This window comes from Lagierella massiliensis, assembly GCF_001407835.1.
Lineage (GTDB): Bacteria > Bacillota > Clostridia > Tissierellales > Peptoniphilaceae > Mediannikoviicoccus > Mediannikoviicoccus massiliensis.
Map to the genome: position 1 here is coordinate 461,373 of NZ_CYUO01000005.1, position 57,671 is coordinate 519,043.

At 32.3% G+C, this 57,671-nt stretch carries 54 protein-coding genes, 1 pseudogene and 1 riboswitch (2 of these 56 cut by a window edge); of the genes and pseudogenes, 50 read left to right on the plus strand and 5 right to left on the minus strand.

What is annotated here, in order from left to right; genetic code table 11:
• From BN2746_RS05750 to BN2746_RS05790, 9 genes are all read left to right on the plus strand, one after another.
• A protein-coding gene (locus tag BN2746_RS05750; RefSeq protein ID WP_055078837.1) for a hypothetical protein crosses the window boundary here: on the plus strand, positions 1 to 410 show its final stretch. The gene continues 598 nt to the left of window position 1, outside the view; 410 of the gene's 1,008 nt are visible here — the last part of the coding sequence; the start codon falls outside the window, past its left edge; the stop codon is at positions 408 to 410.
• Positions 411 to 423: 13 nt separating this feature from the next.
• Complete coding sequence (yedF, locus tag BN2746_RS05755) at positions 424 to 1,008, plus strand: sulfurtransferase-like selenium metabolism protein YedF (RefSeq protein ID WP_055078838.1); 585 nt, start codon at positions 424 to 426, stop codon at positions 1,006 to 1,008.
• Between the two features lie 11 nt (positions 1,009 to 1,019).
• Positions 1,020 to 1,259 carry a DUF3343 domain-containing protein gene (locus BN2746_RS05760; protein WP_231718329.1) on the plus strand — a complete coding sequence of 80 codons (240 nt, stop codon included), beginning with the start codon at positions 1,020 to 1,022 and terminating at the stop codon, positions 1,257 to 1,259.
• A complete protein-coding gene (locus BN2746_RS05765) occupies positions 1,259 to 2,122 on the plus strand; it encodes a mechanosensitive ion channel family protein (protein WP_055078840.1) in 864 nt (287 codons plus the stop codon). The genes BN2746_RS05760 and BN2746_RS05765 overlap by 1 nt, the downstream gene beginning before the upstream one ends.
• Positions 2,112 to 2,354 carry a DUF951 domain-containing protein gene (locus tag BN2746_RS05770; RefSeq protein ID WP_055078841.1) on the plus strand — a complete coding sequence of 81 codons (243 nt, stop codon included), beginning with the start codon at positions 2,112 to 2,114 and terminating at the stop codon, positions 2,352 to 2,354. Before BN2746_RS05765 ends, BN2746_RS05770 begins: the two co-directional genes overlap by 11 nt.
• Before the next feature lie 2 nt (positions 2,355 to 2,356).
• A complete protein-coding gene (locus BN2746_RS05775) occupies positions 2,357 to 4,036 on the plus strand; it encodes a cell wall-binding repeat-containing protein (RefSeq protein WP_055078842.1) in 1,680 nt (559 codons plus the stop codon).
• An 89-nt stretch (positions 4,037 to 4,125) separates the two neighbouring features.
• Positions 4,126 to 4,965: an Mrp/NBP35 family ATP-binding protein gene (locus BN2746_RS05780; protein WP_231718344.1), complete on the plus strand. Its 840-nt coding sequence runs from the start codon at positions 4,126 to 4,128 to the stop codon at positions 4,963 to 4,965.
• Between the two features lie 312 nt (positions 4,966 to 5,277).
• Positions 5,278 to 6,180 carry a selenium metabolism-associated LysR family transcriptional regulator gene (locus BN2746_RS05785; protein ID WP_055078844.1) on the plus strand — a complete coding sequence of 301 codons (903 nt, stop codon included), beginning with the start codon at positions 5,278 to 5,280 and terminating at the stop codon, positions 6,178 to 6,180.
• Between the two features lie 136 nt (positions 6,181 to 6,316).
• Complete coding sequence (locus BN2746_RS05790; protein ID WP_055078845.1) at positions 6,317 to 7,084, plus strand: formate/nitrite transporter family protein; 768 nt, start codon at positions 6,317 to 6,319, stop codon at positions 7,082 to 7,084.
• 56 nt (positions 7,085 to 7,140) lie between these two features.
• On the opposite strand, the gene BN2746_RS05795 is transcribed toward BN2746_RS05790, so the two are convergent.
• Entirely contained in the window at positions 7,141 to 7,518 is a 378-nt protein-coding gene (locus BN2746_RS05795; RefSeq protein WP_055078846.1) for a class II SORL domain-containing protein, read from the minus strand.
• A gap of 184 nt (positions 7,519 to 7,702) precedes the next feature.
• On the opposite strand from BN2746_RS05795, the gene BN2746_RS05800 reads away from it, so the two are divergent.
• The 9 genes from BN2746_RS05800 to BN2746_RS05840 all read left to right on the plus strand — a co-directional run bounded on the left by BN2746_RS05800 (position 7,703) and on the right by BN2746_RS05840 (position 15,949).
• On the plus strand, positions 7,703 to 8,851 hold the full coding sequence (locus tag BN2746_RS05800; RefSeq protein WP_055078847.1) for a THUMP domain-containing class I SAM-dependent RNA methyltransferase: 1,149 nt from the start codon (positions 7,703 to 7,705) through the stop codon (positions 8,849 to 8,851).
• On the plus strand, positions 8,852 to 9,973 hold the full coding sequence (locus BN2746_RS05805; RefSeq protein ID WP_055078848.1) for a PP2C family protein-serine/threonine phosphatase: 1,122 nt from the start codon (positions 8,852 to 8,854) through the stop codon (positions 9,971 to 9,973).
• A complete protein-coding gene (locus tag BN2746_RS05810; protein WP_055079418.1) occupies positions 9,969 to 11,246 on the plus strand; it encodes a glucose-6-phosphate isomerase in 1,278 nt (425 codons plus the stop codon). The genes BN2746_RS05805 and BN2746_RS05810 overlap by 5 nt, the downstream gene beginning before the upstream one ends.
• A gap of 10 nt (positions 11,247 to 11,256) precedes the next feature.
• Positions 11,257 to 11,787 (plus strand): AI-2E family transporter, encoded by a 531-nt coding sequence (locus BN2746_RS05815; RefSeq protein ID WP_055078849.1) that lies wholly within the window; start codon positions 11,257 to 11,259, stop codon positions 11,785 to 11,787.
• Between the two features lie 83 nt (positions 11,788 to 11,870).
• Positions 11,871 to 12,668, plus strand: coding sequence for a histidinol-phosphatase HisJ family protein (locus BN2746_RS05820; RefSeq protein WP_055078850.1), 798 nt, complete (start codon positions 11,871 to 11,873; stop codon positions 12,666 to 12,668).
• Positions 12,668 to 13,663: an asparaginase gene (locus BN2746_RS05825; protein WP_055078851.1), complete on the plus strand. Its 996-nt coding sequence runs from the start codon at positions 12,668 to 12,670 to the stop codon at positions 13,661 to 13,663. Before BN2746_RS05820 ends, BN2746_RS05825 begins: the two co-directional genes overlap by 1 nt.
• Before the next feature lie 12 nt (positions 13,664 to 13,675).
• Positions 13,676 to 14,206, plus strand: coding sequence for a signal peptidase I (gene lepB, locus BN2746_RS05830; RefSeq protein ID WP_055078852.1), 531 nt, complete (start codon positions 13,676 to 13,678; stop codon positions 14,204 to 14,206).
• 109 nt (positions 14,207 to 14,315) lie between these two features.
• Positions 14,316 to 15,245, plus strand: a complete 930-nt coding sequence (locus tag BN2746_RS05835; protein ID WP_055078853.1) for a C39 family peptidase — start codon at positions 14,316 to 14,318, stop codon at positions 15,243 to 15,245.
• The gene (locus BN2746_RS05840) at positions 15,242 to 15,949 is read left to right on the plus strand and encodes a TrmH family RNA methyltransferase (RefSeq protein WP_055078854.1); all 708 of its coding nucleotides are present in this window, start codon (positions 15,242 to 15,244) and stop codon (positions 15,947 to 15,949) included. The genes BN2746_RS05835 and BN2746_RS05840 overlap by 4 nt, the downstream gene beginning before the upstream one ends.
• Positions 15,950 to 15,978: 29 nt before the next feature.
• On the opposite strand, the gene BN2746_RS05845 is transcribed toward BN2746_RS05840, so the two are convergent.
• Positions 15,979 to 17,127, minus strand: coding sequence for a double-cubane-cluster-containing anaerobic reductase (locus BN2746_RS05845; RefSeq protein WP_055078855.1), 1,149 nt, complete (start codon positions 17,125 to 17,127; stop codon positions 15,979 to 15,981).
• 108 nt (positions 17,128 to 17,235) lie between these two features.
• On the opposite strand from BN2746_RS05845, the gene BN2746_RS05850 reads away from it, so the two are divergent.
• The 5 genes from BN2746_RS05850 to metK all read left to right on the plus strand — a co-directional run bounded on the left by BN2746_RS05850 (position 17,236) and on the right by metK (position 21,175).
• On the plus strand, positions 17,236 to 17,916 hold the full coding sequence (locus BN2746_RS05850) for an HAD family hydrolase (RefSeq protein ID WP_055078856.1): 681 nt from the start codon (positions 17,236 to 17,238) through the stop codon (positions 17,914 to 17,916).
• Positions 17,917 to 18,317: 401 nt separating this feature from the next.
• Positions 18,318 to 18,590 carry a hypothetical protein gene (locus BN2746_RS05855; RefSeq protein WP_055078857.1) on the plus strand — a complete coding sequence of 91 codons (273 nt, stop codon included), beginning with the start codon at positions 18,318 to 18,320 and terminating at the stop codon, positions 18,588 to 18,590.
• A 42-nt stretch (positions 18,591 to 18,632) separates the two neighbouring features.
• Complete coding sequence (gene ispD / locus BN2746_RS05860; protein ID WP_055078858.1) at positions 18,633 to 19,337, plus strand: 2-C-methyl-D-erythritol 4-phosphate cytidylyltransferase; 705 nt, start codon at positions 18,633 to 18,635, stop codon at positions 19,335 to 19,337.
• Entirely contained in the window at positions 19,334 to 19,807 is a 474-nt protein-coding gene (gene ispF / locus BN2746_RS05865; RefSeq protein WP_055078859.1) for a 2-C-methyl-D-erythritol 2,4-cyclodiphosphate synthase, read from the plus strand. Before ispD ends, ispF begins: the two co-directional genes overlap by 4 nt.
• A 49-nt stretch (positions 19,808 to 19,856) precedes the next feature.
• A riboswitch (SAM riboswitch) is annotated at positions 19,857 to 19,950 on the plus strand.
• Positions 19,951 to 19,996: 46 nt separating this feature from the next.
• Positions 19,997 to 21,175: a methionine adenosyltransferase gene (gene metK, locus BN2746_RS05870; protein ID WP_055078860.1), complete on the plus strand. Its 1,179-nt coding sequence runs from the start codon at positions 19,997 to 19,999 to the stop codon at positions 21,173 to 21,175.
• A 298-nt stretch (positions 21,176 to 21,473) separates the two neighbouring features.
• On the opposite strand, the gene BN2746_RS05875 is transcribed toward metK, so the two are convergent.
• Complete coding sequence (locus BN2746_RS05875; protein WP_197273090.1) at positions 21,474 to 22,463, minus strand: PLP-dependent cysteine synthase family protein; 990 nt, start codon at positions 22,461 to 22,463, stop codon at positions 21,474 to 21,476.
• Positions 22,464 to 22,696: 233 nt separating this feature from the next.
• Between BN2746_RS05875 and BN2746_RS05880 the strand changes: the two genes are divergently transcribed.
• The 8 genes from BN2746_RS05880 to BN2746_RS05915 all read left to right on the plus strand — a co-directional run bounded on the left by BN2746_RS05880 (position 22,697) and on the right by BN2746_RS05915 (position 33,450).
• Entirely contained in the window at positions 22,697 to 24,103 is a 1,407-nt protein-coding gene (locus BN2746_RS05880) for a phospholipase D family protein (protein WP_055078861.1), read from the plus strand.
• Between the two features lie 15 nt (positions 24,104 to 24,118).
• On the plus strand, positions 24,119 to 25,282 hold the full coding sequence (locus tag BN2746_RS05885; RefSeq protein WP_055078862.1) for a M1 aminopeptidase family protein: 1,164 nt from the start codon (positions 24,119 to 24,121) through the stop codon (positions 25,280 to 25,282).
• A gap of 86 nt (positions 25,283 to 25,368) precedes the next feature.
• Positions 25,369 to 26,610 carry a DUF2812 domain-containing protein gene (locus tag BN2746_RS05890; protein WP_055078863.1) on the plus strand — a complete coding sequence of 414 codons (1,242 nt, stop codon included), beginning with the start codon at positions 25,369 to 25,371 and terminating at the stop codon, positions 26,608 to 26,610.
• Positions 26,597 to 26,908 carry a PadR family transcriptional regulator gene (locus BN2746_RS05895; protein WP_055078864.1) on the plus strand — a complete coding sequence of 104 codons (312 nt, stop codon included), beginning with the start codon at positions 26,597 to 26,599 and terminating at the stop codon, positions 26,906 to 26,908. Before BN2746_RS05890 ends, BN2746_RS05895 begins: the two co-directional genes overlap by 14 nt.
• A 58-nt stretch (positions 26,909 to 26,966) precedes the next feature.
• Positions 26,967 to 28,139 (plus strand): iron-containing alcohol dehydrogenase, encoded by a 1,173-nt coding sequence (locus BN2746_RS05900; RefSeq protein ID WP_055078865.1) that lies wholly within the window; start codon positions 26,967 to 26,969, stop codon positions 28,137 to 28,139.
• A 201-nt stretch (positions 28,140 to 28,340) separates the two neighbouring features.
• A complete protein-coding gene (locus tag BN2746_RS05905) occupies positions 28,341 to 28,928 on the plus strand; it encodes a TetR/AcrR family transcriptional regulator (RefSeq protein WP_055078866.1) in 588 nt (195 codons plus the stop codon).
• Between the two features lie 9 nt (positions 28,929 to 28,937).
• The gene (locus tag BN2746_RS05910) at positions 28,938 to 31,007 is read left to right on the plus strand and encodes an efflux RND transporter permease subunit (RefSeq protein WP_055078867.1); all 2,070 of its coding nucleotides are present in this window, start codon (positions 28,938 to 28,940) and stop codon (positions 31,005 to 31,007) included.
• Entirely contained in the window at positions 31,000 to 33,450 is a 2,451-nt protein-coding gene (locus BN2746_RS05915) for a YhgE/Pip domain-containing protein (protein ID WP_055078868.1), read from the plus strand. The genes BN2746_RS05910 and BN2746_RS05915 overlap by 8 nt, the downstream gene beginning before the upstream one ends.
• A 36-nt stretch (positions 33,451 to 33,486) precedes the next feature.
• On the opposite strand, the gene BN2746_RS05920 is transcribed toward BN2746_RS05915, so the two are convergent.
• Positions 33,487 to 34,710 (minus strand): MFS transporter, encoded by a 1,224-nt coding sequence (locus tag BN2746_RS05920; RefSeq protein ID WP_231718330.1) that lies wholly within the window; start codon positions 34,708 to 34,710, stop codon positions 33,487 to 33,489.
• Positions 34,711 to 34,837: 127 nt separating this feature from the next.
• Between BN2746_RS05920 and BN2746_RS05925 the strand changes: the two genes are divergently transcribed.
• The 5 genes and pseudogenes from BN2746_RS05925 (at position 34,838) to BN2746_RS05940 (ending at position 37,054) form a co-directional block, all read left to right on the plus strand.
• Positions 34,838 to 35,284 (plus strand): GNAT family N-acetyltransferase, encoded by a 447-nt coding sequence (locus tag BN2746_RS05925; RefSeq protein ID WP_055078869.1) that lies wholly within the window; start codon positions 34,838 to 34,840, stop codon positions 35,282 to 35,284.
• A gap of 19 nt (positions 35,285 to 35,303) precedes the next feature.
• Complete coding sequence (locus BN2746_RS05930; protein WP_055078870.1) at positions 35,304 to 35,603, plus strand: hypothetical protein; 300 nt, start codon at positions 35,304 to 35,306, stop codon at positions 35,601 to 35,603.
• 16 nt (positions 35,604 to 35,619) lie between these two features.
• A pseudogene (locus BN2746_RS08865) lies at positions 35,620 to 36,008 on the plus strand (MobA/MobL family protein); the annotation flags it as partial.
• A 117-nt stretch (positions 36,009 to 36,125) separates the two neighbouring features.
• Positions 36,126 to 36,698, plus strand: coding sequence for a uracil-DNA glycosylase family protein (locus BN2746_RS05935; protein ID WP_055078871.1), 573 nt, complete (start codon positions 36,126 to 36,128; stop codon positions 36,696 to 36,698).
• Between the two features lie 68 nt (positions 36,699 to 36,766).
• Positions 36,767 to 37,054, plus strand: coding sequence for a cupin domain-containing protein (locus tag BN2746_RS05940; protein ID WP_055078872.1), 288 nt, complete (start codon positions 36,767 to 36,769; stop codon positions 37,052 to 37,054).
• A gap of 716 nt (positions 37,055 to 37,770) precedes the next feature.
• On the opposite strand, the gene BN2746_RS05945 is transcribed toward BN2746_RS05940, so the two are convergent.
• Positions 37,771 to 38,241, minus strand: a complete 471-nt coding sequence (locus BN2746_RS05945; RefSeq protein WP_231718331.1) for a transposase — start codon at positions 38,239 to 38,241, stop codon at positions 37,771 to 37,773.
• 188 nt (positions 38,242 to 38,429) lie between these two features.
• Here BN2746_RS05945 and BN2746_RS05950 point away from each other — a divergent pair, with 188 nt between their 5' ends.
• The 14 genes from BN2746_RS05950 to rpoC all read left to right on the plus strand — a co-directional run.
• A complete protein-coding gene (locus BN2746_RS05950) occupies positions 38,430 to 39,461 on the plus strand; it encodes a S66 family peptidase (RefSeq protein ID WP_055078873.1) in 1,032 nt (343 codons plus the stop codon).
• Positions 39,462 to 39,467: 6 nt separating this feature from the next.
• Positions 39,468 to 39,983: a DNA-deoxyinosine glycosylase gene (locus BN2746_RS05955; protein ID WP_055078874.1), complete on the plus strand. Its 516-nt coding sequence runs from the start codon at positions 39,468 to 39,470 to the stop codon at positions 39,981 to 39,983.
• A 2-nt stretch (positions 39,984 to 39,985) separates the two neighbouring features.
• Positions 39,986 to 41,002 carry an oxidoreductase gene (locus BN2746_RS05960; protein ID WP_055078875.1) on the plus strand — a complete coding sequence of 339 codons (1,017 nt, stop codon included), beginning with the start codon at positions 39,986 to 39,988 and terminating at the stop codon, positions 41,000 to 41,002.
• Between the two features lie 21 nt (positions 41,003 to 41,023).
• The gene (locus BN2746_RS05965) at positions 41,024 to 41,791 is read left to right on the plus strand and encodes an IS1096 element passenger TnpR family protein (protein WP_055078876.1); all 768 of its coding nucleotides are present in this window, start codon (positions 41,024 to 41,026) and stop codon (positions 41,789 to 41,791) included.
• A 170-nt stretch (positions 41,792 to 41,961) separates the two neighbouring features.
• Entirely contained in the window at positions 41,962 to 43,599 is a 1,638-nt protein-coding gene (abc-f, locus tag BN2746_RS05970) for a ribosomal protection-like ABC-F family protein (protein WP_055078877.1), read from the plus strand.
• A 265-nt stretch (positions 43,600 to 43,864) separates the two neighbouring features.
• Entirely contained in the window at positions 43,865 to 44,212 is a 348-nt protein-coding gene (locus BN2746_RS05975; RefSeq protein WP_148445378.1) for a hypothetical protein, read from the plus strand.
• Positions 44,213 to 44,222: 10 nt separating this feature from the next.
• Positions 44,223 to 45,083, plus strand: a complete 861-nt coding sequence (locus BN2746_RS05980) for an alpha/beta fold hydrolase (RefSeq protein ID WP_055078879.1) — start codon at positions 44,223 to 44,225, stop codon at positions 45,081 to 45,083.
• A 68-nt stretch (positions 45,084 to 45,151) separates the two neighbouring features.
• Positions 45,152 to 45,640 (plus strand): AI-2E family transporter, encoded by a 489-nt coding sequence (locus BN2746_RS05985; protein WP_055078880.1) that lies wholly within the window; start codon positions 45,152 to 45,154, stop codon positions 45,638 to 45,640.
• 145 nt (positions 45,641 to 45,785) lie between these two features.
• Positions 45,786 to 47,891, plus strand: a complete 2,106-nt coding sequence (locus BN2746_RS05990; RefSeq protein WP_055078881.1) for an HsdM family class I SAM-dependent methyltransferase — start codon at positions 45,786 to 45,788, stop codon at positions 47,889 to 47,891.
• Positions 47,879 to 49,597, plus strand: coding sequence for a restriction endonuclease subunit S (locus BN2746_RS08940; RefSeq protein WP_082420219.1), 1,719 nt, complete (start codon positions 47,879 to 47,881; stop codon positions 49,595 to 49,597). Before BN2746_RS05990 ends, BN2746_RS08940 begins: the two co-directional genes overlap by 13 nt.
• A gap of 64 nt (positions 49,598 to 49,661) precedes the next feature.
• Positions 49,662 to 49,913 carry a DUF3847 domain-containing protein gene (locus BN2746_RS06000; RefSeq protein WP_055078882.1) on the plus strand — a complete coding sequence of 84 codons (252 nt, stop codon included), beginning with the start codon at positions 49,662 to 49,664 and terminating at the stop codon, positions 49,911 to 49,913.
• A gap of 320 nt (positions 49,914 to 50,233) precedes the next feature.
• Complete coding sequence (locus BN2746_RS09040) at positions 50,234 to 50,386, plus strand: hypothetical protein (RefSeq protein ID WP_197273091.1); 153 nt, start codon at positions 50,234 to 50,236, stop codon at positions 50,384 to 50,386.
• Between the two features lie 295 nt (positions 50,387 to 50,681).
• Positions 50,682 to 54,314, plus strand: coding sequence for a DNA-directed RNA polymerase subunit beta (rpoB, locus tag BN2746_RS06005; protein ID WP_055078883.1), 3,633 nt, complete (start codon positions 50,682 to 50,684; stop codon positions 54,312 to 54,314).
• A 53-nt stretch (positions 54,315 to 54,367) separates the two neighbouring features.
• On the plus strand, positions 54,368 to 57,671 hold the 5' portion of the coding sequence (rpoC, locus tag BN2746_RS06010; RefSeq protein ID WP_187364080.1) for a DNA-directed RNA polymerase subunit beta'. It continues 221 nt past the right edge of the window; the window shows 3,304 of its 3,525 coding nt (coding positions 1–3,304); the start codon lies at positions 54,368 to 54,370; its stop codon lies off the right edge, out of view.

Sequence of the window (57,671 nt, forward strand, 5' to 3'; positions counted from 1 at the left end):
CATTTCCAAGGGAAGTTATTTTTTACAATAAACTTCTTGAAGATGGACCTGTTTTAACTGTGTCTAATGTTGAAGCGAGGGTCATGAAGGATGAAGTTATTTTAGGGAAAAAGAAGACTAATGATTTTAAATCTATTGGAGCAAATGGAGATAGTATTTATATTCTTGAAAATGACAAATTTGGTGTATATGATTTAGCTCTGATAAATCAAAAGAAAATGGAGTTAAAGGGAGATTTTTCTTCCTTAGCTATATCAAAGGGCAAGGTCTATTTATATAATTCGAAGGGCTTTGCCATGTATGAAAATGGAATGATAAAAGATTTTATTCAAACAGAGGAGATACAAGATGTAATTGTGAATCCTTCGGATATTTTCTTTGTACATTCAGATTCAGTAAGTACAAAATAATAGGAGGTACAAAATGGAAAAAATTAACGCAAAGGGATTATTATGTCCAAAACCAGTAATTATTACTAAACAAAAATTAGATGAAATGAAAGAAGGAACTGTTGAAGTTGAAGTTGATAACAGAGTCTGTGTAAATAATCTTGAAAAGTTTGCACAAGGTCAAGGATTTGATTTTGATTATAAGGAATTTGCTGAAGATGATTTCCTTGTAACTATAGTTAAGTCAAAGGACTCAGTTGCTAAAGAAGAAACTTCAGGAGATGAATTTACTTTAGCTATAACTTCAAACACTATGGGTGGAGGAGAAGAAGAACTTGGTAAAATTCTTATTAAGTCTTTTGTATACACTGTTTCTCAAACAAAACCACTACCAAAGACCATTGTATTCTACAACAAAGGCGTTTTCTTAACTTGCGAAGGCTCTGAAGTTCTTGACGACTTGAAGGCTATGGCAGATCAAGGCGTTGAAATTATTTCATGTGGTACTTGCCTTGACTATTATAAATTGAAAGAAAAACTTCAAATAGGTGAAATATCAAATATGTATACCATCTATGAAAAGCTTTCATCTCCTAAGAAAAACGTAATTATAAGATAATGAAGTACTTGATGCTAACTTTTGAATCTGTCAATCATACTATGATGACGGAAAGTAAGTTGAAATCAGATGGTTTTGAAATAAAAACTATACCAACTCCAAGGGAGATATCAAACAGTTGTGGACTTACCATTAGGATGGATATGGATGATTTGGAAAAGGTTAGGGAATATAAAAAAACTCTTCCTATTGCATATATGTGGGTTTACACATCAGATTCTAATGGAAATAAAGCGGAGAAGATTGACTAATGTCTCATATAAGAGAGTTATATTTGCAGATAAAAAGTTTTTTCTACATTGATGGAACCACAAATCTCAACATATTTGGAAAACTTGCAGTAAGTCTTTTAATATTTCTAATTACAATATTTCTTGCAAAAGTTGTAACTAAATTTGTTTTTGAAAAATTTTTAATGGTGAAGACAAAAAAATTTAAAAATGTTATTGGAGAGACCACTCAAGGAAAAACAATAGCCTCTGTAATGGAGAACACATTAAGGTATATTATTTACTTTTTCGGAATATTACAAATACTTGAGGTGTTTAAAGTTGGAAGGAGCTTAACTGTTGGGGTTGCAGGAATCGGAGGAGCTGCAATTGGTTTTGGATCTCAATTTATTGTAAGAGATTTTATTTCTGGACTTTTTTCGTTAGTTGAAGATCAGTATGGAATTGGGGATAATGTTTTAATAAATGGAACTATATCTGGAATAGTTGAACAGTTTGGTATGAGAACAACTAAAATAAGGGGCTTTGACGGTTCAATTACAAATATTTCAAATGGTTCTATTCAAACTGTAAAAAATATGTCAAGGTCTAATCAAAGAGCATTTGTTGAAATGACTATTCCAACGGGAGTATCTGTTGAAGAAGCTACAAGTGCTGTAGAAAAATTGGGAGAAGAACTGTCTGAGAATAAAAATGTAACTGTTAAACCTTACATCTATGGTATAACAGGAATAGGAAACTTTGATAATGTTAAGATAACAGTAGTAGGATGGACAAACCCAGGTGAGCAATATTGGTTGGAGCTTCAAATCAGAAAAAGATTTTTAGAAATTTGTGAGGAGTATAAAGTTTCTAATACAGAAGGTGATACCTATGAAATATAAAGTAGGAGATATTATAACTCTAAAAAAAGGACATCCCTGTGGTGAAAATACTTGGAAGATAGTTCGAACAGGTATGGATATAAAACTTGAGTGTCAAGGGTGTAATAAGTCAATATGGATGGAGAGACCTGAGTTTGAAAAAAAACTGAGAAGAATCAAAGATTCTACAGGAAAGTTTGTATCTATTGTTCACTATGAACCTGAAGAAAATATTAATGAGGATGTGAATTAATAATGAAAAAAATTTTCAATAAAACATTTTTAAGTTTTCTTTTAGTATTCTCTTTTTTGATGCCGACTTTTGTAATGGCAGAAGAGACGAATAAAGACAAAAACCCTATAGGAGTTTCAGAGGAAAAAGACAAGGATAAAGATAAAACTGAAACAACAGAACCTAAAAAGGATGACAAAGAAGTAGGAAAATATCCTGTAATAAGAGTAAAAAAGATAATTTTAAATGAAAAAGATATTACAGATAAAGCAGAAATAGAAAAGATAATTAAGGAATTGGATTTAACCTATTCATTAAAGGATGTAGTTACAGCTAAGGTTGATTCATCTGAATTTGAATTGTACAAAATTGATACTAACAATAAAAAAGTGGACTTTGTAATCAAAAATAAATATTACGACTATAAAGGAGTATCAATAAATGGAGATCCAGGTCAAGGAACAGTAGACGGAAAAGATTTTTCTTTAAATATTAAGCAAAAAGAAAATGATGTTATTCTTAAAATTTATAGAAAAACATTAAATCTTACTGTTAAAGCCAAGGGACCTAAGATACAACTTGAAAAGTTGAAAGCTAAGTTAAATGGAAAGGACTTGGAATTAAACAAGAAGACAGCTATATTTATAGGCACTGAAAATAAACTTGATTTTACGGGATTTGATGATAATTTTAAACTATATAAAGATAATAAACCTGTAAAATTACCACTTGAGTTTACAATGGAAGATAACTATGAATGGGAATTTGAATTAAAGCCAAGTAGAATGGTCAATAGACTTTCTGGTTCAGATAGATTTTTAACTGCACTTGATACTGCAAAAGAAACTTATGAGAAGCCAGAAACTGTTATAGTTGCAAATGGAAGAGATGGATCTGCAGACGCCCTTGCAGCAGGACCACTTGCAAAGGCACTTAATGCACCAATATTACTTGTTGAAAAAGATTCTATAAAAAAAGAAGTTCTTGAGTACATTCACAATGATAAGATTAAGAAAATAGTCGTTGTGGGTGGAACTGGTTCTGTTTCAAGCAAAGTATTCAATAGTTTGAAAGTTGATAATGCTGATGTAAAAATTGAAAGAATACGTGGCATAAACAGATATGAAACCTCACAAAAAATTGTTAAAGAGCTTATAAAAAATCATAAGTACAATAAAGAAGTGGTTTTAGTTGATGGCAGACAAAACGCAGACGCCCTTTCAGCTACACCTTATTCAGTGCTAAAAAAGGCACCAATTTTACTTGTTTCACCAAGTATGGATACAACTAAAGCTAAAGACTTTTTAAAGGACTTAGGAGTTAAAAAATCTGTTGTAATAGGTGGAAAAAGTTCTGTAAACACATTAACTATAAATAAATTGGAACTTAATAATACTTTGAGAATTGAAGGCAAAAATAGATTTGATACTTCACAAGAAGTTTGTAAAAAACTTCAAGGAGAAAAAGATTATATTAATGCTTTAATTCTTGCAAATGGTACAGATAAATATTCAATAGACGCATTGACTGCATCATCACTTTTAAACAAGGTTAATGCACCAATACTTTTAGTTGAAGGAAAGACATATACCGACAGCTTAAAGAAATTTATTGACGATCTAAAAGTTAGTCCTTTCAATGCATATTTAGTTGGTGGAGAAAGTGCCATAAGTTCTGAAATAATAAATAACATTGGTTATTAAAAAAATTAAAGGAGTCGCTTGAGGGCGGCTCTTTTTTTGAAACCTTTGACAGATGAAACTAAATTTAATAATATTAAAAGGAGGAGGTAATTATGTCTAATTGTAATAATGGAGGATGTTCAGGATGTAGCCACTCTGGAAATTGTGGACATGCTCAAAAACCTGTTGACTTTAAGATATATCCACATGAGACCACAAAGATTAAAAAGATTGTAGGAGTGGTTTCAGGAAAGGGTGGAGTTGGAAAATCTTTAGTAACTTCTATGCTTGCAAGTGAAATGGCAAGAAAGGGACACAAAGTTGGAATCATGGATGGAGATATTACAGGACCAAGTATTCCAAAGTACTTCGGACTAAAGGGAAATGCAACTTCCAATAGCGAAGGGAAAATAAATCCTGTTATTACCGAGAATGGTATAAAGGTTATGTCTATAAATTTGCTTTTAGAAAATGAAACTGATCCAGTGGTATGGAGAGGACCAGTTGTTGCAGGCGTTATAAAACAATTTTATCAAGAGGTGCTATGGGAAGAGCTTGATTATTTATTTATCGACTTGCCACCGGGAACAGGAGATGTGCCACTAACTATATTTCAATCACTTCCATTAGATGGTATTATAGTTGTTACAACTCCTAACGAGCTTGTTGAAATAATTGTAAAAAAAGCAGTTAAGATGGCGAAGTTAATGAATATTCCAGTTTTAGGACTTGTTGAAAACATGTCATATTTAAAATGTCCAGATTGTGGAGAAGAGATTCCTATTTTTGGAGAAAGTAAAATAGAAAAGATTTCTCAAGACCTAAATATAAAAACTTTTTCCAAAGTTCCTGTAGATCCTAAAATATCAAAAGCTACAGAAAGTGGAAAGATATACGAAGTTAAAGAAAACTTTTTATATGATATAGTTGATAGAATTGAAATTTTATAGAATTAAAGTGGACGTGAGAGCGTCCTTTTTTATTGAATTAAAACTGTGGGATTTATTAATAAAACGTTTTACTTTCTTCTTATTAACTTATTATTAATAATTGTTAAAAAGTGTTGCATTATATTTCCATATATAGTAGAATATAATTGTAAATAAAGAATGATAATACTCATTATCTTATTAGCCTAGTTTAGTTTATTTGAGTTGTTACATATTTTAAGCGACAGAGGTCGCTTAAAATTGTAAGAGAATTATTGCCGATTTTTTAAAAAGCGTTGATTAATTTGACCTGATAATAAAGGGAGGATTAATATGGACTTTAAACAATTAGAAATTTTTGTAGCGCTCGTACAAAATGAAAGTTTTTCTATTGCTGCAAAGGAACTTGGTATATCACAACCAACTGTAAGTTTGCAAATAAAGCAATTAGAAGAGGAGTTGGATACAGCTTTATTTATTAGATCTACAAGAGAGCTAAAAGTAACTGAAGCTGGAACATTGCTCTACAAAGAAGCGAAGAATCTATTGACAAAAAGAGACAGAGTGATGGAAAAATTCGGAGAGAAGAACCAAAATAAGATTGTGGTTGGGGTTTCTAAAATTCCCGCATCACATATTCTTCCACAGGTATTACTTCAATACAGAAAGGATTTTCCAAACATAGCTGTAGTGATTAAAGAAACTAATAGTGTTCAAACTATTAAGAAGGTTTCTGACTATATTGTAGATTTAGGTATAGTTGGAATGAAGAAGGACGATGAAAATTGTGATTTCGCACCTATTTTTGAAGATGAATTTGTGTTCATCTGTCCAAATAACGACTACTATAGAAGATTGAAGGAATCAAAACCTTCAATTAGAGCTTTGGTTAAAGAACCTATGATTTCAAGAGAAGAGGGTTCTGGTATAAGAAATAAAATGGATGCCATAGCTAATGAAGTTGGTGTAACTCACGATCAACTTGATGTTGTCTTAACAGTTAATGACGATATGTTGGTTAAAAAGATGGTTTCAGAAGGTGTTGGAACTTCTTTCTTTTCCAAGATAGCTGTTGAAGAGATGATAAAAGATGGAACTATTTTATCTATACCATTAACTGAAAGCAAAGAAAGATATAGAAATCTGTATGCATGCTGGAATAAAAAAGTAACTCTTCCAGTTCACGTAAGATCATTTTTAGATCTAATTTTGAATTGCAAAGAAGAAATAAAGTAAAATTTAAGTGCCCCTGAGAATATTCTCGGGGGTATTTTAGTGTGGTAAAATACTAAATTATATGATATTATAATATCAGATAATCTTTTCAGGTTATTAATTATAATATCAAAGTATTTAGAGGGGGTAATGTATTATGGCAGGTAATATAAATAGTCCTGCAGAAATGGTCGATATTAATAGAAATGGAGCAGTAGTAAAGACAGGAAATCCTACGGTGAAAACTTTGATGATGGGGATACTTGCTGGCATGTTCATAGCCATTGGTGGAGCTGCATCATCTATGGTATCAATTTTGGGAGATGGGGTGTCACCACTTGCAGTGAAGTTATTAGGAAGTGCTATTTTCACCATTGGAATCGTTTCCGTAATAATTGCAGGGGCTGAGCTTTTTACGGGAAATATATTAATATCCATAGGAGCTTTTTCAAAAGATATTACTGGAAAAAAACTTATTACCAACTGGTGTAAGGTTTGGATTTTTAATTTAATTGGGTCAGTGTTTTTTGCATGGCTAATGACAGCAAGTAAAATATTTCCAGAAACTGCAATGGAATATTTTCAAAATTTGGCTTTAAAAAAGGCAAGTATGGATTTAGGAACTGCATTTGTAAGAGGAGTTTTATGTAATATTTTAGTATGTCTTTCAGTTTGGACAGCTGCGGCTGGAAAAGACGGAATATCTAAATTTTTCTTATCCGCATTTCCAGTATTCATATTTGTGTTCTTAGGCTTTGAACACTGTGTTGCAAATATGTATTATTTTCCTCAAGCAATATTTTTGGGAGCGGATGTTTCAATTGGAGCTATTATATCAAGACTATTAGTTGTTACTTTAGGAAATGTTGTTGGCGGACTTATTATAGCAACACCTTATTATATAACTTATGGGAAAAAGAAATAAAATTAAAAAGAGCAAGAGATAATTTCTCAAGCTCTTTTTTGAATATTGAAATTTGTTTAAGCTTCAACTGTAATATCAACTTCTGAAGTCCATAGTCCATGAATGTTACAATATGAAGTTGAAATTAATTTACCACATTTGTTTAGTTTAACAGATGCTTTAAGTTTTGGTTCAGTATAGGCATCTCCTTCACCATGTGCTGAGAATCTTGCATCAGCGATTTCAACTGCTTTGTCAGAATCTTTAGCAAGGTAATATAATTTAATCCATTCAATGTGGTGTTCCATAGTGTTAGGATGTGCAACTTCTTTACCAACAGAAACTTCTACGTCGAATAGTTCGTCGCCTTTAACTTTTTCAGGTGCAGTTATTGCAGGAACGTGTTTTTCGTTCTTCCAATCAGCTGTTTGATATAGTTCAGTAATTTTACTCATTTGAATCCCCCTTTTAATTAATACATTTTATATATACCACCCTTTTAACAATTTAAACAAAAATGAAAAGCTTTTAAAATTATTTTTTAATTTTATAAATTGACAATGGAATATTTCACGTAAACTTCTGTTAATTATTCATTCTATAGGTTATAATTTAGTATAGGAGAGTGTAAATGATTTCATGAATGGAAAAATATACGATTTAATTGTAACAACGACTTTTGGACTTGAAGCTGTTGTAAAAAGAGAATTATTAGATATGGGATATGACAACTTAAAAGTTTCTGATGGAAAGGTTGAGCTACAAGGAAACGCAAGGGACATCGCCACGATAAATATGAAGATTAGATGTGGGGAAAGAGTTCTCATCAAAGTTGGTGAATTTAAAGCACTAAGCTTTGAAGAGCTATTTAATAAAACATATGAATTACCTTGGGAAGATTATATTAGCGTTGATGGAAAGTTTCCTGTTGAAGGCAAATCTATAAAGTCAAAACTTTTTTCCATTTCAGATTGCCAAAGCATTTGTAAAAAGGCTATTGTTGAAAAGTTGAAATCAGTTTATAACGTGGATTGGTTTGAAGAGACGGGAGAGCTTTATAAGCTTGAAGTAGCTTTACTAAAAGATATTGCAACTATAACTTTAGATACTTCTGGAGAGGGACTTCACAAAAGAGGTTATAGAGAAAGAGCTGGTGATGCACCTTTAAAGGAGACTTTGGCAGCGGCAATGGTATTACTTTCCTATTGGAATCCATCAAGGACGCTTTACGATCCTTTCTGTGGCTCAGGTACAATTCTCATTGAAGCCGCAATGATAGGTAAAAATATTGCTCCAGGCATAGACAGAAGTTTTGTTTCAGAAAAATTTCCCTATGTTGGAGAAAAGATATATAAAGAAGTTAGAATAAAATGCTTAAGTGAAATAGATCACGATGTTAAACTTCATCTATTGGGTTCGGATATTGATAAGAGATCCATACTTAGGGCAAGAGATAACGCTGAGATGATAGGTGTAAATGAAGATATTCAGTTTTTTATGAAAGACATGAGAAATGTTGACTTGGAAGACAATTATGGAGTTGTTATAACTAACCCACCATACGGAGAGAGAATGGGAGAAATTAAGGAAGTTGAAAGACTCTATAAGGACTTTCATAAAAAATTCAAACCATTTAAAACATGGTCTGTCTACTTGATTACATCTTATGAAAATTATGAGAAGTTGGTTGGTAGAAAAGCTGATAGAAAGCGTAAGCTTTACAATGGTAGGATTAAAAGCTGTTTTTATCAATACTATGGACCGAGACCACCAAGGGAAGGTGATTAGATGTTAAAGAAATTAGAAACTATTTTTTCTGAAGAGAAACTTAAGGTGTTTGATTATCTTTCCGACTGGATTAGGATAATTGATATAAATGGAAATATCTTGTTTCAGAATGCTCAGATGACAAAAATGATTGGGGATCAAGTAGGAGAGAATTGTCTTGACAAAAACTTTGAAAATAATGTTATACCTGGAACTTCTATAGAGGACTTTAATGGACTTGGTCAAAATACTAAAAACCTTGTAATAGGACTTGAAGAGTTTATGGTAAAGAGTTCTATAGTGACTGAAGATAATAATCCAATTGCAATTATTGAAACTTTTAGAAATGTCACAATGGAATCCATTGCGATTAAAAGATACCAAAAGATTATGAAAAAAACTCAAAAGGAATTAAATGATGCAAGGGAGATACAAAAGTGTTTATTACCTGAAGCAGGTGATCATAGAGGTCTTGATGTAAACTATAAGTACATTCCATCAGAGTATCTTTCAGGGGATATGTTTGATGTAATACCTATAGATGATACAAAAACTGCCATATATATTGCAGATGTTGTAGCACATGGTATTTCAGCTTCGATACTTACAATGTTTGTAAGACAGTCTGTAAGGTATCATATTGCAAGAAGCTCTATCACTGGTTATACTCCTGACATTATCCTAAGATCTCTTATTAGAAGATTTGGAGAATTGAACTTAGAAGATAGTAAGTATTTTACAATTTTTTATGGAGTTTTTGATAAGAGCAAAGGAACTTTTCACTATGCCAACGCAGGACATAACGCAATACCTTTGAAGATAGATATGGATGGCAAAGTTGAAAAATTAAAAGGCACTGGACTTCCAATTTCTCTTATTACTTCGAAGGGAAATTATTCAGAAAATATCATAGATTTAAAAATAGGTGAAAAAATATTATTTTATACCGATGGAATAACTGAAACAAAAGATTATTTTGGTGAATTTTATGGAACTGATAGACTTATTGACCTGGTATCAAAAAATCCAGAAAATATACTTGATAAAATTGTAAACGAAGTCTCTGGTTATAGATGGGGAAGGCAGGAAGACGACATAGCCATATTGTTAGTTGAAAGAAAAGAGGATGAAAATGGCAATTAAATTTGATTTTTCAAAAGCTTATGATTTAAAAGAATTAGAAAAATACTATAATAAAGGTGAAGAAAATTTAAAAAAAGTTCTAAATAAAGATTCTGAAGGCTCTGACTTTTTAGGGTGGGTCGAACTTCCAAAAGCCTATCCAGAAGAAGAGCTAAAAAAAATAAAACATGCAGCTGAAGAGATAAGAAAAAAATCAGACTACTTAGTCGTAATTGGGATAGGTGGTTCATATCTTGGAACAAAAGCAGTTGAAAATTCTTTAAAGGATTATTTTGAAGATGATGAGGAATTTAAACTTATATATGCAGGAAATCATTTAAGTTCAACTTATTTAAATGAATTGGTTAAATTTTTAAAGGACAAAGAATACTGCATAAATGTTATTTCTAAATCAGGAACCACTACAGAGCCTGCAATTGCATTTAGAATTTTAAAGAGAGAACTTGAAGAAAAATATGGAAAAGACGCTAAAAATAGAATATATGTCACTACAGATAGAGAAAAGGGAGCTTTGAAAAAACTTTCTATTCAAGAAGGTTATGAAACTTTTGTAGTTCCTGATGACATTGGTGGAAGATTTTCTGTAATTAGTCCAGTGGGCCTATTGCCACTTGCTGCTAAAGGCGTTGACATTGATAAACTTTTAGAAGGTTTTAGAAAGGGACAAGAGCTTTTTACAATTGTAGATGCAAAGGAAAATAAAGCTATTCAATATGCTCTAATAAGACATCTTCTTTATGGACAGGGCAAAGACATCGAAATACTTGTAAACTATGAGCCTTCTTTAACATATATTTCTGCATGGTGGAAACAATTATTTGGGGAATCTGAAGGAAAAGATGGCAAGGCTATATTTCCTGCAAGCGTAGATTTCACTACAGACTTACACTCAATGGGACAACTCATTCAAGAGGGTAAAAGAAATATATTTGAAACTGTGATTGAAGTAAAAAATCCTAAAGAAGACATTGAAATTCCTTTTGATGAACAAAATCTTGACGGGCTAAACTACATTGCTGGAAAAACTCTGGATTATGTTAACAAAAAGGCGACAGAAGGCACAAGAACAGCCCATGTTAAAGGAGAAGTTCCAAATATAAGTATAGTTATAGACAAAATAGATGAGGAAAACTTGGCTATGCTTTTATACTTTTTTGAAATATCTGTAAGTATTTCAGGATATCTTCTTGAAGTAAATCCATTTAATCAACCTGGAGTGGAAGAATATAAAAAACAAATGTTTAAGTTGTTGGGAAAACCGGGAGTTAATTAGGAGGTGTAAAATGGTTGTAAAGGAATATTTAGAAGGATTCTTATTAGAAATTCTCTTTAGAACTAAGAAGGATAAAAAAACTTTTTTATTATGGTATTTGGGATATGGATTGGCAGTTGCAATTATCTCCATGATAGGACTTAAGATTATTGGAATCCATGGAGTTGTTTTAAAGGGATTATTGATTGGGTTATTTAGCTTAATTCCATTTATCGGTTCAGGTATAATTATGATCCCATGGATATTAGCAAGAGTCATAACAAATGAAAAGATGTTGGGAAGTCAACTTGCAATTTTATTTATAATACTTTGCATATTAAAAGAGATAGCCTATCCATTTTTAATAAAAATAAAATTTAATATAAGACCGATAATTCTTTCAGTTTTGTTTTTAATCTTCTTTACAATTGGAAAAGAAACAGGAGCTATTTGGGCAAGTATAATTGTGCTAATAATAATTGCATTTTTTGATGCAACTGATATACAATCTTTCTACAGAAGAAACAGATCAAGACAGAGAAGAAGATTAGAAAGGTATTAAAGTGAAAAAGACCCTCAGGGGTCTTTTTTTAAGAAATAAATAACAAAACTGTGGTAAACTAATATATGGAAATAGGAGGAATTATGATAGATTTACATAATCACAGTGAATTTTCCTTGGATAGTAGAACTCCCATGGAAGAAAATGTTTTGGTTGCTATTGAAGAGGGGCTACAATACCTTTCAATTACGGACCATATGGAAATAGTAAAAGTTACCGATGTATATTCTGATACTCTTAATGCAAAAGAATATTTTAAAAAATATGAAAGAATCAAAGAAAAGTATAAAAATGATATTACTTTACTTTCAGGAGTTGAAGTTGGTATACAAGAGAGTACTTCAAAAATCGTTGATGAATTTGTAACAAGTTTCAATTATGACTTTGTAATTGGTTCGGTTCACTCTCTTTTTCAAAAGGACCTTTACTACGGTGGATACTATAAAAACTTGTCAACTGATGAACTTTATAAAACATATTATGAAGAGATGTATAAAGCGGTTAAAGCTACAAGAAATTTTGATGTACTTGGACATATTGATTATATTGACAGGTATTTGGACAAAGGAGTAAAAGTTCCAAACCAAGAGGACAATAAGGATACTATACTAAAGATATTAAAAGAGATTATTGATTCAAATAGAGGAATAGAAATAAATACAGGTGGCTTTAGAAGAGGACTTCCATATCTACATCCACATGAGAAAATACTTAAATGGTATAAAGAACTGGGTGGAGAAATTGTTACAATAGGCTCTGATGCACATAGAGCGTGTGATATTGGGTATAATTCAAAAGAGGCTATAGACTACTTGAAGGCAAATGGATTTACAGGAGTCTATATATTTGAAAATAGAAAACCAAGGAAGTTGAAATTTTAATGAAAAATATTTTAATGATATCAACAGGTGGAACTATTGCATCTGTAAACAAGGGCAAAGGTCTTGCTCCAGGACTAAATTCCAGAGAGTTGGTGGAGTATTTAAGTCTTGATAGGAATAAAGTTATTATAGATACTTTGGATCTTATGAGTATTGATTCAACTGATATACAAGTTGAAGACTGGCTTAAGATAAGTAATGCAATAAAAAATAATTATAGTGATTATGATGGTTTTGTTATAACACATGGTACGGACACCTTAGCATACACAGCCTGTGCAATTTCATATCTTATTCAAAATTCAAAAAAACCAATTGTACTTACAGGAGCTCAAAAGTCAATATTTAGTGATATAACAGATGCAAAACTAAACCTTACAGATAGCATTACATATGTTTGTGATGATAGGTCAAGGGATGTAAATATTGTGTTTAATGGAAAAGTAATTGCAGGCACAAGGGGCAGGAAGGAAAAGACAAAGAGTTATGACGCCTTTACAAGTTTAAATTATCCGGTGCTTGCAACTGTACATGACGACAAGATAATAAGATATCTTCACCACGACTATGGGAAAGATGAAGTAAAGTTTTATGACAAACTTGATGACTCTATATTCTTGTTAAAGTTAATACCAACAATTGAACCAGAATTGTTATCATATATCTTTAAAAAGTATAAAACTGTTATTGTTGAGTCCTATGGAGTTGGAGGTATACCTTCATATTTAGTGGATGTGTTTAAAGTGGAACTTGAAGAGGACAGAAAATTAAATATCGTCATAACTACCCAGGTTCCAATGGAAGGCTCAGACATTTCAGTCTATGAAGTAGGAAGAAGACTTGATGACTTAAATATAATGGAATCATTTGATATGACCCTTGAAGCCACAGTAGTAAAACTTATGTGGGCAATGGCTGAAAGCAAAGGAGATTTTGACAAATTAAAGAAACTGTTTTATACTCAGATAAATTATGACACATTATATGAACTATAAGGAGATGAATAGATGAAAGATACAATAATATCCTTCGTAAAATCTATTTTACTTGCCCTTGTTCTTGCAATTATTATAAGAACTTTTATTTTTTCAGTAACAGAAGTATCTGGACGCTCAATGTATCCAAACTTCGACACAGGAGACAGGCTAATAGTAAATAGATTAGGTGTATGGATTAGAGATGTAGAAAAAGGAGAAGTCATAGAATTTCTTTCTCCAGATGTTAAACCAAATGGAAAGAGAGATCACTTTATAAAAAGAGTTATAGGAACTGCTGGTGATACAGTTAGTTTAAATGATGGCAAGGTATATTTAAATGGGGAAGAGCTTAAAGAAGATTATATAGCTTCTGATGTAGAAACTTTTCCAGAAACTGACCAGTCACAATGGGAAGTAAAAGAAGGAGAAATATTTGTACTTGGAGACAACAGGTATAACTCTGATGATGGAAGAAGATTTGGAACTGTACCAACGGATACAGTAAAGGGAATTGCAGTGTTTAGATTTATTCCATTTAACAAATTTGGTAAAATCAAGTAGACGGGCTCCCACAGGGGAGTCTGTTTTAATATAATTTATAATGTTAAAGTTTAATGAACCAAGTTTTACAAACTAATAATAAATTGTTAAAATAAGTGAAGGAGGAGCAATGGATAGAAGAAAAAAAACTCGAAGTTCAAAGAGAAAAAGACAGATTTTTAGAAATAGACTATTTCTATCTATTTTTCTTGTATTTCTCATTTTAATAATAAAAAATGCCTTTTCACTTGGGGGAAGAATTGAAAAAGCTTCTGAAAACTTGGATTTAATTGGCACAGCAAAGGATTATTCTGAAAATAATGATTCAACAGAAGAGAGGCTTCAACAAAAAATTGAGTATGATGAAGCCACTACTGTGGAAGGCTATATAAAAAATATTGAAAAAGCGGCAAAGGTAGATAAAAATGCGAAGCTTGTACTTGATAACAAAGACGAACTTCCAGAGTCCATGATTAAAATGGCTGGAAGAAATCCTGACACAATAGATTTTATTGCAAAGTATATTGATAATAGGATAGATTACACCTATATTTATCCAAAGAAAATATATAAGAACTTGAACTATCCTTATTATATTCAGTGGGATCAAAACTGGGGTTATCAGGAATATGGTTCAGGTATAATAGGGGACACAGGATGTGCACCAACATCAATTGCGATGATGCTTTCGGGAATTACAAACAGACGGATTACACCAAGTGATATAGCAAAACTATCCCATGATAATGGTTATGTTGGAGACTATGGAACAAACTGGGATGTATATCCATTTATTGCAAATGAGTATGACTTAGAATTAAAAGATTTGCCAAATAGTAAAAACAAAATAACAGAAGCCCTTGACGATGGATATTCGATAATAGTTTCAGTTGGACCTGGAACTTTTACAACAGTATCTCACGTCATGCTTATTGTGGACTATGACAATCAAGGTAGATTTTTAATTTATGATCCTAACAACTTGAATAATTCTGAAAAAGCTTGGAATTTTGATGAGTTTAGTCAAGATATAAAGAAGATGTGGGCATTTAAAAGATGACAAAGTTGAAGAAATATAGAAAAGATTTTGAATATTCATATGTACTTGGACCTTTCCCAACTTTGGAACTTGTTGACAGCAGGAGAGAAATAGTTGAAAAGGTATATATATCTCCAGAGTTTAATGAGATAGAAAAGGTATCTGAAAAGCTTGATAAACTTTCCATACCATATGAGATTTCTCAAGATAATTTAAATAGAATTTCATTAAAGAAAAAAGAGTATATGGCGGCAACATTTAAAAAATATCATAGTGAGATAGAAAATGAGAAAAACCATATTATTCTTGACAGAGTTTCAGATATGGGCAATTTAGGAACGATTATAAGGACTATGGTCGGATTTGGATATAGGGATATAGCATTAATTGGAAACTGTTGTGACATATTTAATCCCAAGGTAATAAGAGGTTCTATGGGTTCTTTCTTTAAAATAAATTTTGAAAAATTTTCTACCATAGACGAGTATAGAAAAAAATACGACAACGAAATATTTGCTTTTATGTTGGATGATGATGCAAAACTTTTACAAGACACTACCTTTACAAAAAAATTTTCCCTTGCATTTGGGAACGAAGGAAGCGGGCTTGGAGAAGAGTATAAGGTAGATGACATAAAAAAGGTGATTATTCCACAGAGCGAAGATGTGGATTCTCTTAATTTAACAATTGCCGCAGCAGTTGCAATGTATGAAGCAAAAAAATAATTCCCTCAAGTGAGGGAATTTTTTAATGTTTATATCATTTCAAGAAAAGCGGTGATTCTTGTATTTAATTGTCCTATATCTGATTGACCGTAGTCAGTTTCAACTGACATATATGGTAGATTTTTTTCGTTATTCACAAAGTTTTTAATACTAAGTGACTCAACTTGGAATGGTTGACAAGCTTGAAGGTGCATATCAATTACTCCATCAACCTTGAATTGGTCAATAAGTTTTGATAAAAGTTTTTTTCTATTTGGATTAGGAGACATACATGCACAGCCTATTTGTAAATATTTTTCTGCCATTGCAGCAATAGGATCTCCTGTGTCTTCTTCAACATTTCTATCAATTGCCTTTGCACCACCGCAGTTTTCATAGGAAACTACAATACCACCATTGTTTTCCACTGCTTCGATGACTTTTTCAGTTGCTCCACCAATAGGACAACCTGTAATTAAAATTCTCTTCTTACCAGTAATTTTTTTACTTTCAGATAGAACCTGTTCCTTTAAAGCTTTAATTTCTTCAGGGATTTTATGTTTATCAAATTCAAAAGTTATTCCTGTCAATACATGCCAAAGCTCAAGACCTGTACATGGAAGTTCATCAGCTTCCATTATTTCATAGAAATCTTTTACAGCTGATCTTTCAGCGTTTTTAACTTTAATTGCCCTTTCGAGATCCTCGTCAGTAATATTTACATTGAAAGTTTCTTCAATGACCTCTTTTGCTTTTCTTATTTGGTTTGCCCAAAGTTTTAGTCCATCTTCAGAATATTTATTTGGAAGTTCCATAACATGGGTTGGTCTAAAATTTCCAAGGTATTCATACATCTTCTTTTTTCCATCGCAAGTTGTTTCACCAATAATCATGTCAGAGAAATAAAAGAAAGGACATTTATTTGTCATCGCAAAGCCATAACTTGACTTTATAAGTGGACAAAGATTTGAAGGTAAGTCCCTTTCAGCATCTGAAATAGTTTCGTCAGAAGTAGAACATAGAGAAACGGATGTTGCACCTGCTGCCACAGCTAATTCTTGTGGGAAAAATGTACAGAAAGTTCCAATTAGCGGAATTCCTTTTTCCTTTTGTTCCTTAACCTTTATAAATGCATTTTGTCTACCTTCAGCAAAATCTTTAAAGATTTCTGGTAATTCTTTTCTTATATCTACAGTCATTTAAACACCCCTTACATTAATTACAAACCTATTATATACTAAATATTAAAAAAATCAATAAAAACAAAATCAAATTATTGTGGTAAACTATCAATAAAGGAGGTAATGATGTATAAAGCATTTGTATTTGACTTAGACGGAACATTAATAGATAGTCTTGAAAGTATTGGAAATCTATTTAACAAACACTTGGGAAAGATGGGATTTGGACCTTGTGATATGAAACTTTACAATAAATTTGTAGGTGGTGGCGCAAGAGTCTTAGCCATAAGAGCATTTAAATATATAAATACCAGGGATAATTTAAATCTAACTGAAGATGAACTTTTAAAAAAAGTTGAAGAAATTTTGCCAGACTATCTATATGAATATAACAATAGAGACGATAAAGAAACAAAACCATATGATAAGATAGTAGAGTCTCTAAAAAAATTAAAGAGCGAAGGAAAGATATTAGCGGTTTGCACAAATAAACCTTTAAATGCAGCAGAAAATGTTTTGGAAAATATTTTTGGAAGAGATTTTTTTGATTATATCTTTGCGGACGATAAAAAAATAAAATTAAAACCAGAAATAGAAATGATCGAAAAATTAAAAGAAGTTTCCAGATTAAAAGACGAAGAGATAATTTATTTTGGAGACACATCAACAGATATGAAGACTGCAGTTAAATCAAATATATATCCAGTTGGAGTAACATGGGGCTTTAGAACAGAAGAAGAGCTTTTAAAAAATGGAGCAAAGGCAATAATTCACAAACCAGAAGAAGTTTTAAAATTTTTAAAATAATTTTTAAAAAGGTATTGACAATCATTATCATCAATGCTAATATAAATACAGATAATAATTCAAAACACCCCTTTTGAAAATATCTTATGGATTTATTAATCCAAGTACAGGCGGAAACCCCTTAACCGCCTGTTTTTTATTAAAAAAACTGTTGTGGTACGTAAGACGCGTACCCATAAAACTGGACTCAATATTTCATTAATTTTAGTTTATGCTAACTATTACTTTGTAGATTAAAAAATATGAAGTAAATAAGAATGAATAATATAAATATTTGAAGACGGATTAATTAAATAGAAAGCAAATAATTTTGAATAGAATTTTCCTATGGATTGTTTAGATATTTTAATTAGTTCTTTAGGATCTTTATCAATATGCTATAATAAAAAAAGGAGGATTTTATGTTGACTGAAAAAAACATTTCAAGATATATTTTTTTCTTGGGACTAATAATTTTTACAATTTCATATGTGTTTAAAGATGTAAGTCTTTCTATATTTGGGGGAATAAAACCAATAGGACTTGCGACAATAATCATCTGTCCAGCACTTGGTATAATTGGATTATTATGTGCAAGATCTCAAAAAGACTATCTATTTATGTTTCTAAATTTCTTACTCATAATTTCATTTTTTATAGTTATGGGAATAGGTTATATTTTTATGGGAGCATAGTAGAAGATTTTTATTAAGATTGCTATATGGTATAATTTTCATATGGACGAAAAGATTTTAAATAAAGGCATATCTGTTATAATTACCGCTGCAGGTAACGGAACGAGAATGGGAACGGATTTGCCAAAACAATTTTTAAAACTTAATAATAGAGAGATAATCCAAAGAACAGTTGGTAAATTTTTTGAACTGTCTTTTGTGAAAGAAATAATCATAGTCGTCTCAGAAGAAGAGATGGAAAGATGCCTTGAAATATTAAAGGATTTCTCTTCAAAATTAAAATTTGCAAAGGGTGGAAATACAAGAGAGGAGTCTACATTTAACGGTCTTAATATGGTAGATAAGGGTTCAGAAATTGTAATTACACACGATGGAGTTAGACCATTTATAAAAAAAGAGACTATTATAGGAGCGTTAAGTGAAGTAAAAAGAGACGAAGCAGTTGTGGTGTGTGTTCCAATGAAGGATACCATAAAAAATGCAAAGGGAAATTACATATCCTACACACCTAATAGAGAAGAGCTTTACAATGCACAAACTCCGCAAATTTTTTATAAGGATGATCTTATAAAGGGATATGAAAAAGCTTTTAAGGAAAATATTAAAGTGACGGATGATTCTTCCCTTATGGAAGTTATAGGACACAAAGTTAAAATATATATAGGTGAGTATGACAATATAAAAATTACAACTAAAGAAGATTTAATCATTGGAGAAATTTTAGCGAAGATGGAGGACGAAAGTTGAGAATTGGTTTTGGATACGATGTTCACAAACTTGTTGAAGGAAGAGATTTAATCCTTGGGGGCAAAAGAATCGAATTTGAAAAAGGTCTACTTGGTCATTCAGATGCTGATGTGTTGGTTCATGCCATAATGGACGCCATACTTGGAGCCCTCGCAATGGGAGACATTGGAAAATTATTTCCAGACACGGACATGAAGTACAAAGACATTGACTCAATGATACTTTTAAGTAGAGTCTTCAAAGTGATGGATAAAGAAGGTTACAAGGTAGGAAATATCGACTCCACAATTGCATGTGAAATGCCGAAGATATCTCCTCATACAGAAGACATGAGAAAAAATATTGCGAAAGTTTTAAATACAGATATAAAAAATATTTCTATAAAGGCGAGTACAACAGAAAAAATGGGCTTTGAAGGCAGAGGTGAAGGTATAACTTGCTATGCGACTACAATTTTAGAAGAAAAATAGTTGAAATATAATATATTGAGTGATATAATCAAATAGTAAATTGAATAAGAACTTATTAAGAGTGGTGGAGGGAAAGGCCCTATGAAACCCGGCAACCTATTAAATTAGGTGCTAAGTCCTGCAGTTTATCTGAAAAATAAGAGTTTAAACCTTGCTTTTCAGCGAGGTTTTTTTTATGAAGGAGGAAAAATGACAAAAAAATTATTTACATCAGAATCTGTAACAGAAGGTCATCCTGATAAGATCTGCGATCAAATATCAGATGCAATTCTGGATTCAATATTAGAAAAAGATGAAAACGCGCGAGTTGCTTGTGAAACTTTGACAACTACAGGAGCAGTAGTGGTAGCTGGAGAAATTTCAACAGACACCTATGTAGACATACCTGCGATAGTTAGAGAAACCGTTAGAGAGATAGGTTATGACAGAGGAAAGTATGGCTTCGACTGCGACACATGTGCGGTTTTTACATCAATAAACGAACAGTCAAAGGATATTGCCCTTGGAGTTGATAACTCAATGGAAGCAAAAGATGGAGATGAAGACAGATTCGATAGGATTGGAGCAGGAGACCAAGGAATGGTATTTGGTTACGCTTGCAACGAAACAAAAGAATTAATACCACTTCCACTTTCACTTTCACATAAGCTTTGCAAAAATCTTACAAAACTTAGAAAAGATAAAGTCTTAGACTATTTAAGACCAGATGGAAAGTCACAAGTTACAGTGGAATATGAAAATGGAAAGCCAATTAGAGTTGATGCAGTTGTAGTATCATCACAACACGATCCAAATGTAACAACAGAGGATTTAAGAAAAGACATCAAAGAAAAATTAATTTTAAAGACAATTCCACAAGAACTTATAGATGAAAACACAAAATTTTATATCAATCCAACAGGAAGATTTGAAATCGGTGGACCTATGGGCGATGCAGGACTAACAGGAAGAAAGATTATCGTCGACACCTATGGTGGATTTTCAAAACATGGTGGTGGAGCATTCTCAGGAAAAGACCCAACAAAGGTAGATAGATCTGGAGCTTATATGGCAAGATATATTGCAAAAAACCTTGTTGCATCAGGGCTATGCGAAAAAGTTGAAGTTGGACTTGCGTATGCAATAGGAGTTGCGAAACCAGTATCTATATTTGTGGATAGTTTTGAAACAGGAAAAGTATCCGACGAAAAATTAGCAGAAATAATTAGAGATAACTTTGATACAAGACCTGCAGCAATAATAGAAAATCTAAACTTAAGAAGACCAATTTATAAAAAGACTGCAAGCTATGGACACTTCGGTCGAGAAGACGAAGGCTTCCCATGGGAAGAAGTAGACAAGGCAGAAGAATTAAAAAAATATTTATAGTTAAAGAGGGAGTGAACTGGAATTATTCCATTCGCTCCCTTTAAAATTCTATAAATTTAATTGGTAGAAGTGTCTTTATGAAAAAACATCAAATTTTTTATACCTAAAATGATTAAACAAAAAATCACCAAGTATTAAAGTAGAGTTGTTCAGACCTAAAATAATAAAAGGTGATTTAATGACTATGTTAATATTATATGACATAATAGAATTTTAATAAAGAACTTGATTATTTTTTTATTTTAACCAAAAGGGTTCTGTACAAAAATTTTGTCCAGTTTCAAAAAAATAAAAACATTTATCTAATTACTTTGAATCCCAATATTTCTACATCTTTTGATAAATAATGATCCTTAACAGGTTCTTCCTCCATTAAGGCTGTTGACAAATATTTTTTATTGTCATCTGGGAACACAGTTGCAACTACGTCACAGCCTTTTTCCATGGCTTTAATTGCGCCTATAAAGTTTGCTCCCGAAGAAATTCCAACACCAAGTCCAGACTTAGCAAGCTTTTGAGCCATAAGTATGGAATCTCCGTCTGATGCAGAAATTATATCGTCAAGCTCATCTAACTTACATAAATCAGGAATAAATTCATCGCTAATTCCTGCAATTCTATGACTTCCAATTTTTTTACCACCAGTTTCAAGGGTAGGGGATTCTAAAGGCTCTAATGGAAATACTTTTGCATTTGGGTTTGCTTCTCTAATCGCCTTGCCCGCGCCCATTACGGTACCACCTGTACCAACCCCTGCCACAAAGCCGTCAGCTACAAGACCAATTGACTTTAAATTATCTACAATTTCTCTACCAAGGCTAATGTACTGTCCAGTGGCATTGTCTTCGTTTTCAAATTGCCGTGGAAGAAAAACACCATCAGACTTTGCCATTTCCTCTGCCATTTCGATTGAACCAGTAAACCCACCTTCTTCTTTCGAAACATCTACTATCTTAGCTCCGAAGCTTCGAATAAGTTTTTTACGCTCGTCACTCATCCAGTCTGGCATAAATATTACAACAGGATGATTTAAATATGCACCCATTGCACAAAAGGCAATTCCAGTATTACCGCTGGTTGCTTCAACTATTGTGTCACCAGGTTTAATGTCGCCCTTTTCATAGGCAAGTCTAAGTACATGATAGGCCATTCTATCCTTTACACTTCCAGAAAGATTGAAGTATTCTGCCTTTGCAAATATCTTTTTAACTTTTCCCTTATATGTGAAATCTATTTGAATCATAGGAGTGTTTCCTATAAGATTGTTTAAATCTTCGATTTTTCTCATTTTAATCCCCCTTTTTGTTATTATAAATGAAAAAGCTAAGGAAGTAAATTTATCGAGAACTTCAAGCACTTAGGTTTATAATATGAGTCTATTATGCTTATAAACTTTAATTTTATATAGCTTATTAAATCAATAGGGAGCTAAGTGCTCGATAAGCAAGAATTAATGTTATAATAGATACATAAATTAAAAATACTATGTATTAAATAAAATGAAAACTCGGAGGGGTTAAAGTGAAAAAGAAGATTATTATAGTAGTCGTATTGGTGCTTTTGATTGTGCCATTTATATATAGTTTGATGTCGAAAAGCTACGATAAATCAAACATGGCAGGAGAATTTTACGCAGCAGAAGATGTGGAATTTTTATATGATTTAAGATATATAAAAGACGACGAAATAAAAAAGGAAAGTGTAATTTTCGAAAAACAAATGGAAGCAATTGAGGAAGCGAAGGACTTTATTGTTCTTGATTTGTTTTTATATAATGATGAATATGATAGAAAAAAGATGACTTTTGCCAACCAGGTTGAAGAAATGACCGATGCACTAATTGAAAAGAAAAAAGAAAATCCTGATATGGATATAGTGTTTATAACTGACGAACTTAACAATTTTTATGGTGCATACACTCAAAAAAATATAAAAAAATTAATGGAAAATGACATTGATGTGACCATAACAAATCAAAAACAAATTAGGGATTCAAATCCACTTTACTCTGGATTTTACAAATTTTATTTAAATTGGATGGGTTCTCCTGAAGGTGGCAGAATAAGAAATCTATTTGACCCAAATGGTCCAAAGATTTCCGTAAGGTCATTCCTAAGGCTTTTAAATTTTAAAGCCAATCATAGAAAGGTATTAGTTACTGACCAAAGGGCAATTGTTTCATCTTCAAACCCTCACGACCCAAGTTCAAACCACTCCAATGTTGCCATTAGTTTTTATGGAAAGGCAATGGAGGATCTAATAAAGTCAGAGCTTGGTCTTGTTAAAAAAGACTATCCGAATATAATGAGCTTTAAGGTAGAATCTGGAGAAAAATCTGACGTAAATTTAAGAGTTATAACTGAAGGAAAGATTTATAACGCACTTAGGGAAAATATTTCTAAAACACAAAAGGGCGACAAAATAAATATCGCAATTTTTTATATTGCAGACAGAAAATTATTAAATGACCTTGAAGAAGCTTCTAAACGTGGCGTTGAAGTAAATATAATTGCGGATTTAAATAAGGACGCCTTTGGAATTGAAAAAAATGGAAGTCCAAATAGGCCCGCACTTAGTGAGTTGGTGGATAAAAATCCAGATATTAATGTTAGATGGTACGAGACCCATGGAGAGCAGTTCCACACAAAGCTTGCATTCTTTGACTTTTCCAAGGAAGATGCAAGGGCTGTTTTAGGAAGCGCCAACTTCACAAGAAGAAATATTCAAAATTATAACCTTGAAACGGATGTGGAAATGATTCTTCCAAAGGACGGAAGGATTTACAAAGAATTTCAAAATTATTATAATAGAATTTGGAATAACGAAGACGGAGAGTACACTGTACCAATTGAAAAGTATTACGAAGATGGATTTATTTTAAGAAATCTTTGGAAGTTCCAGGAAAAGACGGGACTTTGCACATGGTAAAAATGGGGAGATAATATGAAACTAAGTGTGGAATTTGATTCTGTTTCAAAGGAGATAATTGTAGATTGTGAAATTGATATATCTAAATATTTAAAAGAAAAAAATAATTATTGTTTTGCTTTGGCACAGTCTTTCAATATAGAAAAAATTTTATTAAATGATAAGAATTTAGAATTTAATAAAGAAGATTATAAAATGGAATTTCTGCCTGAGATGCTTAAATATACTGTAACTTTACCAAAGGATAAGGAAGGCAATTTAATAATTAAGTATAGAGGAAAGTTGTCAGGTTATTATAGGTATTTTGAAGAAAAAATTATTCACTTTTCATTTTATAACGGATGGTATCCAATAGGATTTGATGCAGAGACAAACTTTGATGTAAGTATAAAAACAGATAAAAATTATGAACTTGTCAAGGGAGAGTTTGAAGAAATAGAAAAAGATTGGAAAATATATTATAAAAACCCTACAGTTAATGACTGTAATATAATCCTTTTAAATAGAGATTTTTATAAGATAAAAGAAAGTGAATATCTTAAAATATACTATGAGGAATTTCAAAGGCCATATGTAGAATATATTTTTAAAAATCACAATTTGACAAGAAAATATCTGGAAGATCTTTATGGTAGAAAAACTTCTAATAAAGAAGACATGGTTATTTTACCTTACAATGAAATTTGGGAAGATTCTGCATATAAGAGAAAAAATCTTGTTGTAATAACTTCAGACAAAGATTATGATGACTTTGAATCGAGTTCATCATTTAAGGGACTTGCCCATGAACTTGCCCATAGCTATGCGAAAGGTGCAAATGTAAATTCTTGGGAGGACTGGTTAAATGAAACGATAGCGGAATGGTCCGCATACTTATTTGTTCTAAACTGTGAAAAAAGAGATATTGAAGAATTTATAGAATATCATAGGGATGAAGTTGGTAATAAAAAACTTATATTAAATGAACTGGGTAAAAAAAGACCAAAAGAAGTTCATAGTTTAGGAACTTTAATATTCTATGAGATATATAAAAATTATGGAGCAGAAGCCATAAAAGATTTATTAGTTGCTTTTGATAGAATTGATGTAAAGAATACTAAAAATTATTTGGAGTATCTGGATAATCATAATAATAAAAAGTTATCGGATGAAATTAGAAAACATATTATAAGAGATTAGGCGAGGGTCTAATCTTTTTTTATTGACGAGTATCGACTATCGATATATAATTTAAGTATCGATAGTCGATACTAAGGAGGGTGATTATGTTACGATTTAGATTTTTAACCTATGCAAACTTTGGACTCTTTGAAAATTGGTATAAAGAAATGGCGAAGAAGGGTTATGAAATAGAAAAAATAAAATTTTCCTTTATGAACTTCTTTAAAAAGACTGAGCCAAAGGATGTGGATTATAAATTTGTTATTTCAAATAACGAAGACAAGTACAATGCATTTTCAAAACAGGAGCTTGATGACCTAAATGAAATGGCAAAGGGATATGGATATGACTTTATCTTTAAATCTTACAATATGAACTTGTATAAAACTAAAGCAAAAGATAAAAGTTTATACAATGATGATGTGGAAGAGCTAAAAATTTTAAGAACATCTGTTAAAAGAGAAATCATTTCAACTGCCATTTTGTCTGTAGTGCTATTACTTTTACATTTCTTCACCTTTGCAAACTTTTTATCTGAAGAGTTTTATTATTCCAATTATAGTATGGTACTTGCACCGTCTATACTTTTAATATTGATTTTCGACTTGCTGTCCCTTGTGGACTATTCTGTATTCTATAGAAGAAACAAAGATGTAAGTCATACTAAGGATTTGAAGTTCAGTAGGCTTAGTTTTTCAAAATTCTTTGTATATCTTATAATGACAAGTTTGATTTTGATAATAGTAGGCATAACTTTACAATTTGTTGATGTCAATCCAACCATAGGATTAAAAAATACTTTGCTATTATGGACACCTTTTGTTTTGATGTGGATTTTGGTGTTTCTTTTCAGAAAGAAGATTAAGACTATGAATATTAGCACAGCTTCAAAAAAGAAAATTTTTGCTTTAATCGTCATTGCTATCTTTGGTATAAACTACTTTATGAATTATAGTATTGCAAATAAAATGCCTGGGAATAAAAATACTGAAGTTAGCAACGGATATGAAGTTACGAAGCTTAGTAAGGGAATGTTTTTAACTGAACACAAAATTTATTCAAATGATGAGTTAAGTGTTGAAAGAACTATTTCAAAAGACGAAACCACTTCAAATAATCTTTACAAGAGGATTATAAAAAATGCTAAAAACCATCCATACTTCGGGGAATATGTAAAAGATATTTCAAAAGAGTATGATTATGGCAAAACTTACAAACTTTCTGAAGGAAATAGATACGCCATTTTAAAGGACAGAGTCATATTAGTTGTAGAGGGTGAGCTTAATAATCCTGAAATTGAAGAAGAGATTTATAAATTTTTAGGTGATGTAAATGGCAAGGAATAAGTTTCAAACTCTAACAGAGCCCATGTACTATACTTTACTTGCCCTTTGTGAAAGGAGAAATGGTTCTGAAATAACTTCGTGGGTTAGTGAAATTACAAATGGAAGAATAAACCTTGCCCCGGGAACTCTCTATGCACTGTTGGCACAGTTTTTACAAGAAGATATTATTGAGAGGGCAAATGCGGAGGGGAGTGGTAAGTTTTACACCATAACCGACGAGGGAAGAAAACTTCTTGAAGAGGATAGAAATAGAATTATGATGATGGTTAAGGATTTTGATAAATTTTATAAAAAGTAGAAAGATAGTATCAAGTAAATCAAACTGGGTATATTAATTTAGGATAGGGGGAGATAAAATGAAAGATTTTAATTTTAATATTGCTACAAAAATTTTATTTGGTAAGGACAAGCTTGGAGAGCTTCCTGAAGAGATTAAGAAATATGGCAACAAGGTGTTACTTGTTTATGGAAAGGGAAGTATAAAGAAGATTGGCCTATATGATAAGATTGTAAAAATTTTAGAAGATGCAAACATTTCATATTATGAACTTTCAGGTATAGTTCCAAATCCAAGAATTGACAAATGTCGTGAAGGTGTGGATTTGGCAAAGAAAAATAATATTGACTTTATCCTTGCAGTAGGTGGTGGCTCTACAATTGACACAGCAAAACTTGTGGCAGCAGGAGCAAAAGCAGACTGTGATCCATGGGATATAGTTATTGGAAAACACGACCCCATTGACGCAGTGCCCCTTGGATCAGTTCTAACTCTTTCTGCAACTGGCTCAGAAATGGACGTGGCTTCAGTTATAACTAATGAAGAGACTGGACAAAAGCTTGGCTGGGGAAGTGAATATGTATTACCTAAGTTTGCAGTTATGAATCCTGAAGTAACTTTCTCCGTTGACAAGCATCACACAGCAGCAGGTACAGCGGATATTATGAGTCACACAATGGAGAATTATTTTTCATTAAAGGACGGAGCTTACTTACAAGATAGATTTGCAGAAGGGGTTTTAAAAACCTGTATAAAATATGGACCAATTGCAATTAAAGATCCGGAAAATTATGAAGCAAGAGCAAACTTAATGTGGGCAGGAAGCTGGGCAATAAATGGACTACTTGACTCAGGAAAGTCTACCGCATGGTCAGTTCATCCTATGGAACACGAGCTATCTGCACTTAAAGACATTACCCATGGTGTGGGACTTGCCATACTTACACCATATTGGTTGGAGTATTGCTTAAATGACGAAACGGAAGAAAAGATTGCAGAGTTTGGATACAATGTTTTTGATTTAAAAAAAGGAAATTCTTTCAAAGAAGATGCAAAGAGTGCAATTGAAGAATTAAGAAACTTCTTCATATCAATTGGTATTCCAAAAAGCCTAAGTGAAGAAGGATTTAATGAAGAAGATGTTAAAGTAATGGCGAAGAACTGTATGGCAAATAGAGAAAAGCCAGAGATAGCTGGATTTGTTCGTTTAGAAGAAAAGGATGTATTGGAAATTTATAAAATGGCTTTATAGATTATGAATAAGGGGGATACCCCTTATTTTTTTGTGAAAATATTTCAAAAATATTGTTGAGATTTCAATCTCTGAACATAATAGGAAATTACATATAAAAAAATAAATGATAAAATTTTATAAAAGGTATTGAACAATGTTCATTTTAGTGTTATTATTATTCTTGTCGAAAATGAACAGTGTTCAATTAGGTGGAGGATTATGCTAAAGACAAATAAAAATAAAAAAGAAAAAGAAAAGAGAATAATGGAAGAAACAATAAAATTATTTGAAGAAAAGGGAATTGAAAAGACTTCCATTAGGGATATTATGCGAAGCACAAAGCTTGGTCTTGGAACTTTTTATCTTTATTTTAAAGACAAGAAGGACCTTGAAGAAAAGATTGTCACAGATGTAATGGTTGATGTGCTATATGATGCAGAGAGATCTTGCAAAGGAAGTAGCGCTACTGAAAGATATAACTCATTTATTGGCTACATCATAGATTACATGTCAAAAAACCCAATGGAACTTGAACTTATTTCAAAAAATTTAAACTGGGTTTTATATTCCAAGGTTGAAAATGATGAAAGATTTAAAGATGCTGACACTGCTCTTAAATTTATATTGAGTAAGTATCAAGAGCTTTTTTCTGAAAAGCATACTGAAGCGGAGCAGTTATATATTTTATCTCTAACTATGCACATAGTTATTTCAACATGCAAGTCCTCCATGATGGAAGGTTCGCTGCTTAATGTAGACGAAATGAAATCTGTACTATTTAGAATAGTAGAGAAAATTTTTAGATAAGGTGAGAATATGAAGAAATTTTCAAGATTTGTTTCTCATCACCCAAAGTTAGTTTTATTTATAATGACTTTGCTTCTTATACCTTCTTTTATAGGTTATAAGAATACTGAAGTTAATTATGACATTCTAACTTATTTGCCTTCAGATTTAAAATCTACAGAAGGTCAAAAGATACTTGATGAGAACTTTAATAATGCTGCAACTGGGATGCTGATTTTAGAGGGTTCGGACCAGGATGCAGAAAAGTTAAGAGAAGAGATTTTAAAGATAGACGGCGTTGATGATGTAATTTCAAAATCTTCTATTGTAGGAGAAAGTTTACCAAAAGATTTTTTACCAAAAGAAATTAAAGATGTATTTTATTCTGAGGATAGCACCTTGATGTTGGTAAAGTTTAAAAATTCTGCATCATCTTTTGTAACAATGTCTGCAATTGAAAAGATAAGAGAACTTGATTCAAGTCCAATGTATCTAAGTGGTATTTCATCTTTAGTAAAGGATACGAAGGATGTAATTGATAAAGAGACACCTATATATGTGGCGCTTGCAGTAGTACTTGCTCTTATTGTGTTATCACTTACAAACGAATCTACAGTTATACCATTTCTGTTTGTGCTCACAATAGGATATGCAGTAGTTTATAACTTTGGTACCAATATATTTCTTGGAAATATTTCCTATATAACCAAGGCAATTGCGGCAACACTTCAACTTGCAGTGACAATGGACTATTCCATATTTTTATATCACAGGTTTGTTGAAGAAAAAAAGAAAAGGGAAACTATTACTGAAGCAATGGAAAGGGCAATTCAAAATACTATTTCATCCCTGTTCGCTTCTTCCTTAACAACATTTGCAGGGTTTATTGTATTGATTTTGATGGAACTTGGCCTTGGTAAAGACATTGGTCTTGTAATGAGTAAGGGAGTATTAATTGGACTTATTTCAACTGTAACAGTACTTCCACCAATGCTTTTACTTACTGACAAAGCTGTAAGTAAATATAACCACAGAGTTCTATTACCGTCCTTTGACAAGCTTTCAGAATTTAATATTAGACATAAAAGAGTCATTTCACTTGTGTTTTTAATTTTATTTATTCCTGCCATATATGGATCCATAAATACAAAAGTGTATTACAACTTAGATAGGTCTTTGCCTCAAAACTTGGATTCTATAGTTGCACTTAAAAAAATGAAAAAGGATTATGATATGGCAACAACTCACTTCATCATAGTTAAAGACGAAGTTTCAAATACTTCTATTAACAAGATGATAGATGAACTTGAAGAAGTTAAGGGAATAAATTCCGTTATAAGTACAAATACAATGACAGGAGCGGCGCTTCCTGATGAGCTATTGCCTAAAAAGTTACAAGAAAACTTTGCAAAAGATGGCTATAAAATGCTAATGGTAAATTCCAAATACCAAACAGCTTCAGAGGAAGTTAGAAGTCAGATAAAAGAGATGAGAGAGATTATAAATAAATATGATGACGAAGGATACTTAACAGGAGAAGCAGTTTTAACAGATGACCTTACAGTTATTTCAAACTCCGACTTCAAGAGAGTAAATATCGTATCAATAGCTGTGGTTTTTCTAATCCTGGTATTTGTGTTTAAGTCATTAGCACTTCCAATAATATTAATTGCTGCAATAGAACTGGCAATTCAAATCAATATGGGAATTCCATTCTATTTGGGACAGACAATACCATTTATAACTTCCATAATTATAGGGGTTATACAACTTGGTTCGACAATAGACTATTCAATTTTGTTAACAGACAGATTTGTGCATGAATATAAAAAGTCAAATGACGTTGATGGATCATTAAAACTTGCAACAAAGGAAACTTCAAAGTCCATAGTTACATCGGCGTTGTCCTTTATGGCAGCCACAATAGGTGTAGGACTATATTCAAAGATGGAAATAGTATCAACAATTTGTACCTTCCTTGCAAGAGGTGCAATCATAAGTATGGCAGTAATTATTTTTCTATTGCCCGCTGTGCTTTCAGTAGTATTTCCATTTATTAAAAATACGACAAAAGGTTTAAGAGGAGGAAAAAATGAATAAGAATTTACAAAGGGCTATAGCTATTGCTCTTGCATCCTCACTTGCAATTGCAAACACAAGCTTTGCTGCCCAAAGCACTATAAATAAAAGTGAAACAGTTTATGTAATAAAAGAAGACAATAAAGTTAAGGAAAAATTGGTATCAGTTTGGTTAAATTCCGATGAAAATATTAATGGTAAGGACAAGACCGATTTAAAAGATATAAAGGATTTAAAAACTGATGAAAAGATAGAAGATAAAAATGGATATATAAACTGGAATAAGGATAAAAAAGATGTTTATTATCAAGGAGTGACAGATAAAGATGCTCCAGTTGATGTTGAAATTGAATACTATCTTGACGGAAAGAAAATAAGTAACAAAGACCTTGAAGGTAAGTCTGGAAGACTAAAAATAGTGGTTACTGCAAAGAACAACAATTTCAAGAATGAAAAGATAGAGGGACAAAATAAAAAGATATATGCACCATATGTTGTTATGAGTGCAATGACATTTGGTGAAGAAAATGCTACAAATATAGTAGCAAAGAACTCTAAGGTTATAAAAGATGGAAAAAATCAAATTGTAACAACAATTCTTACACCAGGACTTAAAGATAATTTTAAAGATATTTTAGAAGAAAAGCAAATGGAAGAGTTCAAAGACAGTGCTGAAATGGAAATGGATATTAAGGACTATGTGCCTATTGAATCATATGTTGTAATTTCCAACGAGCTATTCCAAGAAGATGTTAAAATGGACTCAATTGGAAAACTTAGGGATGGACTTCAACAGCTTGAAGATAACTCTGCAAAGCTTGTAGATGCATCAAAAAAACTTACCGACGCAACAGACAAGTTAAGTGGAGGAATTAATGAATTATCCAGTGGTGCAACAAAACTTAAAAGTGGTTCAAAGGAACTTTATGACAAGACTGGGGTTTTGGAAAACAAACTTGGCGATGCGTTAAATCAAGTTAAGTATTTGCCAGGAGTTATAAATCAAATGGCAGATGGCTCTAATTCCTTAGCTTCTGGAATAAATAAATACACTGAAGGTGTTTCAAAATTAAATGAAAACACTCCAAAGTTAGTTGGTGGTGCAACACAACTTAAAGAAGGATCAGAAAAACTTGATGAAGGACTTGGAAAATTAAAAACTGCCACAGGTCAACTAAGAGAAGGATCAGAAAAACTTGGAAATTTAGAAGGGGAAAAAGATTCTGTTGTAGCAAAGGTTAGTGAACTTCAAAATGGAATTTCAAGTATTTCTAATGGAGCAAAGAGTCTAAACGGTGGACTAAATGAAGCTGTAAATAGCTCTGAAAAACTTTATGCAGGAAGCACAGAATTAAATAATGGAATTCAAGAGTTAAATAGTAAGGTCTCAAACTTATCCATTCCAGATATGTCAGGACTTAAAAATATAAATGTGTCAGATGACTTGGGAAACATTGCTTCAAATGCAAGTGCAATTGGAGGAAATATTCAAGGAATTAAAAACTCCATTGGAGCACTTTCACAAGTTGCGGCTACCTTGGAAGCAAATGGCGAAAGTGAACAAGCTGCACAAATTTATGCTGTAATAAATAATTTAAGCGAAACTACCCAAAACATTGGAGCAAATGCACAAAATATTGGTACATCAACTCAAAATGTAGGAAATCAACTTTCAGTACTAAAAGGCATGGAAGAAAATATAGGAGCTCTTGCAGGTCTTGGTGAGTTAAAAGAAGCAACTACAAAACTTGCAGAAGGTTCAGCAAATTTAAATAATGGATTGTCACAGCTACCAGAGGGTCTTCATAAACTTGAAGAAGGCTCAGCAAGGTTAAGTAGTGGCGCTGATGAATTAAATCTTTCAATAAACCAAGGAATTAAAAAGATTGAAGGAGAAGTTGATCCAGCAAAATTATTAAATTTATCAGACTCACTTACAAAGCTTGATGAAGCTACAGGAAGTTTAAAAGAGGGTTCAACTAAACTTGCAGCAGGAACAGTAGAAAATGTTAAGGGCGTAGAAGCTTTTGCAGATGCAATAAAAGAATTAGATAAAAACTCTGAAGTATTAAACAAAGGTGCAGGGGAACTTTCAGGAGGACTAAACCAATTCAAAGAGAAATCTCAAATGCTTGGAGATTTGACAAAAGTTAATTCCCAAGGTCTAACACCTTTAAGAAATGGTATAAAGCAACTTGATGATGGAATAGGCGCTCTATCAACAGGAGCAACTAAACTTGAAGATGGAAGTAAGTTATTAAACACCAACATGAATTTGTTTAGTGAAAAGCTTATGGAATTCAAAGACAAGGGAATTGATGAAATAGATAGAAAGACTGACAAGTTACCACAGTTCAAAGAAGTGTTGGACAAAATGTCAGAAATGGCAAAAGAAGATTCTTCATTCACAGGAACATCAGAAGGATTTGAAAGTAAGTATAGAGTTATTGAAAAGATAAAATAAATTTAAAAGACAGGTATAATGCCTGTCTTTTTCTTGCTATTTCTTAGAAGATTTTAAATAAAATGGGATTGCAAGAAGCTGTGCAATAATTGAAACAAAAACCATCAATGGAATATTTACTTCATATAGCACGCCCATAAGAAAGCTTCCTAAAAACCAAAACATACCAAAGGAACATTCAAATATTCCATAACCGGTGGCGCGACTTTGCTTTGGAACGATGGAAGTTACCGCCGCCTTTAATATGGACTCCTGAGCGCCCATGCCAACACCCCAAAGGGCAAGGCCTATAAAAATGGAAGCTGTGGTGGTCTTTGTAAAAATGAAAACCCCAAAAGGAGCGGAAATAATTGTGGATAACACCAATGCCTTTATACCATTTTTGTCGTACATGTATCCAAACACCATTGCAGCAACTGCGTCAACAAACATTGCTCCCGCATATAAAAGGGGAATTGTTTCGCTGTTTATTAAAGACGAAGTTACAACTCCTTGTCCAAGGGCGCCAAAGGTCTTTGAAATATGCATTACAATTAGAGCATAATCTATAAATCCGAAGGCAAATAAACTTATACCTATGATGTAGTAAATGAACTTGTCCTTTAATTTAAATGGAATGTACTCCTTAGGCTCAGGTTCAAAGTGTTCAGGGTTAGGAAATTTATATTTAGTTATAAAGAGCATAATAATTGTAATTAGTCCAGGGATTAAAAGAAAGGCAAAACAGGTTTTATAAATTTCAAAGGTGCTGCCGTCAGTTTTAAAAAGCATTACAACATAGAGAAGCACTGGGCCGAGAAAGGCACCGATTTGATCAAGCAATTCTTGTATTCCAAAGCTCTTTCCAACTCCCTCTCCCGAAGCGGCAAAGGACATAATTGTATCCTTGGCAGGTTTTTTTATTGCCTTACCCATCCTTTGAATCACAAGTAGAATTGACGCTGCAATCCAACCGTGTTCTCCCACAAGGGCCAGGGCAGGAACAGCCAAGATATCTAAAATATAACCGAAAATTGTCATTGTCCAGTACTTGTGAGTTCTGTCGGTAATTCTTCCAAAGACATATCTCATTGAGTATCCAATAAGCTCGCCAAGTCCCGAAATAAAACCGATGGTACCTGGGGAGGCACCAAGTAAGGACAAGTATGCACCTCTAATACTGGAAGCCCCTTCGTGGGTCATATCTGAAAATAGTGAAACTATTCCAAATAAAATTATAAACACCATTGCTGGTGAAATTTTTTTTATTTTTTCTATCAACTCTCTCATCTCTTTCATTAAACTAATATCATTATATCAATTATATCTCTATATACAAAAGAAAGTTAAAATGAATTTGAAATGTAAGTATATTAATAGTAAAATTTAGTGTAATAAAGAGGTGTTTATGAAAGTTCGAATAGTCGATGAAAAAATAAAATTAATTCCATTTTATAAAAATGAAATGGTTGCAATAGATTGGTATCAAGATAAAGATTTGGTAAAACAGGTTTATAATGTTGAGGAGCCCTATACAATTGAAAAACTAAATAGAATGTATAGTTACTTAGATACTCACGGAGATTGTTTTTATATTGAATTTGAAAAGATACTTGTGGGAGATATTACACTTTGTGATGATGGAGAGATATCTATTGTCATATGCAGGGACTATCAAAACAAACATATTGGTAGAAAATGTGTTTTTGATATGATTGAACTTGCAAAAGAAAAAGGATTTAACAGAGTATATGCAAAAATATATTCATTTAATGCCCAAAGCCAGAAGATGTTTAAGAAGATAGGATTTAAAAAAGAAGATAATGAACTATATGTGTTTAGATTGAAAAAATAAAATCAACTAAGGAGGAGATATGGCAGATAAGATAATGTTAAGTAAGTTTTTAAAATATGCTATTCAATTTGCAATACTTTATGGAGTGCTATTTGTCGTAGAACTTAGTTCAAGCAAAAAGGTTCCAAAGGTTTTAAGAACTTTAATTATGACATTCTTAGGATTGCTATACGTTGTTTCAATAGCTACAACTGGAGTATATACTATTTTTGGAACTGGAGAACCAGTTTGGCAAAGAGTTATGACAGGACTGATTACCATAGTGCTTGCATGGTTTTTATATAAAACTGTAAAAAAGTATTGGAAGAATATTAAATAGAAAGAAAGTGATAAAAATAGTAGACAGTTTTCATTTTTCAGTAAACATAATATCAAGAGGAAAAGGAAAAAATGCAGCATATATAAATGGAGAAAAAATAAAATATGAATAGGACGGAGTAACCTACGACTATACAAGAAAAGAAAAAGTATTAGTAAAAAATATAATATTGCCTGATCATATACCAAAAGAATTTAATGATAGGTCGACCTTATGGAATAAAGTAGAAATGGTAGAAAAAATTCTAATGCAAAACTATCAAGACAATTCATAATAGGACTAGCAAAAAAATTATCTTTAAGTGAAAATAAAAACCTAATTGAAAGATTTATAAAAGAAAATCTAACATCACAAGGAATGATAGTAGATTATGCAATTCATGATGAGAGTCAAGACAAAAATGGGTAATAATATTATGTAGGTTGAAAGTTTTACTAGATTAAGAATAGATTTTTTACGAAAATTGTTACTTGTCTTAAAGCTTGGTTAGGTTCTAATTCTAATGAAAGTGATGGCAAAATTATGAAAGAAAAACTCATTATTAAAAAATTAAGAGAAGATCGCAGAAATGAAATCTACACAAATAGAGGAATTAACCCAATATTCCAGCTAAATCCAAAATCAAAAATTTTGATAATTGGGCAAGCTCCTGGGGAAAAGGTTGAAGAAACTGGTATTTTATTTAATGATAAGAGTGGGGAAAATCTTGTCAAATGGTTGGGTATATCGGAAGACGTCCTCCATAGTGAAGATTTTTCTATAATTCCAATGGATTTTTATTATCCTGGAAAGGGAAAATCGGGCGACAAGGGTCCTAGATCTTTTATTGCAAAAGAATACCATCCACTATTATTAAATGAATTGAAGGATATAAAGTTAACCATTTTGATAGGAGCCTATGCTCAAAAGTTTTATTTAAAGGATAAATTTAAGAAAAATTTAACTGAAACAGTAAAATCTTACAAAGAATTTTTGCCAGAATATTTCCCAATAGCCCACCCAAGTCCTCTAAACAACAGGTGGATAGCAAAAAATCCTTTTTTTAGAGAGGAGGTCTTGCCTGAGTTAAAGAAAATTGTAAAAAAGCTGAGATAAATTGTGTTTGTAAAAATTTATTGTATACCATTTTTTTATGGTAATGGTCATCAACAAGGAGAGAAAATATGAAAAAAATAAGTGCGAATATTTTAGACGGCAAATTTGAGCATTTGGTGGATGAGGATAATTTACAAATAACCCACCTACAAATCAAAAAGGGCGAAGAAATACCAAGTCACAAGTCAGATAAAAGTGTAGTAGTTGTAATTTATAAGGGCAAGGTAGATTTTAAGGGAGAGAACGGAAACCAGATAATAATCCCAGGTGATATAATCACAATGGATCCTAATGAAATCCATGCTCTTAAGGCTCTTGAGGATAGCGATTTGATGGTTATAAAAGTAAGAATTTAAGAATATATTTATCTAAGATAGGCAGGTGGTTATTTTATCAACCTGCCTTTAATTTCTATATATTTAAGCACAAATTTGGGGCATCATATATGAAAAAGACTTAGTCTTATTGAAATTACAGAGGTTTTATGTTTTATAAGGCTAATTATCTTATTTTAGAAAGATATCGTGCTTGAAGATTATTTTATGAGGTGTAAGACAGTATTATTGTTGGATTTTCCAAAAATGAACCTGTAGTTAATTAATATTCAGGGAAGATTGTTGCTAATGGTCTTGTTGGTACCCATATCCATGGTTACGATGGCAAGCATTTTGTCCACACTTACAAAAGAATGAGCGGCATCCACCTAAAACAACAAGAAAGACTAACTATTAAAAGTCAAGAGGTGAAATAAAAAAATATAGGAATTGATATAGATGAAAAATGAATAAAAATAGGCACAACAGAAAGACCTAATATTTAATAAATTTTAAATATTGTGTTCATAAGTTTTTTTGCTCATGAAATTGTAATTTTTTTCAAAAGAATCTGTAAATGGTAAAGGCTACACCCGAGCATTGCTTGCCATTTACAGAAGCTTTCTCAAAATTTAGTAAGCAGTTAAGCAAAAACTAACTCTGCACTTGATAAGGTTCATTCTTAGTAAGAACAGCAAAAATAGTATGAATAAGCTTTCTATCAATAGCATTAGTAGCAACTAGATGATGTTTTCCTTTCAAAGAGCAGATTGAAACAAACCACGTCTAAGGTATGGAGATCCTCTTTTAGTTATATGATTATAAGTAGATTCGTACTCACCTGATTGTGATATACTTGAATCAATACCTGCGTAAGCAACAAGTTTTGAAGGATTAGAAAATCTTTTAATATCACCAATTTCACCTAATATAATAGCTGCATTAACAGAACCGATACCTGGAATAGTAGTAATTGGAGAAATAAGTTTTTCAAGTAAAACCTCAATTTCATTCTCAACATCAGAAACCTGATTTTGAATAAAAGAAATTTGCTCTATAAGCATTTTGATTTGAAGACTAAATGAGTCCAGGCAGAAATTAATACCAAAAGAAGAAGCCTTTTTAAAAAGCTCATTAATCTTCTTAGAAGCATAGTTTTTCCTATAAACAGATTCAAGAAAAGTATTCAAACTTATAGGAGATACAAAGTACTGAGAATCAGTCAACATCTAACTTATACGTAAACAGTTAAAAGATTAGAGGACTCACTCTTTCAAGTACGAGATTAAATCTCAAGGAAGTGACGAGTACACTCTATCTAATAACAATATTATACAGTAAAACTGAATAATACTTAGTCGAAAAAGGGTTATAGGTTACCTTTAACAACCTAAATACATTATATAAGGAAGGCAATATGAAAGTTAAAAAAATAGGAGTTGTAAGTCTATCTTCAGGAATTCTTGGAGAGGACTTAGCAGCACACCAAGTTGAAATTGGAAAAAAGAGATTAAATGATATGGGTATTGAAGTTAAGTTTATGGAAAACTCTTTAAAGGGTTTAGACTATCTTGATAAAAATCCTTCAAAGAGGGCGGAGGATTTATTGAACGCATTTAAAGACGACTCCATTGATATGATTCTTTGTGCTATTGGTGGAGAAGATACCTATAGACTACTACCATATCTATTTAAAAATGATGAATTGAAAAATGTTGTAAGTCAAAAGATATTTTTAGGTTTTTCCGACACCACAGTAAATCATCTTATGCTTCATAAACTTGGTATAAAAACTTTTTATGGACAGGCCTTCCTAACAGAAGTGGCTGAGATAGATAATGAAATGCTACCATATTCAAAAAGCTATTTCAAAGAGCTTGTGAAGACCGGGACTATTAGTGAAATTAGGCCAAGTGATATTTGGTATGACGAAAGAACAGACTTTTCTAAGATGGCAGTGGGGACTAAAAGACCATCGCATAAAAATAATGGGTATGAATTATTACAGGGAAGTGGAAAATTTTCTGGAGAGATTCTTGGTGGATGTATCGACACAATATATCAAATAATTAGTGAGGACTTTAAGGAGGCCTTTGACTTGGCAAATAAATATAATTTATTTCCAAGTGCCAAAGATTGGAAGAATAAGATTTTACTTTTAGAGACAAGTGAAAACAAACCAGATCCAAAACTTTATAGGAAGATGATAAAGACATTAAAATCTACGGGAATTTTTGATGAAGTTAATGGCGTTATTATTGGTAAGCCACAAGACGAAAAATATTATGAAGAGTATAAACAAATTTTAGTTGAAGAGATAGATAGTAACTTAAGTATTTTATATAACTTCAACGTTGGTCACGCTCTACCAAGATGTATAGTTCCATTTGGCGTGCCATGTGAAGTGGACTTTGATAATCAAGTAATCAGATTTAATAATGAAAAGTAGGAGATTATGACTGAAAAAGAAAGTAGATATGAAACCATAACCCACACTCTAAAGCCACTTTATAATAGTGAGTCAAAAATATTAATATTAGGTTCCTTTCCTTCGGTAAAGACTAGGGAATATGGATTTTTCTATGGCCATCCACAAAATAGATTTTGGCCTGTTATGGAAAAACTATTCAATGTAGAACTCAGTAGAGACATTGATGAGAGAAGAGATTTTTTATTAAGTCATGACATTGCAGTTTTTGATTCCATATATGAATGTGACATAATCGGGTCAAGTGATGCAAGTATTAAAAATGTAAAGCCATCTAACTTGGTGGACATAGTTAAAAAAGCAGATATAAAACAAGTGTTTTGTAATGGAGGAACTTCCTATAAATACTATAAGAAGTACCACGCAAAGAAGCTTGGACTAAAGGGAGTAAAGCTTCCTTCCACAAGCCCTGCCAATGCAAGGTATAGACTTGATGATTTGTTAGAAGAGTGGAGTGAGATACTGAAGTATATAGGGAGGTAGTTATGAAATTATTTGAAGAATATACTGATGGCAAAATAAAATTAAAAAACCATTTGGTTATGCCACCAATGTGCATGTATCAATGTAAGAAAGAGGACGGAGTTCCAACTGACTTTCATGTTGCCCACTACGGAGCAAGGGCTATAGGACAGGTGGGAATGATAATTGTTGAAGCAACTGGGGTTATGGAAAACGGACGAATCACCGATAATTGTCTTGGACTTTGGAATGACGAACAGCTTGAAGGGCATAAGAGAATAGTTTCATCCATAAAGAACAATGGAAGTTATGCTGCAATACAACTTAACCATGCTGGAAGAAAATCTGAAACCAGTGGACTAAGACATATTGGACCAAGTGAAATAGAATATAATGACAAAGAGATAGATTATGAAGAAATGACTTTAGAAGATATTAATGAAGTAGTTTTAGCTTTTAAAGACGGAGCGAAAAGAGCGGACCTTGCAGGCTATGATGGCATAGAAATTCACGCTGCCCATGGATACCTAATACACCAATTTATAAGTCCTCTTGCAAACAAGAGAAAAGATAAATATGGCGAAGATAGATTTTTATTACTAAAAGAAATTGTTTCTGCAATTAAAGAGGTATGGCCAAGGAAAAAGGCACTTTGGATGAGAATATCAGCTACAGACTATCATGAAGATGGAATAAAGGTAGAAGACTGGATTGATTTTTTAAATGAAAATAAGGACATAGTTGACTTTGTACATGTGTCAGCAGGAGCAGTTGTAAATGTGCCAATAAAAGTTTATCCAGGATATATGCTCCAATTTGCAAAGAGGATAAAGGAAGAAACTGGTTATAAGACAATTGGCGTTGGAAAGATAAAGACATTGGAGTTTTCAAGTTACGCATTAGAAGAAGGAGCTTGCGATTTAGTCGCCATAGGTAGAGAGCTTCTTAAAAATCCAAACCTATATATAGATTTTGTTGAAGAGATGGGAAAAGGCGAAATACCTTTCTACTACAAGAGAGCTTACAGACAGCTTGACTAGTTAACACATTAGGAGATAGATATGAAAAAAATAACTTTAGTTTCAGAACTTGCAGATTTTAAACCAAGGATATGGAGAAGGTTTGAAATTTCTGACCAAAACACCATACAAGATTTTATTGACTTAACAATGATTATGTATGCAATGACAAATTCACATCTTCATCATCTATCAATTCCTGTAAAGGTAAGTGACTTTGTGCAGGAAAACTTAGATGAGAATGGAAAACTAAAAAAACCAATTCCCAAAAAACTTTATGATTTTGAACAAAATTATAGACCAAATCCAAATGTGTCCAAGTTCAATATTTATGACGAAGAGTACGATTTGGATGAGATATCGGAAATGTTTGATGATGACTTTGATGATGGATATTATATTAGAAATTTTGATTTAGATAAAGGTCCAGATCCCAACTTTTTAAATTACATGAAAAAACAAGACGATAATATATTATATATGCATCCAAGAATTACAAGAAGAGCCAGAAAGAAAAATAATCCACTTAAAAAGTTAGAAGAGTTAAATCTAAGGGTTAGAGATAGACTTGACTTCTATTACGACTATGGTGACGATTGGCATATTAGATTTGATGTGGAAAAAATTGAAGAAGTTGAGAAAGATTTTGGTCCAGTTCCAAAGATCCTTAGGGGCAAGGGCTTTGGAATAATTGAAGATATTGGAGGTACATGGGGCCTGGAAGAAGCTTTTGAAGAAGAGCCTATATTAAAGATATTTGATAAAGAAGATCTTCAAGATGCACTGGACGATATTTTCAAGGATTATTAAAAAAATTATTAAAGGGAATTCGAAAGGATTCTCTTTTTTTATACCACTAAAAGGATTCTTCATGATAAGATATAGAAAAGGAAAGAAAAGAGGGATCATGATGGCAGTAACTTTCTAACAAAAATAAAATGCAAAATAAAAATTGAATAGCGAAATTGTTAGGAGGTTATATGAAACTTTTAGACATGAAAAACATCTCCATGGCATTTGGAGATAGGAAACTTTTTTCTTTTGACAGTTTGGAAATATGGTCAGGAGACAAAGTTGGACTAGTTGGTGTAAATGGATGTGGTAAGACAACTCTTTTTAAAATAATGCTTGGAGAGTTAAAGCCTCAAGATGGACTTGTCAAGCGAAACGGAAATTGGAAGGTGTTTAAGCAATTTGAATCCATTGAGAAGTTTAGTGAGATTGATGGAGAGCATAGCGGAAGATGGAATGTAAATGAGATTATAAAAAGAGACAGTAAAAAGTTTTCCGGTGGCGAAGAGACGAGAATAAGACTTGCAGACACCTTTAGTGAAAGGTCGGACTTAATTTTGCTTGACGAACCAACTGCAAACCTCGATATTAAAGGCATTGAAAAACTAAAAAGTGCTTTAGAGAAAATAGACTCCTTTGTGCTAATTTCCCACGACAGAAACCTATTAGACAAGTTGACCAATCGGACCATAGAGATTAGTTATGGGAAGATTTATGACTTTAATGGTAATTACTCACAATATATGCAGTGGAAAGAGGAAGATTTTTTAAGAAGACAGAGAGAATATGAAAACTATGTTGACGAGAAAAAAAGACTTCTACAAATTTCTGAAAATCAAAAGCAAAAGGCAACTAAAATGCGTGCAAAGCCAAAAAATCTTTCTAACAGTGAAATAAAACAGAGGGCATTTGGTGCTGTGGGCAAATCCTTTGGTGGAAAGGAAAAGAGTTTTCAAAGGGCTGCAAAGCATACTGAAAAGAGGATTGAACAGCTGGATAAAAAGGAGAAGCCTTTGAAGAATCCAGTTATTCGTCCAAACTTTAATCTAACAGAACCTCCCAATAATAGATTTATTATTGAAGGAGAAAGTATAAATTTTTCCTATGGGAATAGAGTTATATTTAAAAATGCGAACTTTAAATTAAAGAGAAACAAGAGAACTGCACTGGTTGGAGAAAATGGATGCGGTAAGACAACACTCCTTAAACTTATTGAAGAAGGTTGCGAGAGCATAAGGATTGTTCCTAAAGCAAAGCTTGGAATCTATAGGCAGTCTTTGGATCAAATTGACGAAGGGAAAAATTTGCTGGAAAATATAAATTCAGTTTCCATTCAAGAAGAGGAAGTAAATAGAAATGTACTCATAAGAATGGGTTTTAGAAGACAAGACTTTCACAAGAGCGCTGCAGTTTTGTCCGGTGGAGAAAAAATAAAACTTACATTTGCAATGCTATTTGTTTCTGATGTAAATGTACTATTACTTGACGAACCTACAAATTTTTTAGATATTGACTCCATAAAGGCCATAGAAAATCTATTCTTAGACTTTGAAGGCACAATGCTATTTGTGTCCCACGATAGGCATTTTATAGATTCCCTCAGTGATGAAATTTTTATTATTGAAGATAAAAAAATAAAATCTTTCCAAGGAAATTTAACTGAGTATGAACAATCAAAAAAAGTTAAGTCAGGTGGCAACGAGGACAAGCTATTACTTGAAATGAAAAAAACTGCATTATTGAGTGAGCTTAGTCTTGGCATTAGAAATAAAGATGAGATTATCAAAGAGCTTGATGAAGTTGAGAAGAAACTAAAGGAGATTTAAAAATAAACTGGAGAGATATTATGAAAAAAAATATACAAAAAACTATTAATTGGAATCCTTTGTTTATGTTTATTTACTTCATGCAAATCAAATAAACAAAGAGCAGGCGGTGAAAGAACTTCGACTGAAGAAACTAAAAGCACCGAAATATTAAAAGGTAGTAATACAGAGACTACAGAATCAAAAGAACCAAGGACTACAAACAAAACTGAAACTGCTAAAGAGAAAAACTATAAAAATTTAATTGAAAGAAGACGGTGCATATATGGCTTCAATTATAGCTTCAGATAAGGGCGAGGTTAACGAATACAACATGGCTTCAGTATATGAAGTTCAGTTTGATGAGGATGTAATTATAGTCAAAGGCTCTTTCAATTACTCTGAAGATTATGACGGGATGACAGAATCTGACGATAAAATACTTTCAAATGACGAGTATAGTTTTAAAATAGATGCGTCTACAAAATATATGGCTGTTGGTGGAATGAATGAACCAAGTGACATGGGTTTAGAAAGATTTTTAAGTTATTTTAAAGAGGTTGAGAACTCTGGACTTGGATTGATAATAATAGTTGAAAATGGAGTTTCAAAAGAAGTTTTAATATCATCGTAAAGGAGATAGTATGAAAGAAAATTTTAAAATAGAAAGCTCCTCAGGAGTAGATTTGGGTGTAAGTTTTTTTAAAAGCGATGAATCAAAGGCGCTTATCCAAATTGTCCATGGAATGCAGGAACACAAGGAAAGGTACGATGACTTTGCAAACTATCTTTGTTCCAATGGCTATGATGTTGTGATCCACGATCATCTTGGTCATGGAAAAAGCATAAACCAGGAACATCCACTTGGAGATTTGGTTTCCATAGAAAATTTAATTTCAGATATTCATATAATTCGCAATCACATAGACTTTGAAGGAGATTATATTTGCTTTGGCCATAGCATGGGTTCATTTCTTGCAAGAATATACTCTTCTATATATCCAGTTGATAAATTGGTCGCATGTGGTACAGGTCAACCAAGTAAGATAGCGGCAGGTTTTTTAAAATTTCTATTGAAATTTCAAAAAGAAAAAACGCCACTTCCAAATATTCAAAAGCTTGTTATTGGACCTTATGAAAAAAATTTTGAAGATCCTAACACATGGATTTCAAATAACGAGGAGAATAGAAAAGCGTATTTGGAAGACGAACTTTGTGGTAATCCCTTTACAAGAGAAGGTTTTGAAATTTTAGCAGATATAGTAATAAGATTAAATGATGAAAATACATTTAAAAACTGTACTGCAAAGGAAATACTACTAATTGCAGGATCATGCGACCCTGTGGGAGACTTTGCAAAGGGAATAAAAAAAGTTGAAGATAAATATCAGAGCTATGGGAAATCAGTTCAAAAAATAATTTATCAAGATATGGCACACGAAATATTAAATGAAAAAGAGAATAAAAAAGTTTATAAAGATGTTTTGGATTTTGTAAACAAGTAAAGAGCAGGCAAGTTGCCTGTTTTTTTCTTGACCCATAATGGGTATAAATATCAAAGGAGAGTGAAAATATGGATAGAAATTTTTTAAGAGAATTTATAGGACGAACAGGAGTTGGGATTGTAAAGTACATTAAGGCAATAGTTATAGCGTCATTAATAAACTTTATAGTTTTACTTTTCGGACTTAAATATGCAAATGTGTCCTACTATGGACTAATAGCATTTGCCATAGCTGTGGTAGATGTACTTCCGGTACTTGGAGCAGGAATTGTTTTAATACCATGGGCTATAATAGTTTTAATACAGGGCAACACACATTTGGCAGTGACATTAATAGTGCTTTATCTAATAACATTTGTACTAACACAAATACTTCAACCACTAATACTTGGAAAGAGCATTGGACTTAAACCACTTTACACCTTGGGAATAACTTTAGTTTGTATGTTTGTTTTAACACCAGGAGTTGGAGCTATTGTGGGAGCACTAATATCTATTATGGTTGCTGTATTTATCGATATGAAAAATGGAAATATTTTTGGTGAAGATAGGAAATAATTTTAAAAAATTTGGGAGAAGAGTTCGAATTATTATCGGACTCTTTTTATGAATAAATTGCTTTTTTTAATTTGTCTATGCTAATATGGAATTAAGGATAAGGAATAAATTATTAAATGCTTAAATTTTAAGGAGAATAAGTAAAATGGGCAAATCTGAACAGATGATACAAAATGAAATATATAGCAATAATACAACTATTTTAGATAAATATGAGTGTTTAAGCTTAGGCGCAACTACAATTAATAATTTAATGAAATCATCAATCATTAAAGAATATTCAGTAAATAATAAAATTGGCTCAAAAAAACCTGATGTATTAATAATTGATAGTGAAAAAAATGTAATTATCTATGTCGAGCAAAAAAGACCGAGTAAGTTAAAGAGTGAAAAAGATATAAAGGAAGCTATAAATCAAGAACTTTATGTTGCAAAAGCAATAAATGCAAAAATATATGTAGTTAGTGATGGAAGTTCATATATTTGGATTAATCCTAAAACTGGAAATCCAATTATTGATGAAAACAAGAATTTAATTAATTTAGAAATCAAACCAAAAGAAAATGGCAAAGAAGTTGCTAAGTTAATAAATGATATATTGATATCAATAAATGATGAGTCTGATCAGATACTAAAAAAAGAATTTTTAGATCCAACAGATTTAGCGGTAAAAATAAATAGAAAATTAGTAAATTTGACTTTTGCTTCAGCCAAAATGTCTTTATATACTTTTGTTGAATTATTTTTATTCAAATATCTATCAGATATTGGGGTATTAAGTGGAGATAGTTCATTTTCTTATATTGCAAATATGTACAAAGAAGAATATAAAAAAATAGATCCAAGTATCAATGACGCAAAAGTATTAGGTAAATACTTAGATGGACCAAGAGAAACTATGAAAACCCTATTTCCAGAGGGAGAAGACGGTACAAGCATTATAAATGGTCAAGTTTTTCATGTTAAAAAAGATGAATATAATCAATATGTAAGTCTTGATAATACAGATAAAATATTTAAAGAAGTTGTCTTAGAATTTGAAAACTATGAAAAAGAAAATGGAAAATTTATACATATAAGTACAGATTTCAAGTCGAAACTATTTGAAACATTTATGAAACATAGTGATGAAAAATCAAATATGGGACAGTTTTTCACACCATTAAAGATAGTAAATGAGATGATTGAAATGGTTGATATATATGAAGGGATGTCAATTTGTGATCCAGCATGTGGGGTTGGAAAATTTATCTTGGAATCAATAGAAGATAAAATTTCTGAATACTTTACCTATAAAAAGAAAAAATTAGAAAAACGAATTGAAATAATTGGCTACGATAAGATGATGTCTGAAAGAGATGACTTAACAATAATACTTGCTAAGGCTAATATGCTTATTTATTTTTCTGAACTTTTTAAGAAAAATAACTCTTTACAAGATGTTAAAACCATATCTCAAAGTCTACTGAATGATTCTTATTACCTTCACCAAACAATGCTTGGAACCTTGGGAGAGTTAGAAGAAAATAAATATGATTTAATACTTGCGAACCCTCCGTATTATCAAAGCAAGGTAATGATGGAAGAAGCAAAAGCTACTGGATATTACGATTTAAATGGTGCTGGAGTCGAAAGCTTGTTTTTAGAATGGATATTAAAATCGCTTAAACCAGGGGGAACTGCAAATGTTGTATTGCCTGATGGTATATTCTCTAACTATGCTAACTCTAAGTTAAAAGAATATATGCTAAACAATTTCTTTATAGAAGCAATAATTTCCCTACCAGTAGGAGCGTTTTTTAACACACCTAAAAAGACTTATATATTGACAGTTAGAAAAGCAACAGAAGGAGAAAAAGAAGACAATAAAAAACAAGATTATCCTGTATTTACTTATATTGCAACGAGTATAGGAGAAAGTCTTGATGTATATAGGTTTGACATAGAAGATAATGATTTAAAAGAAGCCGTTGCCAAATACAATTTCTATAGAAAAGAAGATAAAAACAACCTAAGAGATTTAATAAAAAATCACATTGAATCAGATCCAAAGTTGAAATTAATAGATATAAAAGAATTTGATAAAGATAAATCTTGGATAATAGAGAATTTTTGGTCAGAAGAAGAAAAAATAGAGATGGGACTTAAAAAGGCAAAAAAGGTTGTTACTGTTGATGAATTTCAAATGTTGCTGGATGATATGATTTCTCTAATGAATGAATTCAAGGAGGAATTAGAATGGCTGAAGTAAGGTATAAAGAAGTCAAATTAGATGACATTATGGATAATCAGGGAGGAAGCTCAAAGTACTCACTTAAATATATCAATACTAATCCAGGAGAATATCCAGTTTATTCCGCAAAAACAACTGGTGACATGAATAAAGGTTATATAAATACCTATGATTATGATATAGAATGTTTGCAAATAACTACAAATGGTGCAAATGCAGGAACCATAATTTATAGGGAAAAGACAAAATTTTCCTTAGGATCGGATTCAAGAATATGGTATTGTAAAGAAGATATTGGCAACATATCGCTTAAATATATAGAAATAAAATTAAGGTCGGTATTTTCTTCTAAAGATTTTTCTTGGACAAAGAAAGCATCATTATATAGGATAAAAAACATTAAATTTGAAATTCCAGTTGATGAGAATGGTAATTATGATATAGAAAAACAAAAAGAAATAGTAAAAAAATATGAAATTGTAGATGAAAAGAAAAAGGAACTTAAAGAGAAATTAGAATATTTTAAAGACGTTCAAGTTGATTTTATGGCTACTGAATTATCAAAAAGCAAATCTATGAAAATAAAAGATATATTCGATTTATCAATAGGTTCTAATGGATCAAATTTTACAAAAACTTTTATTAAAAATAATAGTGGAGATATTCCAGTTTATGGAGCAAGCAAAGATAATGAAATACCATCTTATGGGTACGTAGAAGATAATGCAGTAATAAAAGAAAAAAAGAATGGTAAAATTCAAGAAACGAATGTCAAGTATTTTAATGACTGTTTGACTTACAATATTGATGGATTCGCTGGTTATGTTTTTTATAGAGAGGGGAAATTTAGTTTAAGTGAAAAAGTGAGTCCTTTAATAATAAAAGATGAATACAAAAATTATTTAATTCCTGAGTATTTGAAGTTTGCTATAGAGCCGATATTCAGAAATAATAGAAAAGGTCGTCTTGGAGAAAGCGAGATGAATGAATACACTAAGCTTTATAAAAATATGATTAAAGATATAGAAATTAACATTCCTATAAATGAAGATGGAACATTCGATTTAGAAAAACAAAATCAGATTGTAAGAAAGTATAAAGCTATTGAAGAAATGAAAAAATCTATCTTAGATAAGGGTCTTCCTTTTACGCTATCAAATGTTCAGTTCGATGGCGAAACTCCATATATATATATATATATAAGGGTTAGGGACTTATTTGATATACAAAGGGGTAAGTCAATTTATACAAAAACTTATTGTAAAAATAATAAGGGAGAATATCCAGTATATTCAGCAGATAATAATAATCCTTTGGGGTACAGAAATGAATATGATCATGATGGTAAATATCTTAGCTCATCAATAAACGGTATTGCAGGAGTTTTAACGATTTTAGAGGGAAAATTTTCTACAAATGCAGATCGAGTTGTATTTATTCCAAAAGTAGAAAATATTAATCTTGATTATGTAAAAAATATTATAGAGCCTATTCTTAGAAACAAAAACAAAGGAAGAAAGGGTCTAAAAGGGAAAAATGAATTTACAAAACTTACACCAAGTATGATAGAAGATGAGATGATACCAATTCCATATGATGTGTATGGAGAGGTATTTTCGGAAAAGCAAAGCATTATTGCAACTAAATATAAATCAATAGATATGATAAAAAAAGAAATTGAAAATAGATTAAGTGAATTAATAAACATTGATTTATTTTTTTAGTAACAAGGCGATTAGAAATTAAAAAATCTAATCGTCTTTTTATATTACAAGAAAGGAGATTAGTATGAAAAAAATAGAACAAATAAGACAAGAGTCAAAAGAAATAAAAGATAAAATTGACAATGAAGAAAGATTAAGGCAACTAAAAAATCAAGAGCAAAAGATATTAAAACAAAACATAGGAAAAAGAAGAAAAGAAAAAACTCATATGCTAATAACAAGAGGAGTAATCTTAGAAAGTCTTATTGATAATGCAGAAGAACTAACAGATGAAGAAATAAAAAATATTAAAAAAGTAAAGCAAAAAAGAGAGTAAAACTCTACCGAAAACAATCGTGGGGTGGGAATTCTACCGCTTATCACTATTATATAGAAAATATAAAAAAGGCAAAAAAGGTAAAAAAGAAGTCCCAAGAAATGGACTTTATACATTGAATTAATCACTGCAATGATTAATTTAATAGCCCAAATATTGGCACTTCTATTAACTCTATGGGGAATGGGGCTTATATAAAGCCCTACCCCTTACTACTCTATATAAGTATACCAAAAAAATAAAAAAAAAGTACAGTAAAGGAATGACTTTATAGAAAAAGATTTATAGATACCAGAGTATCAAAGAAAAGCAAGCTAAAAGTGGAAAGAAAAAATAAAGAAAGGAATAGGTATAGCAGCTCTCGCTCATCTGCAAGGCTTTATGCGAGAGAATACGCTGAAAGTATAGAAAACATCAAAGAACTTGAAGAGATTTTCAAAAATGAGAACAAGAATTATCTTGGAGATGAATAAAAACAAAGTAGATTTGATCTAAATAAAAACACGTTGACTATATGGTCCATGTGTTTATTTTTTTACTCACATTCAAAACTTTTATTATAATAATGTAGGGAAAAAATTTAATTGCTTAAAATTGTCGCTACAAGGGGCTTGATTGTGATATAATAATTTAATAATATTAATGTTGATTTTCATATACCTATATGTTACAATATTAGAATGTAATATTGGAAAATGGGTAAGTATGCTATATTTTTATTTTAAACATACTTATCGGTCTTTTTAATCATAGAGAGGTGGGTCGTTAATGCACAAAGAACAGTATGGAACTACTGAAAGAGTTACGTACTCTCGTATTCAAAAAGTTCAAGATCTTCCAAATTTAATTGCGGTACAAAAGGATAGTTATAACTGGTTTTTAGAAGAAGGGCTTAGGGAAGTTTTCGATGATATAAGTCCTATTTCTGACTATGCAGGTTCTCTTGTACTTGAATTTGTTGATTATTATTTGGAAGACACTCCGAAGTATTCCCAACAAGAGGCTAAGGATAGGGACGCAAACTATTCTTGTCCTTTGAAGGCGAAGGTAAGGCTTATCAACAAAGACACAGGAGAGGTTAAGGAACAAGAGGTATTTATGGGAGATTTCCCTAAGATGACAGACAGCGGTACTTTTATTATAAATGGTGCCGAAAGAGTAATTGTCAGCCAGCTTGTAAGATCTCCAGGAGTTTATTTTGCGCAAGAAATTGATAAGTCAGGTAATAAGCTATTTTCATCAACTGTAATACCTAACAGAGGTGCTTGGTTGGAATATGATACTGATTCTAACGGAGTGATTAGTGTAAGAATAGACAGGACGAGAAAACTTCCTGTAACTACCTTATTAAGGGCTTTAATATACCCTACTGATGAAGAGATGATTGAAGCCTTAGGTGATACTAAGGAACTTAATGTAACTTTAGAAAAAGAAGCTTCTAAGACAAGAGAGGAAGCGATTCTTGAAATTTATAGAAAGCTTAAACCAGGAGACCCTGCGTCTCTTGAATCTGCGGAACCTTTAATCAACAATATGTTCTTTGATCCAAGAAGGTACGACTTAGCAAAGGTTGGTAGATATAAATACAATAAAAAGCTTTCATTGGTTGACAGGGTTACAGGTCACTATTTGGCTACTGATGTGGTTAACGAAGATACAGGAGAAATTCTTGGATCTGAAGGGGACTTTATAACTGCAGAACTTGCCGAAGAAATTGAAAATGCAGGCATTTACTTCCTTGACATAAAGGTAGGAGAAGAAACTGTTAGAGTTATCAGTAACAGATTTGTTAGTCTTGAAGCTTTCGATCTTAGTGTTGATGTTTCAGATTTAAGGCTTTCTGAAAAAGTTTATTATCCTAAGATGAAGCAAATCTTGGAAGAAAATGAAACTGATGAAGATATATATAATGCGATAAAAGAGTCTGTAAAAGAACTGTCTCCACTTCATATAACTTTAAATGATATTCTTGCAAGTATATCATATGAATTTAATCTGTTCCAAGGTGTGGGAAGCGTAGATGACATTGACCACTTGGGAAATAGAAGAGTTAGAGCAGTTGGAGAACTATTACAAAATCAATTTAGAATTGGTCTTTCCAGAATGGAAAGAGTGGTTAAGGAGAGAATGTCTACCCAGGACCCAGACCTTGCAACTCCTCAAGCTCTTATAAACATTAGACCAGTTGTAGCTTCTATTAAGGAGTTCTTTGGCTCTTCACAGCTTTCTCAATTTATGGATCAAACAAATCCACTTGCAGAGCTTACTCATAAGAGAAGAATGTCCGCACTTGGACCTGGTGGTCTTTCAAGGGATAGAGCAGGGGCTGATGTAAGGGACGTTCACGACTCTCACTACGGTAGAATTTGTCCGATTGAAACTCCTGAAGGTCCAAACATTGGACTTATAACTTCAATGACTACCTATGCAAGCCTTAATGAGTATGGATTTATATTAACACCATATAGAAAGGTAGTAAACGGTAGGGTTACTGATGAAATTCATAAACTTACAGCAGACCAAGAAGACCTTCATATCATCGTACAAGCAAATGAACCTATTGATGAAGATGGATATCTTGTAAACGAGAGGGTTTTAGGTCGTGGATACAATGGAGAAAATGATATTTATCCAAGAGATACTGTTGACTACATGGACGTAAGTCCACAACAAATCGTATCCGTTGGTACAGCTATGATTCCATTCTTGGAAAATGATGACGCTACAAGAGCGCTAATGGGTTCAAACATGCAAAGGCAAGCAGTTCCTCTATTAAAGACTGAAGCTCCAGTTATAGGAACAGGTATAGAGCACAGAGCTGCAAAGGACTCAGGGGTTGTTGTAGTTGCAAAGTCTGATGGTGTTGTAACTAAGGTTTCAAGTGACGAAATCCAAATCACAAGAGACGAAGACAAAAAAGTAGAATACTATCAAATTTTAAAATTTAAGAGATCAAACCAAGGTACAACTTTAAATCAAAGACCTATCGTAAAGAAGGATCAAGTAATTAAGGCTGGAGATGTTATTGCTGACGGTCCAAGTACAGAGCTTGGAGAAATAGCCCTTGGTAAAAATATATTGATTGCATTTATGACATGGGAAGGATATAACTTCGAAGACGCCATGTTATTAAATGAAAAACTTGTTATAGATGACGTTTTAACTTCTCTTCACATTGAAGAACACGAAAGTGAAGCGAGAGAAACTAAACTTGGACCTGAAGAGATAACAAAGGATATACCAAATGTTGGAGAGGATATGAGAAAGAACCTTGATGACAGAGGAATTATTCGTATCGGTGCAGAAGTTACAAGTGGAGATATTTTAGTTGGTAAGGTTACTCCAAAGGGAGAAACTGAACTATCTGCAGAAGAAAGACTTCTAAGAGCAATCTTTGGTGAAAAGGCAAGGGAAGTTAGAGATACTTCTCTAAGAGTACCTCATGGTGAAACGGGAATTGTCGTTGACGTTAAAGTATACACAAGAGCAAATGGCGACGAATTATCACCAGGGGTAAATCAGGTTGTAAGAGTTTATGTAGCAACAAAGAGAAAGATTCAAGTTGGGGACAAGATGTGTGGTCGTCATGGTAACAAAGGGGTTGTGTCCAGAGTATTGCCAGTTGAAGACATGCCATATCTTGATGACGGAACTCCAATTCAAATAGTTTTAAACCCACTTGGAGTACCTTCAAGAATGAACCTTGGACAAGTACTTGAAGTTCACTTAGGACTTGCGGCTAAAAAGCTTGGATGGAAGGTTGCGACACCAGTATTTGATGGGGCCTCAGACCAAGATATCCTTGATGCACTTAGTGAAGCAGGTTACCCTACAAATGGTAAGTTGAGGGTTAGAGATGGAAGAACAGGTGAACCATTTGAAAATCCTGTAACTGTTGGCTATATGTATATGTTGAAGCTTCACCACTTAGTTGATGAAAAGATTCATGCTCGTTCAACAGGACCATATTCACTGGTTACACAACAGCCACTTGGTGGTAAGGCACAATTCGGAGGACAAAGATTTGGAGAGATGGAAGTTTGGGCACTTGAAGCCTATGGAGCTTCCCATACACTTCAAGAGATTTTGACAGTTAAGTCCGACGATGTTGTTGGTCGTGTTAAGACCTATGAATCAATTGTCAAAGGAGAAAACATTCCTGAACCAGGCATTCCTGAATCATTCAAGGTGCTAATAAAGGAATTACAATCCCTTGCGTTAGATGTAAAACTTCTTAACAACAGCCATGAAGAAGTGGAAATCAAAGAAAATATAGATGATGTATTAGATTTTAATTCTGTGGAATATGAAAAGGGCGAACAAATTATAAATGATTTTGAAGAGTCCAAAAAAACCGATGAATTAGGATTTTCCGTTATAGAAAAAGACGAAGACAATTAGAACTGAGTTAAGAAGGGAGATACTCTTTGGAAGAATTAATTACTTTTGACTCAATGAAAATAGGTCTTTCCTCTCCTGAAAAGATCAGACAGTGGTCATATGGTGAGGTTAAGAAACCTGAAACTATAAACTATAGAACTTTAAAACCAGAAAAAGAAGGACTTTTCTGCGAAAAGATTTTTGGACCTACAAAGGACTGGGAATGTAACTGCGGAAAGTATAAAAGAGTAAGATATAAAGGTGTTGTCTGCGAAAAATGTGGTGTTGAAGTAACCAAGTCTAAGGTTAGACGTGAGAGAATGGGCCATATAGAACTTGCTGCTCCTGTTTCCCACATTTGGTACTTTAAGGGAATTCCTTCAAGAATGGGACTTTTACTTGATATGAGTCCAAGAGCCCTTGAGAAAATTCTTTACTTTGCATCTTATGTTGTAATTGATGCAAAGGACACCGATATGTACAATAAGCAGCTTTTAACAGAGTATGAATACATGGAAGCTTGTGAAAGATATACAGAAGGTGTTGATTTTAGAGCTGGCATGGGAGCTGAAGCAGTTAAAGAACTTCTTTTAAACGTAGACCTTCAAAAGGAATATGATGAATTAAAGGAAGAATTAGAAGATGCAACGGGACAAAAGAAAGTTAGAATTTTAAGAAGACTTGAAGTTGTAGATGCATTTTTAGAGTCAGGAAATGAACCTTCATGGATGATACTTGATGCAATTCCTGTAATTCCACCAGACCTAAGACCAATGGTACAACTTGAAGGTGGAAGATTTGCAACATCTGACTTAAACGACCTTTATAGAAGGGTTATAAATAGAAATAATAGATTAAAGAGATTATTGGACATCGGAGCACCAGAAATCATTGTAAGAAACGAAAAGAGAATGTTACAAGAAGCAGTGGACGCTCTTATAGATAATGGTAGAAGAGGAAAACCCGTAACAGGACCTGGAAATAGACCATTGAAGTCCCTTTCAGACATGCTCAAGGGTAAGACTGGTAGATTTAGACAAAACCTACTTGGTAAACGTGTTGATTACTCTGGACGTTCTGTAATCGTAGTAGGACCAAATTTGAAGTTTTATCAATGTGGTCTACCAAAGAAGATGGCTCTTGAACTATTTAAGCCTTTCGTGATGAGGGAGCTTGTAGTTAAGGACATTGCTCACAATATTAAAAATGCAAAGAAGATGGTGGAAAGAGAAAGTGACGAAGTTTGGGATATTCTTGAAGAGGTTATAAAGGATCATCCTGTACTTTTAAACAGAGCACCGACACTTCACAGACTTGGTATTCAAGCTTTTGAACCAGTGCTTGTAGAGGGAAAGGCGATAAAACTTCACCCACTTGCATGTACAGCTTATAATGCTGACTTCGACGGTGACCAAATGGCGGTTCACTTACCACTTTCAGTAGAAGCTCAAGCAGAAGCAAGACTTCTTATGATGTCAACTAATAACATTCTTGCGCCAAAGGACGGTAAACCTATTACCACACCTTCTCAAGATATGGTACTTGGGGCATATTACTTGACATATGATGGCGAAGAGGAAGAAGTTGTAAGATGTTACAGCGACTATGACGAAATGATTAGAGCCTATGAAAATAAGATTATTCATATGCACACCATTGTAAAAGTAAGAGTTAAAAAGAGTGAATCAGATAGAGGAAAACTAATTAAGTCGACAGTTGGAAGATTTATATTCAATAGTGGTATTCCTCAAGATTTAGGATATGTGGACAGAGAGACTGATCCATACTCACTTGAAATAGATAAGATTGTAGATAAGAAGACTCTTGGAAATATAATTGATAGATGTTTTAGAAAACATGGAAATATAGAGACTGCAAGACTTCTTGACTACATCAAATCAACAGGATATAAATATTCAACAATAGCGGCTATTACTATATCAATGTCTGACGTAGTTGTGCCGGCTGAAAAAGAAGAAATCCTTGAAAAAGCTGATGCAGAAGTAAACAAATATGAAAAACTATTAAGAAAAGGTCTTGTATCAGAAGATGAAAGACATGATTTCGTTGTAGATATTTGGAATAAGACAACTGATGAAGTTACTGAAGCCCTTTTGGAGGATCTTGACCCTAAAAATAATCTTGCAATCATGGCTACATCAGGAGCCAGAGGTTCAACTAACCAAATTCGTCAGTTAGCAGGTATGAGAGGGCTTATGTCCTCTGCATCAGGTAAGACAATAGAAATTCCTATAAAGGCAAACTTTAGAGAAGGTCTTTCTGTACAAGAGTTCTTTATTTCAACTCACGGTTCCAGAAAGGGTCTATCAGATACTGCTTTAAGAACTGCAGACTCTGGATATTTGACAAGACGTTTAGTAGACGTATCTCAAGATATTATAGTTCGAGAAGATGACTGTGGTACAGATAGATATGTAGTTGCAAGAGATTTTATGGAAGGCAAAGAACTTATTGAGGACTTGGCTTCAAGAATTGTAGGTAGAACTGCATTTGAAGATATATTGAATCTTGAAACTGGTGAGCTAATAGTTCAAAAGAATGAGATAATAACTGAAGACTTAGCTGAGAAAATTAAAAATGCTGGTGTGAAAGAAGTTAAAGTAAGATCTGTGCTTGGTTGTAAATGTAAACATGGGGTTTGTGCAAAATGCTATGGTAGAAACCTTGCAACTGGAAAACCAGTTAATGTTGGAGAAGCTGTTGGTATAATTGCGGCTCAATCCATTGGTGAACCAGGAACTCAGCTTACAATGAGAACATTCCACTCTGGTGGTATTGCGGGAGTTGGAATTACTCAAGGTCTTCCGAGAGTTGAAGAGCTTTTTGAAGCGAGAAAACCAAAGGGACTTGCTTATATAACTGAAATAGATGGTAAAGTTTCAATACTTGATAACAAGAAGCGCCATGATATTTTAGTAGCTGGTGAAGACGGAGAAGAGAAAATATATAATATCCCTTATGGAGCAAGAATAAAAGTAAAAGAAGGCGACTTTATAAAAGCTGGAGACTTACTTACAGAAGGTTCTGTAAATCCTCATGATATTCTTGATGTTAAGGGTGCAGAAGGCGTTCAAGATTATATTATTAAAGAGGTTCAAAAAGTTTATCGTCTACAAGGTGTAGATATAGATGACAAACATATTGAAATCATAATAAAACAAATGCTTTCTAAAGTTAAAATAGAAAAATCCAACGACTCAGATTTTCTTGAGGGTTCAATGGTTAATTTGAGAGACTTTGAACTTGAAAATGAAAGACTTGAAAGGGAAGGCAAAGAGCCTGCAGAAGCTACAAGAGCACTTTTAGGTATTACAAAAGCATCTCTTGCAACAGAGTCATTCCTATCAGCAGCAAGTT

Bases quoted from the DNA above. Each gene is read 5' to 3' on its own strand.
- yedF (WP_055078838.1), top strand. From the start codon at position 424: ATGGAAAAAATTAACGCAAAGGGATTATTATGTCCAAAACCAGTAATT.
- BN2746_RS05760 (WP_231718329.1), top strand. From the start codon at position 1,020: ATGCTAACTTTTGAATCTGTCAATCATACTATGATGACGGAAAGTAAG.
- BN2746_RS05765 (WP_055078840.1), top strand. From the start codon at position 1,259: ATGTCTCATATAAGAGAGTTATATTTGCAGATAAAAAGTTTTTTCTAC.
- BN2746_RS05770 (WP_055078841.1), top strand. From the start codon at position 2,112: ATGAAATATAAAGTAGGAGATATTATAACTCTAAAAAAAGGACATCCC.
- BN2746_RS05775 (WP_055078842.1), top strand. From the start codon at position 2,357: ATGAAAAAAATTTTCAATAAAACATTTTTAAGTTTTCTTTTAGTATTC.
- BN2746_RS05785 (WP_055078844.1), top strand. From the start codon at position 5,278: ATGGACTTTAAACAATTAGAAATTTTTGTAGCGCTCGTACAAAATGAA.
- BN2746_RS05790 (WP_055078845.1), top strand. From the start codon at position 6,317: ATGGCAGGTAATATAAATAGTCCTGCAGAAATGGTCGATATTAATAGA.
- BN2746_RS05795 (WP_055078846.1), bottom strand. From the start codon at position 7,518: ATGAGTAAAATTACTGAACTATATCAAACAGCTGATTGGAAGAACGAA.
- BN2746_RS05800 (WP_055078847.1), top strand. From the start codon at position 7,703: ATGAATGGAAAAATATACGATTTAATTGTAACAACGACTTTTGGACTT.
- BN2746_RS05805 (WP_055078848.1), top strand. From the start codon at position 8,852: ATGTTAAAGAAATTAGAAACTATTTTTTCTGAAGAGAAACTTAAGGTG.
- BN2746_RS05815 (WP_055078849.1), top strand. From the start codon at position 11,257: ATGGTTGTAAAGGAATATTTAGAAGGATTCTTATTAGAAATTCTCTTT.
- BN2746_RS05820 (WP_055078850.1), top strand. From the start codon at position 11,871: ATGATAGATTTACATAATCACAGTGAATTTTCCTTGGATAGTAGAACT.
- BN2746_RS05825 (WP_055078851.1), top strand. From the start codon at position 12,668: ATGAAAAATATTTTAATGATATCAACAGGTGGAACTATTGCATCTGTA.
- lepB (WP_055078852.1), top strand. From the start codon at position 13,676: ATGAAAGATACAATAATATCCTTCGTAAAATCTATTTTACTTGCCCTT.
- BN2746_RS05835 (WP_055078853.1), top strand. From the start codon at position 14,316: ATGGATAGAAGAAAAAAAACTCGAAGTTCAAAGAGAAAAAGACAGATT.
- BN2746_RS05840 (WP_055078854.1), top strand. From the start codon at position 15,242: ATGACAAAGTTGAAGAAATATAGAAAAGATTTTGAATATTCATATGTA.
- BN2746_RS05845 (WP_055078855.1), bottom strand. From the start codon at position 17,127: ATGACTGTAGATATAAGAAAAGAATTACCAGAAATCTTTAAAGATTTT.
- BN2746_RS05850 (WP_055078856.1), top strand. From the start codon at position 17,236: ATGTATAAAGCATTTGTATTTGACTTAGACGGAACATTAATAGATAGT.
- BN2746_RS05855 (WP_055078857.1), top strand. From the start codon at position 18,318: ATGTTGACTGAAAAAAACATTTCAAGATATATTTTTTTCTTGGGACTA.
- ispD (WP_055078858.1), top strand. From the start codon at position 18,633: ATGGACGAAAAGATTTTAAATAAAGGCATATCTGTTATAATTACCGCT.
- metK (WP_055078860.1), top strand. From the start codon at position 19,997: ATGACAAAAAAATTATTTACATCAGAATCTGTAACAGAAGGTCATCCT.
- BN2746_RS05875 (WP_197273090.1), bottom strand. From the start codon at position 22,463: ATGAGAAAAATCGAAGATTTAAACAATCTTATAGGAAACACTCCTATG.
- BN2746_RS05885 (WP_055078862.1), top strand. From the start codon at position 24,119: ATGAAACTAAGTGTGGAATTTGATTCTGTTTCAAAGGAGATAATTGTA.
- BN2746_RS05890 (WP_055078863.1), top strand. From the start codon at position 25,369: ATGTTACGATTTAGATTTTTAACCTATGCAAACTTTGGACTCTTTGAA.
- BN2746_RS05895 (WP_055078864.1), top strand. From the start codon at position 26,597: ATGGCAAGGAATAAGTTTCAAACTCTAACAGAGCCCATGTACTATACT.
- BN2746_RS05900 (WP_055078865.1), top strand. From the start codon at position 26,967: ATGAAAGATTTTAATTTTAATATTGCTACAAAAATTTTATTTGGTAAG.
- BN2746_RS05905 (WP_055078866.1), top strand. From the start codon at position 28,341: ATGCTAAAGACAAATAAAAATAAAAAAGAAAAAGAAAAGAGAATAATG.
- BN2746_RS05910 (WP_055078867.1), top strand. From the start codon at position 28,938: ATGAAGAAATTTTCAAGATTTGTTTCTCATCACCCAAAGTTAGTTTTA.
- BN2746_RS05915 (WP_055078868.1), top strand. From the start codon at position 31,000: ATGAATAAGAATTTACAAAGGGCTATAGCTATTGCTCTTGCATCCTCA.
- BN2746_RS05925 (WP_055078869.1), top strand. From the start codon at position 34,838: ATGAAAGTTCGAATAGTCGATGAAAAAATAAAATTAATTCCATTTTAT.
- BN2746_RS05930 (WP_055078870.1), top strand. From the start codon at position 35,304: ATGGCAGATAAGATAATGTTAAGTAAGTTTTTAAAATATGCTATTCAA.
- BN2746_RS05935 (WP_055078871.1), top strand. From the start codon at position 36,126: ATGAAAGAAAAACTCATTATTAAAAAATTAAGAGAAGATCGCAGAAAT.
- BN2746_RS05940 (WP_055078872.1), top strand. From the start codon at position 36,767: ATGAAAAAAATAAGTGCGAATATTTTAGACGGCAAATTTGAGCATTTG.
- BN2746_RS05945 (WP_231718331.1), bottom strand. From the start codon at position 38,241: ATGTTGACTGATTCTCAGTACTTTGTATCTCCTATAAGTTTGAATACT.
- BN2746_RS05950 (WP_055078873.1), top strand. From the start codon at position 38,430: ATGAAAGTTAAAAAAATAGGAGTTGTAAGTCTATCTTCAGGAATTCTT.
- BN2746_RS05955 (WP_055078874.1), top strand. From the start codon at position 39,468: ATGACTGAAAAAGAAAGTAGATATGAAACCATAACCCACACTCTAAAG.
- BN2746_RS05960 (WP_055078875.1), top strand. From the start codon at position 39,986: ATGAAATTATTTGAAGAATATACTGATGGCAAAATAAAATTAAAAAAC.
- BN2746_RS05965 (WP_055078876.1), top strand. From the start codon at position 41,024: ATGAAAAAAATAACTTTAGTTTCAGAACTTGCAGATTTTAAACCAAGG.
- abc-f (WP_055078877.1), top strand. From the start codon at position 41,962: ATGAAACTTTTAGACATGAAAAACATCTCCATGGCATTTGGAGATAGG.
- BN2746_RS05975 (WP_148445378.1), top strand. From the start codon at position 43,865: ATGGCTTCAATTATAGCTTCAGATAAGGGCGAGGTTAACGAATACAAC.
- BN2746_RS05980 (WP_055078879.1), top strand. From the start codon at position 44,223: ATGAAAGAAAATTTTAAAATAGAAAGCTCCTCAGGAGTAGATTTGGGT.
- BN2746_RS05985 (WP_055078880.1), top strand. From the start codon at position 45,152: ATGGATAGAAATTTTTTAAGAGAATTTATAGGACGAACAGGAGTTGGG.
- BN2746_RS05990 (WP_055078881.1), top strand. From the start codon at position 45,786: ATGGGCAAATCTGAACAGATGATACAAAATGAAATATATAGCAATAAT.
- BN2746_RS08940 (WP_082420219.1), top strand. From the start codon at position 47,879: ATGGCTGAAGTAAGGTATAAAGAAGTCAAATTAGATGACATTATGGAT.
- BN2746_RS06000 (WP_055078882.1), top strand. From the start codon at position 49,662: ATGAAAAAAATAGAACAAATAAGACAAGAGTCAAAAGAAATAAAAGAT.
- rpoB (WP_055078883.1), top strand. From the start codon at position 50,682: ATGCACAAAGAACAGTATGGAACTACTGAAAGAGTTACGTACTCTCGT.